This window comes from Bacillus sp. NMCC46 (genome assembly GCF_002998465.1).
GTDB lineage: Bacteria > Bacillota > Bacilli > Bacillales > Bacillaceae > Bacillus.
In genome coordinates this window covers 1-55,149 of sequence record NZ_PVQZ01000008.1, presented here as the reverse complement: position 1 = coordinate 55,149, position 55,149 = coordinate 1, and the positions used below count along the sequence as shown (strand labels likewise).

Sequence of the window (55,149 nt, the reverse complement as noted above, 5' to 3'; positions counted from 1 at the left end):
TTCGAGCATTCGTTTTTATGCATTTATCATTCTCGGTGTGCTTCTTTTATGGAAAGCTGTTTCAACCGTTTTAGCATGGAGGCGATTCACCTACCGGATGGAAGATGATGAATTTCGCGTGGAATCGGGCGTCATCACAAAAAAGAAAAAATATATTTCGTTAGAACGAATTCAAACCGTGAATACAAGTGAAGGTATCTTCCAGCGGATTTTCGGCTTGGTGCGGGTCCAAATCGAAACAGCAGGCGGAACGGACGGTCCGGAAGTGAGCCTGACGGCGATTACAAAAGCAGAAGCGGAACAATTAAAGCAATCGATTTTCAACCGGAAGAAAAGCTTGCAGCAAGAAGAGATGTTGGATGAAAATGGGGATGTTCCGCATGATCCTCTGACAGCGCAACAACCTGTAGAAGAAGAAATGAATGTTTCCTATCGGATGGGTGTACCAGAGCTGCTTTTGGCTGCGACCACTTCAAGCGGAATCGGAGTCATTATTTCCGGGTGTCTCGCCATTTACACACAAATAGATGAAATTCTTCCTTTGGACGGATTCTTCAAACGCTTCTCTTTTTTAAGTCATGCAAGTATTGAGATTTATGCGATTCTCATATTTATTGCCGTATTGATTGCGTGGATTCTTAGTGTGGGGGTTACAGCCCTTCAATATGCGAATTTTACCGCAAAACGAAAAGGGAAAGACATCATCATCACAAGAGGACTCATCGAGAGGCATCAAATGACCATTCCACTTGCGAGAATTCAAGCAGTGAAAATCAAAGAAAATATTCTCCGTGAGCCCTTTGGCTTTGCGACGGTGATGCTTGTGAGCGCAGGAGGTTCTATTACAGAAAAAGAAACCTCTTCCGTCTTATTTCCGCTGATTCGAAAGAAAAAAATCAGCGAACTGCTGTCTCAATTCACAGATCATTATCACTTGGCGCCAGAAGCTGAACTGAAAAAGGTGCCAAAGCGTTCACTCAAACGCTACCTGATCTCTTACGGCTTTGTGCCATTACTTGTCGGCGTGATCCTATCTGTACGTTTTCCACCATGGGGGTATTTGGCACTCATTCCGCTTCCTATTGCTTTGGTTTTTGGCTATTTAGCTTATAAACAATCAGGCTATACGATCAAAGATTCATTGATTCAACTGACATCAAGAGGCATTGGCAAAACCACTGGCATTGTCTTGAGAAAACGAATGCAAAACTATACGATGACGCAATCTTTCTTCCAAAAGAAAGGCCGATTGGCGAGTATTCACACTTTTGTGAAATCCTCTGCACTGCTTGATTCCTTTGGTGTGCATCACCTTGAGGAAGAAGATGCTGCACGTGTAATGGATTGGTATTCGTATGAAAAAAATAAATCTTCTTAAACAAAAAATGTCGATCAGCTTCCCGTTCATAGGAGTGATCGACATTTTTTATGAGGTTAGTAGCGTCTTTTTTTTGAATGGAAAAATAGCGTAAGAGGTGCTAGGAGCATGCCGCCGATCAATCCAAATAAGTGAGCCATAATATTGATGTTTGAGTTAACGAAAGTCATGATGACAGAGACTGCAAGAATCGTTATGATCACCTGAGAATTGCCGCGGTCCATCATGTGCGGTTTAAATAGAACAAGGTATAAATAAACGCCAAACAAACCGAAGATGGCACCAGAAGCGCCGACATGTACATACTCTAAAGGCTCTACCCAATAGGTTCCGAGATTGCCAACGAACCCTGCACCAAGATAGATGATCAGAAATCGAACCTTCCCAAGCAAATACTCAAGCGCTGGAGCGAATAAGAACAAGGACATAGAATTGAACAAAATATGGGTCAGACTTCCGTGAAGGAAAATAGGTGTGACGAGCCGCCACCATTCTCCGGCAGCTACCCCATAATTGAAACCGACGAGATGGTCGTGACCAAGCTGTATAAGAGGGATAGGAATCGCAAATATAAGCCACAGACCAATTTGCAAAGCAAGAATCGTTGTTACGATTGGATACGATCTAATAAATTGTTGAAAGCTCTCCGTTCGAATAAACATAACAAACCCCTTTTGACTAGATAATGGTAAGTTTATAGTAACACGTTTATGAAGAGAACATCCAAATTAGTACGAGTATCATAGGAGGTACCTCATGATCAAAGGAATAGGCATTGATATTGTAGAAATCAACCGGCTCGCGCGAGTGCTTAACAGACAGCCTCGTTTACCAGAACGAATTTTAACGTTAAGTGAACAAGACATCTTTAACGAACTCAGTGAAAAGAGGCAGCTAGAATTTTTGGCGGGACGGTTTGTAGCAAAGGAAGCTTTCGCTAAAGCTTACGGAACGGGAATCGGCCGGCATTTAAGCTTTCATGACTTGGAAATTCAGAAAGACGAACATGGAAAACCTTTCATCAAAAGCAAGAAAACGATGGGCGACCAGGTTCATGTGTCCATCACTCACACGAAAGAATATGCTGCTGCACAAGTTTTAATTGAAAGGTTGTCAAGCTAGTCTGCATATTGTTTGTCCCCCCTTCATATATTGGGTAGTGCGATAAGGAAGGGCGAGTTGCTAACAGGCTTTGATGGTTCGCGGTACGCAGTTAACTCTTGAGGCGTACTGTTAAAGTCAAACAAGCGGTTTCTTCCTTTTAACACAATTAACGAAGGGGTTGAAAAGGGTGAGAAAAAGCTTTGTTTTGCTTGTAACGGGAATCCTTTTTGTACTGATTCTCTCCGCATGCGGTCAAAAATCTCAGCAGGATATCGTTGGAGATTTAAACAAAAAGGCAGAGGAAATGACATCATACAAAGCCAAAGCAAAAATGACCATTGAGACAGGAAATGACCCGCAGGAGTATCGAGTAGAAATTTGGTACAAGAAGCCGGAACTTTACCGTGTCTATTTAGAAAATCCGAAAAAGGATCAGAGTCAAGTCATTTTAAGAAATGGCAATGGTGTGTTTGTGCTGACACCTTCATTGAACAAGAGCTTCCGTTTCCACAGTGATTGGCCAAATAATAGCAGTCAGGTCTACTTATTTGAGTCACTCGTGAAGGACATTAAAAATGACAGTGCAGCTCAGTTCAAAGCGAAAGAATCAAAGTATGTGTTCGAAACCAAAACCAATTATCAGCACAACCAAATGCTGCCTACCCAAGAGATTACCTTTCATAAAAAAACAATGGCGCCTGCCAGTGTGAAAGTATTGGATAGCGACAAAAAGCCAATGGTGAAAGTGGAATTCTCTCACTTTGAATTCAATAAATCCTTTGACAAAGATGCATTTGATGAGAAGAAAAACATGACACTCTCTCAAATGGATGTAGCCACAAGTGCAGACTCATCTGACAGCTTTGCGGTGAAAACGCCAGTTGATATGCCAGAGGGCGTGAAGAAGATGGAAGAGAAAGAAATGATGACAGATGCTGGGAAACGTTATGTGATGACGTATGGCGGTAAGAAATCCTTCACACTCATTCAGGAAAAAGCGAGAGTAGCTGAAGCATCTACGCCTGTGACGATGAACGGCGAGCCAGTCGACCTTGGCATGACAGTTGGGGTTCTCACAGACCAATCCCTTTCATGGACATCTGACGGAGTGGACTACTTGATTTCTTCAAGTGATCTATCGAAGGAAGAGCTCTTGATGGTTGCAAAGAGTGTAGAAGGCCAGTCAGCTAAATAAATATCTCAGGCGAGAGCCTTGGAAATGAAACATCAGCCCTATGCAAGGGCTGATTTTCTTTGATTTGTTTCACATTATTCTTGATTTTTAGTATCATAATAAAGGTATTGAATCATTCAATAGGGAAGTGTGACGGATGGACACAAATGCCTTTTATAGAGACACATGGGCAGAAATTAATTTAACAGCAATTAAGCATAATGTTTCACATATGAAAGATCATATTGGTCAAAGTGTTCAACTGATGGCTGTGGTGAAAGCCAATGCATATGGACATGGAGATATAGAAGTGGCAAGAGCTGCCCTCAAAGCAGGAGCAGACTTATTAGCCGTAGCCTTTTTAGATGAGGCCGTCTCTTTAAGAAATAAAGGCATCAAAGCACCGATTCTTGTACTCGGCGCCGTACCGCCGGAATATGTCAAAGCCGCCGTTCGATACAATGTCATCATGACCGCTTACTCCATCGATTGGCTGAGAGAAGTCACCACAATGGTGAAAGGACAGATGGGACAACCTATACGTTTTCATTTGAAAATAGACAGCGGAATGAACCGATTAGGTGTGAAAACGATAGAGCAAGTGAACGAAGTGAAAAAGCTTGTCAGTGAACACTCTTATTTACAGCTGGAAGGCGTATTTACTCACTTTGCGACAGCTGATGAAAAGGATGAGGCCTACTTTGATCGGCAGGTCGATACCTTTCAAACATTGCTCGAGCCGCTTCATACGGACAAGCTGCTCGTTCATTGCGCCAACAGTGCAGCAGGTCAAAGGTTTAAAGACGTTTTGTTTAATATGGTTCGCTTCGGCATCAGTATGTACGGGCTGTCACCGTCAGAAGAAATCAAGGATGAATTACCTTTCAAGCTGGAAGAAGCCATGTCTCTTTATACAAAGCTTGCCCATGTGAAGCGCATTCAAAAGGGTGAGAGTGTCAGCTACGGGGCGACGTATACAGCCAATCAAGATACGTGGATCGGTACGGTTCCAGTCGGCTATGCAGATGGGTGGATCAGGAAGCTGGCAGGAACGGAAGTGCTCGTTGGCGGAAAGCGCCGGAAGATCGCAGGAAGGGTTTGCATGGATCAATTCATGATTGAACTGAAAGACAATCTTCCAGTAGGGGAGCCGGTCGTTTTAATTGGTAAGCAAGGGGAAGACATGGTATCAGTCGATGAAATCGCAAAAAGGCTTGAAACCATTAACTATGAAGTCACTTGCTCGATTGGCCACCGCATCCCAAGAGTATATATGGAGGACGGCAAAAGAGTTCATGTACGGAATCCGCTGCTTCAAAGCGGGCCAAGCTTTTTATAAACAGTGTTCAAAAGAACGATGGTCAAACTGACTTCGTTCTTTTTTATTCGACAAAAGTAGGGTAAACATTCTCCCTTTTTTAGAGATTTTGGAAATACCGTATGATTTTCGGAAAAAAGCGTATAATGGGAAAGAGGAACTCCATTATCATCTTGATTTACGGGTGGCGAGCCGCTTCATGTTCTAATAAGAAATGATGAAAAAACAGCTTTGCTTGTGCATTGAATAATGGTATGATTAGTCTTGGAATGGATCGATACGGTATCCGTAAGTTTTGTGGAGGTGTATGTTTTTTGTCTGAATCCAGCGCAACAAACGAAATGAAGATTCGACTGCCGGAGACTTTAATGTCTGAGATCGAACGAGTAGCAGAGCAGGATAAGGTAACAAGAAATGAATTGATCTACCGAGCGACAAAAACGTATATTCGTGAACGTAATATTCGACAAAATCGTGAATCGATGAGACGCGGCTACATGGAGATGGCGAAAATTAATCTGAATATCTCTTCAGAGGCACAATACGCAGAGTTTGAGGCTGAGAATACAGTTGAGCGATTAGTCAGCGGGGGTTAAACATTTGATTGTTAAACGCGGTGATGTTTACTTTGCTGATTTATCTCCTGTTGTTGGCTCCGAGCAGGGCGGGGTTCGCCCGGTATTGGTGATTCAAAATGACATTGGAAATCGCTTCAGCCCGACTGCTATCGTTGCAGCCATAACAGCCCAAATACAAAAAGCGAAATTACCGACTCACGTCGAAATCAATGCAAAGCGCTACGGCTTTGAACGAGATTCTGTCATTCTTTTGGAACAGATTCGTACAATCGATAAACAAAGATTGACAGATAAAATCACACATCTTGATGATGAGATGATGGAGAAGGTTGATGAAGCCTTACAAGTTAGTTTGGCTCTTATTGATTTTTAATATGGTGATATTTGGTTGCTCTCCTGTGAGCAACTTTTTTTTGTGTTCATTTTTTATTAAGGCTATAATGGAGAGAGAATGAAAGTTATTGTTTTTTATGTATGTAGGGGGTAAATTATGTCGAATCATATCGTGTTAGCTTTTGCGAGAGCGCACCAAAAGGAATTAGAAAAAGAATGGACTGACATCTTCAAACGACTCGGAGAAGAAGAAACGGACATGATGCTAAACGATAAAATGTATGAAACGATTTGTTCCGAATATGTCCAGCTTATTCTGGCATCCCTTTCAGAGGCGAATGCTGAGGATTTTGAAGAAAAAGTGCAATCTTTTGCTTTAAAAATTGTACAAATGGGTATATCACTTAAGTTACTGGCAAAAGGGCTAACGGAAATCCGTTCACACTTATATCACAAAATGAACAGTGACAAAAATACTGAACAAGGAAGTAATGAGCTCATATGGGAAATTGATCGGTTCATCTCACCAGTTCATAACGAAATATTGAATCACTACTCCATCTCATGGGAGAAAACCGTCAACCTTCAAAAAATTGCGTTACAGGAACTTTCTGCTCCGCTGATTCCGGTGTTTGAGCACATCACTGTCATGCCTCTTGTCGGAACAATTGATACAGACCGTGCGAAGAAGATCATGGAGAATCTGTTAAATGGCGTTGTGAAGCATCGGTCACAGGTGGTCTTAATCGACATCACCGGTGTACCTGTCGTCGATACAATGGTGGCACACCATATCATTCAAGCGTCAGAGGCTGTGAGATTAGTAGGTGCAAAATGCTTGTTGGTCGGTATTCGCCCAGAAATCGCCCAAACCATCGTCACCCTTGGAATTGATTTATCTCAAGTTACAACAAAGAATACCCTTCAAAAAGGAATTCAAACTGCTTTAGAAATGACAAATCGAAAAATTGTTTCATTGGAGGGGAAACCCAGTGAGAAATCACCCGAAGATTCCAATCTTAAAATTATATAATTGTCTTCTAATTTCGATACAGTGGGAGCTTGATGACCAAACAGCCCTTCACTTTCAAGAAGACTTGCTGAATAAAATTCATGAAACAGGAGCGAACGGCGTTGTCATTGACCTAACATCTGTTGATATGATCGATTCATTTATCGCAAAAGTATTAGGCGATGTCATCACGATGTCAAAGCTCATGGGGGCAAAAGTTGTATTAACAGGAATACAGCCGGCAGTCGCTGTAACACTGATTGAACTTGGTATATCACTGGAAGAAATTCAGACAGCATTAGATCTTGAACAAGGGCTTGAGACATTGAAGCGGGAATTGGGGGAATAGATATGAAAGACCAATCCTGTGTGAAAATTTTGACGGAATGGGACATAGTTGCGGCAAGACAACTGGGGCGAAATGTTGCTAAAGAATTAGGATTTGGAACAGTTGACCAAGCAAGAATTACGACGGCCATTTCTGAACTAGCTCGAAACATCTATTTATACGCTGGTAAAGGTCAGATTTGTATAGAAGAAGTGATGGAGCGCGGAAAGCGTGGACTCAAAATCATTGCAGCCGATGAAGGGCCTGGCATCATGGATATACGTAAAGTGATGGAAGACGGTTTTTCTACATCAGGCGGACTCGGAGCAGGTCTTCCGGGAGTCAGAAGACTGATGGATGATTTTGAATTAGATTCTACACAAGAACAAGGAACGGAGATAAAAGCTGTTAAGTGGCTTCGCTAGGAGGGAAACCATGGATTTTAAGGAGGTAATGGAGCAGCGGTATCATCAGCTGCTCAGTCGTTATATCAGTGATTTAACTGAAACATCGCTTTATCAAGCTCAAAAATTTAGCCGAAAAACCATTGAGCATCAAATACCTCCTGAAGAAATAGTGAGTGTTCACCGAAAAGTGATTCAGGAGCTATACCCTGATTTGCCGGAAGATGTCTTTCATTCACTAGACTTCTTAATTGAAGTCATGATTGGGTACGGACTAGCTTACCAGGAACATTTAACACTTAGAGGCATCCAGCAAGAAATTAAATCAGAAATCGAAATTGCTGCTAATGTTCAGCAAACCCTTCTGGAAACGAAAATTCCAGAAGGAGACACATTTGATATCGGGGCTATTAGTGTGCCGGCAAAACAGATGAGTGGAGATTATTACCATTTTGTCACCGATCACGATACGATTAATATCGCGATCGCAGATGTGATTGGGAAAGGCATCCCGGCTGCGCTCTGTATGTCGATGATTAAGTATGCGATGGATTCCTTGCCGGAGTCAGGAAGCGGTCCCACAAAGGTGTTAAAAACCCTTAATCGTGTTGTCGAGCAAAACGTAGACCCGAGCATGTTTATTACCATGTTCTATGGCAGCTATAATAAAGCAACGCATGAATTTAAATATGCATCGGCTGGTCATGAGCCGGGCTTTTTCTATTGCAAAAAAGAGAATCAATTTTACGATTTAGACGCTAAGGGACTTGTCCTTGGGATCGCACCAGACTTTGACTATCGGCAGTATGAGAAGTATTTGGACGTCGGGGATATGGTCATCTTATTCTCAGATGGCGTGACAGAATCCAAGGCAGAGGACGGTTTTTTAGAGCGGGAGGATATCAAAACGCTTATAGCAGAGCACCTATCTTATTCCGCTCAGGAAATGGTCGATGCTATCTATGCCAGCTTACTGAAGCTGCAAGATTTTCAGCTTCATGATGACTTTACATTACTTGTTCTGAAAAGAAAGGTTTAGAAAGTAAATATGCGGGTATATAAAATTCTAGGAAACAAGAATTTCGAGGTGAATGCATAATGAATATGTCTATGAAAGAGCATCAAATAGATAATAAGACGAAAATTAGCGTCAGCGGAGAAATCGATGTATACTCCGCTCCTGAGCTAAGAGAAAAGCTTATGCCTAAAGCGGAGCAAGGGGATCATCTTGAAATCTGCTTGAAGGATGTTTCTTATATGGATAGTACGGGTTTAGGTGTATTTGTTGGGCTGTTTAAAGCGGCTCAAAAAGCAGGCGGAACATTAAAGCTTGAGAACTTGTCAGATCGGCTTGTAAGGTTGTTTGAAATTACTGGACTAAAGGACATCATTGACATTTCTGCAAAGACAGAGGGTGGGGTACAATGAACGAATCAGTAGATCTAATCGAAATGAAAATCCCAGCGAAACCAGAATACGTAGGCATCATTCGCCTGACTCTTTCAGGCGTAGCAAGCCGTATGGGCTATGTTTACGAAGAGATTGAAGACTTAAAAATTGCCGTCAGTGAGGCTTGTACAAATGCAGTTCAGCATGCCTACAAAGGTGAACATGGCGAAGATGGAGAGGTAGCTGTTCGCTTTCTTGTCTATGAGGATCGTCTAGAAATCATTGTCTCTGACAAAGGCGGTAGCTTTGACTTTAAGCAAAAGCAGGAAGGACTAGGGCCTTACACATCTGCTCATACGGTGGATCAATTGGCAGAAGGAGGTCTTGGTTTATATTTGATGCAAACATTGATGGATGAAGTCGAGGTGCAAGCAAACTCCGGAGTTACCGTTGCGATGACAAAGTTTTTAAACAGGGAGCGAGTTGACCATGACACAACCATCCAAAACTATGAAACTAACTAAAGATGAAGTAGATCGCCTCATCCAAAGCTATCAAACCAATCAAGACGAGCAGGCGCAGCTCACGCTTGTCGAATGTTATACAAATCTGGTCGATATGCTGGCGAAAAAATATTCCAAAGGGAAAAGTTTTCATGAGGATCTCAGACAAGTTGGAATGATTGGTTTACTCGGCGCTATTAAGCGATATGACCCGCTCGTCGGTAAATCATTTGAAGCCTTTGCCATTCCAACCATCATCGGGGAAATCAAACGCTTTTTACGTGATAAGACATGGAGTGTCCATGTACCAAGGCGGATCAAAGAGCTTGGACCAAGAATCAAGATGGCAGTTGATCATCTGACAACGGAGACGCAAAAGTCACCTAAAGTTCAAGAAATTGCAGAATACCTAGATGTGACAGAAGAAGAAGTACTTGAAACAATGGAGATGGGCAAAAGCTATCAAGCACTGTCTGTTGACCAAGGCGTAGAGGCTGATTCTGAAGGAAGTACAGTCACCATTTTAGACGTTGTCGGCTCACAAGAAGAGGGCTACGAACGTGTAAACCAAAAAATGATGCTTGAGAGTGTGCTCCATGTTCTGACAGATCGAGAAAAAGAGATTATCGATCTGACTTATTTACAAAATAAGAGTCAGAAAGAAACAGGCGATTTACTCGGGATATCCCAAATGCATGTATCGAGACTGCAACGGAAGGCAGTTAAAAAGCTACGAGATGCATTATCAGAAGATGCGTCTATGGAGCTAGGGTAATGAAGCAGATTGAACAGCATGAGCATGTGAATGCCATTATCTATCAATCGAATAAAGAAGGGAAATCTTGCTGCGGGGACAGTTTTTTTATTAAAGCAGATGATGAAGAACTAATTTGTGCTGTGGCAGACGGATTAGGCAGCGGTCAGTTCGCCAATGAATCATCTTCTTTAGTCAGCGAAATTGTCGAAGAATATGGACATGAGGATATGACGACCCTCATCGACAGATGCAATCAGGCTATGAAAAATAAACGCGGGGCCACAGTTGCGATCTTAAAGGTGAATTTTTCCCAGCAGCAATTTACCTATTGTTCGGTTGGTAATATTCGGTTTATCTTGAATGCCCCTTCTGGCGACTATATTTATCCACTTCCGACATCAGGATACTTATCAGGGAAACCTAGAAAATATAAAACTTACACCTATTCCTACGAAAAAGGATCGACATTCATTATGTATTCAGACGGACTGAATGTGCCAAACATGAGAATGTGTTTAAAGCATAGTCATTCAGTTGCAGACATTGCCAAACAGCTTGAAACATACACACAAGACAAGAAAGACGATCTCACCTATGTACTTGGTCAGCTCATGTAAAATAGCTGACCTTTTTTCTGTTTTGCCGGTTTTTTTGATACACTAAAAGAGAAGACACAGTGAGAGGATGCAAAGTATGAAGACATCTGACTTTTTATTGAAACAAATTGCAACAGAATTAAAGCTTTCAACAAAACAAATTGAAAGTGTCATCAAGCTCTTAGAGGATGGCAACACCGTCCCGTTTATTGCCCGTTACCGGAAAGAGCAGACAGGCTCACTGGATGAGGTGCAAATTCAAACCATTTCAGAGCGCTATACATATATCCAAAATGTCATGAACCGAAAAGAAGAAGTCATTCGCTTAATCGCTGAACAAGACAAACTGACGGATGAATTAAAACAAAAAATTGAACAAGCTCATAAACTGCAAGAGGTCGAAGATTTATACCGGCCATTCAAACAAAAACGTAAAACAAAGGCGAATGTAGCCAAAGCAAAAGGGCTCGAGCCGCTGGCGGAATATGTACTCGCGCTGCCAAGCGATGAGATCGAGAAGAAGGCTGCTTCTTTTATCAACGAAGAAAAGGAAGTAAGAAGTGTAGACGAGGCACTTGAAGGCGCGCAGCACATCATTGCTGAACAGCTGGCTGATGATCCTGATATGCGGAAATGGATTCGCAGTGAAACGTACCAAAAGGGCAGTCTGGTCACATCAGGAAAAGACATCGAGAGCGATGAGAAAAACGTCTATGAAATGTATTACGATTATCAAGAGCCCATCAAAAAGATAGTGCCCCACCGTGTACTAGCGGTCAATCGTGGAGAGAAAGAAGGCATCTTAAAGGCAGCCATCGAACCACCTGCTGAAAATATTCGTTTCTATCTCGACAAGCAAGTCATAAAAGGCAAGCAGACGACGGCGAGACCGTTTATTGAAGCGGCAATTGATGATGCCTATAAGCGCCTCATTCAGCCTTCAATCGAACGAGAAATACGCAAAGAGCTGACAGAAAAGGCAGAAGAGCAAGCGATTCATATTTTTGCTGAAAACTTAAGAAAACTGCTTCTTCAGCCGCCGATGAAAGGGAAGCGTGTACTAGGAGTCGACCCTGCATTTCGTACAGGCTGTAAGTTAGCCGTCGTGGATGATACGGGCAAAGTCCATCATATTGGCGTCATTTACCCGCACCCGCCTGTGCAGAAAAAAGCGGAAGCCAAACAAAAAGTGAAAGAGATCATTCAATCATCAAATATTGAAGTCATTGCGATTGGAAATGGAACAGCCTCAAGAGAGACCGAACAATTCATCGCAGACCTGATTCAAGAGCTGGATCAGCCGGTGTCCTATTTAATCGTGAATGAAGCAGGGGCAAGTGTATACTCTGCGTCTGCACTGGCGCGAGAAGAGTTTCCAGACCTGCAAGTCGAAGAACGAAGTGCCATATCAATTGCTAGAAGATTACAAGATCCTTTAGCAGAGCTTGTGAAAATTGATCCGAAGTCTGTCGGGGTGGGCCAATACCAGCATGACGTGAGCCAAAAGCAATTAAACAGCTCGTTAACCTTCGTGGTGGAGACTGTCGTCAACCAAGTCGGTGTGAACGTCAATACGGCCTCACAGGCGCTGCTGCAATATGTGTCAGGCCTTTCAAAAGCCGTCGCAGGAAATATCATCAAGCGCCGCGAAGAGATTGGGAGATTCACAAGCAGAAAAGAGCTCAAGGATATTCCAAGACTTGGTGCTAAGACTTATGAGCAGTGTATCGGCTTCCTGCGCATCGCAGACGGACAAGATCCACTTGATCGTACAGGCATTCACCCAGAGAGCTATAAAGAAACAAAACAATTCTTACGCATGATCAAGATGACGCCAGACGATCTTGGCACAGAGCAGTTAAAGGAGAAAATTGCAGAGGTCAAACTGGACGAAGCAGCAGAGCAGCTTGATGTTGGTATCATTACACTTCAGGATATCATCGATCAGCTGACAAGACCTGAGCGTGATCCGCGCGATGAAGTCCCAAAACCTCTTTTGAAAACAGATGTGTTGAAATTGGAGGACTTGAAGCAAGGAATGGAGCTGCAAGGAACGGTGCGAAACGTCGTAGACTTCGGCGCATTCGTTGATATTGGTGTAAAGCAGGACGGGCTTGTACATATTTCAAAGCTAAGCAACCGTTTTGTGAAGCATCCGCTTGACGTTGTATCAGTTGGTGACATTGTAACTGTATGGGTGGACTCCGTTGACCAGGCAAAAGGCCGCGTTGCCCTCTCCATGCTGAAACCAGAGTAAACAAAAAACGAGGCGCACCTTAGGATGGGGTGTGCCTTGATGTGACTGAATGTTTTTTTCTGTAGAAGTACCAGCATTGATTCAGCAATTTGATTTGGTAATGATTTTTTTCAAAAAATGCCTTCTGCATCTGATTTTTCAGCCAGTTGGGCATCGCCCATTCCTCCTTTGATCGAAACAGTGGGTGTACCTTCAATGTATGCAAAGGGGAAATTGTCCCGTTCGAGGTTTTTATAGAAAGGAACGATCTTGATTGAAGGAGAGAGAGTTACAGCAGTTAACAGAGCATATTTCTGAGCAGTTCTTTGGTAAGGCATTCCGCCATCAAGCTGTTTTTAATGACCGTCTCAAAACGACAGGCGGAAGATATTTGCTTGGTACACACAATATTGAGTTAAATCGCCGATATTTTGAGGAGCATGGAAGAGCTGAATTGATTGGGATCATCAAGCATGAACTGTGTCATTATCATCTGCACCTTGAGGGGAAGGGCTATCAGCATCGTGACCGGGATTTTAAAGAGTTATTAAAACAAGTAGGAGCCCCGCGTTTTTGTACACCGCTAAAGACCGTACAAAATAAACGGCGTGTACAGAAACGGCATGAATATGTCTGCACAGGATGCGGTCAGTATTTTATCAGGAAAAGACGATTTGATACCTCTCGTTATGTGTGCGGCGTCTGCAAAGGAAAATTAAAATGGCGGCGTACAATCGATTCAGAGTGAAAAGCATTCCTTTATGGGATGCTTTTTTTTTGTGGCCAATGGAACTGATCATCGTGATATGTAGGAGATGAAGTAGACATATTGAGACAAATAGAGACGCAAATCTCATTTTGTCTCTTTTTTGATCGGTGTGAATCGTTCAAAACCTAAGTTTTCAAGTGCCATGATGTTGGCACGTTTTTTGCTTGTATATAAGTGCAAGCAAAAAAAGATAGGAGGTTTTACCATATGGAAATGGCACTCACAAAAGAAAAAGCCGTTTGGATGTATCAAAAAATGCAGGAAATCCGCCAATTTGAAGATCAAGTACACACGCTTTTTACAAAAGGGATCTTGCCGGGCTTTGTCCATCTTTATGCTGGCGAAGAAGCTGTTGCTGTAGGAGTCTGTGCTCACCTGAATGAACAAGACAGTATTACAAGTACACACCGCGGCCACGGCCATTGTATCGCTAAGGGCTGTGATCTAAAAGGAATGATGGCAGAAATCTATGGAAAAGCCACAGGTCTTTGTAAAGGAAAAGGTGGATCCATGCACATTGCAGATTTTGATAAAGGAATGCTCGGTGCTAACGGAATTGTTGGAGGCGGCTTTCCACTTGCGTGCGGGGCAGCCCTCACGGCTAAATATAAAAAGACAAATAATGTAAGCGTTTGCTTTTTTGGGGATGGTGCAAACAATCAAGGGACTTTTCACGAAGGAATCAATCTCGCCGCCATCTGGAAACTGCCTGTCATTTTCATCGCAGAAAACAATGGTTACGGGGAAGCGACGCCATTTTCCTATGCTTCAAGCTGCAAATCGATCGTGGATCGAGCCGCCAGTTATGGCATTCCGGGTATTCAAGTAGATGGAAAAGATGTGACAGCCGTTTATCAAGCAGCAGAACAAGCGATAGAACGAGCAAAAAATGGAGAAGGTCCGACATTGATTGAATGCATGACATATCGGAATTATGGTCATTTTGAAGGAGACGCTCAGCGCTACAAAACAAATCAAGAAAAAACAGAACACCAAGAAGAGAAAGATGCCATCGCTCTTTTTAAAAATGAATTATTAAAGAAGCAGCTGCTGACGAATCAGGAGATATCAAGTATTGAAGCGGCTGTAGCAGAAGCGATAGATGAAGCCGTTAGATTCAGTGAAGAAAGTGAATATCCAGATCATACCGAATTACTGACCGATGTGTATGTTTCGTATCAATAAAGGGGAGAGGAAAATGACAAGAGAAATCAGCATGTCTAGTGCTTTGAATGAAGCGATTAAACTGGCAATGAGAAGAGACGAAGATGTCATTTTAATGGGGGAAGATGTTGCGGGAGGCGCTCATGTAGATCACTTACAGGATGATGAAGCATGGGGCGGAGTTCTTGGAGTAACCAAAGGAATCGTACAGGAGTTTGGACGTGAGCGTGTCCTAGACACACCGATTAGTGAAGCTGGCTATGTAGGCGCGGCCATGGCAGCTGCTTCAACAGGGCTAAGACCAATTGCGGAACTTATGTTTAATGATTTTATCGGTACTTGTCTGGACCAAGTGCTGAATCAAGGCGCAAAATTTCGTTACATGTTTGGCGGAAAAGCAGAGGTGCCGATCACGATTAGAACGACACATGGGGCGGGTTTTAGAGCAGCAGCCCAGCATTCGCAAAGTTTGTATGCGTTATTTACAAGCATTCCTGGATTGAAAGTAGTTGTGCCTTCTTCACCTTATGATGCCAAAGGGCTGCTGCTGGCAGCCATCGAGGATCAGGACCCTGTCATCTTTTTTGAAGACAAGACGCTTTACAATATCACAGGAGATGTGCCAGAGAGATATTACACATTGCCGCTTGGTAAAGCAGATGTGAAGAGAGAAGGCTCAGACGTGACCATCTTTGCAGTAGGCAAACAAGTGCATACAGCACTCGAAGCGGCAGAAGAGTTAGCTGCTCAAGGTATTGAAGCGGAAGTGATTGATCCAAGAAGCTTGTCGCCGCTCGATGAAGAGGCCATTCTGACTTCGGTAGAAAAAACAAATCGGCTTGTCATTGTGGATGAAGCAAATCCAAGGTGCGGAATTGCCGCAGATATCTCTTCTTTGATTGCAGATAAAGGATTCGATTTACTTGACGCTCCAATCAAAAAAGTGACGGCTCCTCATACACCAGTACCATTTTCACCACCTCTTGAAGATATATATCTGCCGACACCTGATAAGGTTGTGAACACCGTATTAGAGATGATTGGCAAGAGTCATGACAAGATCTTGAACTAAAGAAAGGAGAGAGGGAGATGGCTGTCGAAGTTGTGATGCCTAAATTGGGTATGTCGATGAAAGAAGGAACGGTATCTGTCTGGAATAAGGAGGTCGGTGAGACCGTAAATAAAGGGGAAAGCATTGCAAGCATCAACTCTGAAAAAATTGAAATGGAGATCGAATCACCTGCTGAAGGAACCATATTGGATATAAAAGTGTCTGAGGGAGAAGGTGTACCGCCTGGCACGGTCATTTGCTATATCGGTGAAGGAAATGAACAGGTGGAGGAAAAGAAAGAAAGAGACGTCCAGTCAAAACCAAAAAAAGAGAGAAAGAAAATCTCCCCTGTTGCTCGTAAAATTGCGAATAGCGCAAACCTAGACATTGATACGCTGGTGGGGACAGGACCGGGGGGAAGAATTACGAAAGCGGATGTGCTTCATGCGCTTCCTGAACGGGCAGAGAAAAAACAAAATGAGACAGAGCATCAACCTGTTAACACGATGCGGAAAACAATTGCCTCAAGAATGATGGAAAGCCTGCAAACAAGTGCACAATTAACCATTACGATGAAAGCGGACGTGACAAAACTTACAAACTTACAACAACAGCTGAATGAAACAGCCATAGCCCGTCACGATACAAAATTGACCATGACCGATTTTGTAGCCAAAGCAACGATCCTTTCATTACTCGAACACCCTGCGATGAACAGTCAATATCAAAATGAAAGAGTGGAAACTTTTGAGTATGTTCATCTTGGGATAGCTGCTGCTTTAGAAAACGGCTTAGCTGTGCCAGTTATTCGACATGCGGAGAGACTAGCGCTCATTGAGCTAGCGAAGACCATCAAATTGTATGGCAAAAAAGCACGTGAAGGCAAACTTCTTCACGATGAAATCGAAGGCTCTACCTTTACGATCACCAACCTAGGTGCATATGGTGTAGAGCATTTCACTCCGATTTTGAATCCGCCGGAAGCCGGTATCCTTGGCGTTGGAACAATGTATGAAACCCCTGTTTATCGAGAGGATGAATTGTGCAAAGGGACCATCCTGCCACTCAGTCTTACGTTTGATCACCGCGTGCTGGACGGAGCGCCGGCATCCGCATTTTTATCAACGGTCAAAGCATATTTAGAAGAACCAATATCCATTCTTTTATAGGAAGAAGGTGAACGTATCATGACACTGGTCATTATAGGAGGCGGACCAGCAGGTTATGTGGCGGCCATAACAGCCGCCCGTTTTGGCAGGAAGGTTGTGTTAATTGATCAAGGTCAGCTGGGGGGTACCTGCCTCAATGAAGGCTGTATTCCGACGAAAGCGCTTTTGCAAAGCGCCGATATGTATGAGCATGTGAAATCGGCTGTACATTTTGGAATTGAGCTTCCAGGACATGATCCTATCATCCAATGGGATGCCGTCCAAAAACGGAAACAGTCTGTCGTCAAACAGCTGACTGATGGTGTTCGCTACTTGATGAATAAAAACAAAGTCAGCGTGGTGAATGGGAAGGCATCATTTCTATCGGCACATGAGCTATTGATAGAAAGTGAAGGGAAGTCTGAAATCATTCAAGCAAAACAAATCATTATTGCATCAGGGGCAGCGCCTGCTGCTTTACCTTTTGCACCTTTTGATGGGGAATGGATCATTCACAGCAAGGATGCCATGTCACTTTCTTCGATACCAGATTCGCTTTGTATTATTGGGGGAGGGGTGATCGGCTGTGAGTTTGCAAGCATATTTAGCAGAATGGGGACAAAAGTTGTCATGGTTGAGCGGGCAGTGCACATTTTACCTGAAGAAGATTGTGATATAGCACAATGTCTTCACGAGCAACTCGAAGAAACGGGTGTAGACATTTTGACGTCCGCCGCAGTCAAACAGTTTGATTCTTCTTCAAGAAAAGTAGTGGTAGAGAAAAATCAAGGAGAGCAGTGTGAAATCCAGTCTGATCGTTGCTTAGTGGCAATTGGCAGAACTCCGCAGCTTGGAGAGTTGAATCTTGATCAGGTCGGCATTGAATTTGACAGAAACGGAATCTACGTCAATGAACATATGCAAACCAATCTCCCGCATATCTATGCGTGCGGTGATGTGACAGGTGGGGTCCAGCTTGCTCATACTGCTTTTCATGAAGGAACGGTTGCGGCATCCCATGCATCAGGTGAACATGTAAAAGTCAATGAACAAGTGATTCCAAGATGCATCTACACCTCTCCAGAAATCGCCAGTGTTGGTTTAAATGAAGAGAGTGCTAGAAAACAATATGAGGAGATTCGGATAGGGACATGTGCATTTTCTGCAAATGGAAAAGCATTAATCTTAAATCAACCAGCCGGTCAAGTAAAGGTCATTGTAGAACCGCAATACCAAGAAATTTTAGGTGTATCAATCATTGGACCGAATGCAACAGAACTGATTGGACAAGCGGCGGTGATGATGCATACAGAGCTGACCGCTGATACATTAGAGCAGTTTATTGCGGCACATCCGACACTTTCAGAGGCGATACACGAAGCCTTGCTGCAAACAATGGGACGAGCGGTGCACTGCTGAAAAAGACTCTATTTCTATCCGATTGACTTCTTGGGTTAGCCAATGTTAATTGAAAGCGCTTTTATAATTATCTATAATGAATAAAAAGCCCCCAGAGGAGAGGATGGAATGAATCCGACGCCTTGTTATTTAAATACGTGGAAACGTTTTGTTCGTGAAGGTTTGCTTGATAAGTCTCGTCTGAATAAGAGAGTGATGGAATCATGGCACAGGTGTAAACAGGCAAATGTTAATCCGTATTTAGATAAAGGACAGTCGTTGTTAGAAAAGGAATTATTCAGTGCCCAAAAAAAGAAATACTCATTATTCCTCAATACCGCTCTTCCTTACTTAAATAAAATCAGTCAGCAATTAAAAGAATCTGACATGCTGGCCTTACTTATCGATGCAGACGGTTATGTGCTAAGTCTGACAGGAAGCGAAAGAACGATGGTGGAAGCAAGAAAAATTAATTTTATGGAGGGGTCGCGCTGGACCGAAACAGATGTAGGGACGAACGCTATTGGAACGGCACTCGTCATCGGGGAAGCTGTGACGATCAACGGAACTGAGCATTTTTCTGTCGCCTCTCACCATTGGAGTTGTTCAGCCGCTCCTATTCGTGATGCAGACGGTACGATCATAGGGGTGATTGATATCTCCTGTATCGCGGATAACAAGCACCCTTTTATGCTTGGAATGGCTTCAACGGTTGCTTATGCCATAGAGAGAGAAATTCAAGTCCAGCAAAAAAGGAGAGAGATGGAGCTGATCACTCATTCTCTCCAGCAGGTGGAAGCAGACGCACCGTATGTGGTCTGTAATGAAAAAAAGCAAATTGTTTCTGCAAGCAGGTCGATTAGAGAACGATTTTCTGACTGGTACGGAATGGATGTCGAGCGGCTTAAGGGTCATCCATTTGTTATCCGGGGAACGCAGATCATTCAATCAGAGCTAGATGGAAAGATGCTGGGCATGTCCCTTTCCCTTGAAGAAGCAGCGAAAAGTAGCATCACCGTTTCCTTTGCTCAATTTCCCGGGGAATCTGGAACAAGTAAGGTGTTTCAACAGACGCTCAGTGAGATGAAGAGAGTGGCACAAACAGATGCCAATGTATATATTTGGGGCGAAACAGGTACAGGGAAGGAACTGGCCGCTAGAGCTATTCACTCAGCCAGTGAAAGGCATAAAGGACCGTTTATTGCTGTTAATTGCGGAGCCATTCCTGAAAGCCTGTTAGAAAGCGAATTATTCGGCTATGCTGAAGGGGCATTTACAGGAGCAAAACGTCACGGAGCTAAAGGGAAATTTGAACAAGCTCATAAAGGAACACTCTTTTTAGACGAAATTGGTGAAATCCCATATGCGATGCAAGTAGCACTTCTTCGGGTGATAGAAGAAAGGAAAGTCGTACCGCTCGGCGGGACATACGAAATCCCTTTGGATATTCGAATCATTACAGCGACACACCGTAATATGAACGAACTACTGAAGGAAGGAAAAATACGAGAAGACTTGTATTACCGTCTTCATGTCTATCCGATCAACATCCCGCCGCTTAGAGAAAGAAAAGAAGACATTCATGATTTATATCGTTATTACCAAAAGAAGCACCACTGGAATGCGGTATTTCCTGAATCATTTTTTCAGACATTGCAGGAATACCACTGGCCGGGAAACATACGAGAGCTTTTTAATCTGTTTGAACATCTAAGGGTCCTCTTTCCTAAAGGCGGATGGATTGGTGAATCGCAATATGCTTCAGTATTAGAGACGATTGATCAGAAAAAGCAGAAGCTGCATCCAGAAGAGTGTACCGAGATTCCAAAAGAACTCACGTTTAGGGAGCGCATTCAAAAGCAAACAGTGATAGAAGCACTGCATAATACGAAAGGTCATGTGTCAGAAGCAGCGAAGTTAGCAGGGGTGCCAAGAAGTACTTTTTATAAGTGGATGCGAAAGTTTAAGCTGTCTTAGTCTCCTGAGGAAGGCTGCATCAAGGCCCTTGGTCTACGTTAAGAGGTCGGGGGCTTTCTGCCAAGTTAAACAAATGGCATGGAAAAAGGCTTGACTGTTATATTAGTATATGTTAAATTATAAAAGCCGTCGCAAATGGGGCAGGAATGAAACGCTTAAAAATTCTTGACACATTTTTCTGGCATATATATAATGAAACATGTCTTATTATTCCGCAGTAGCTCAGTGGTAGAGCTATCGGCTGTTAACCGATCGGTCGTAGGTTCGAGTCCTACCTGCGGAGCCATAATGGAGAAGTACTCAAGTGGCTGAAGAGGCGCCCCTGCTAAGGGTGTAGGTCGCGTAAGCGGCGCGAGGGTTCAAATCCCTCCTTCTCCGCCATTATTGTATGGCCCGTTGGTCAAGCGGTTAAGACACCGCCCTTTCACGGCGGTAACACGGGTTCGAATCCCGTACGGGTCATGTTTTGTTTTTTGATTCGTTGGGCTATAGCCAAGCGGTAAGGCAACGGACTTTGACTCCGTCATGCGTTGGTTCGAATCCAGCTAGCCCAGCCATTTTTTATATATGTTTTTCTGCATAGCAGATGAGCCATTAGCTCAGTTGGTAGAGCATCTGACTTTTAATCAGAGGGTCGAAGGTTCGAGTCCTTCATGGCTCACCATTGTCACGCGGGTGTGGCGGAATTGGCAGACGCGCTAGACTTAGGATCTAGTGTCTTTATGACGTGGGGGTTCAAGTCCCTTCACCCGCATTGTTTTTTCAAACAGTGCAATTATGAATATAAGAGCACATCATACACGCGGTCGTGGCGGAATGGCAGACGCGCTAGGTTGAGGGCCTAGTGGGTGAATAACCCGTGGAGGTTCAAGTCCTCTCGGCCGCATCCCAATAATACCAAGGGTTTAACCACCTTTGGTATTATTTTTTTTGTGCGGAAAATACAGCTATGGGAGAAGACTTGCTTACCAAAACCATGCACCTTTTACAGCAGAAATATTGAATATTGCTAGTAAAGTAGTAACGGTTTTTTTTCATAATATCTTTTAGCATAATCAAACGCTATGTCATAGGATTTAGATCTAGTATATCCTACTGAAAGAGTTATAGTCTCTGATTAATTTGGAAACAAACTTATATGTACCTCCAATAGCTAGTCTTGGTACTGGTGAAAAGACGATCTATATTTTAGCGGCTAAAGTCCTGAATGCATCAGCAAATTGAGTTGATCTCAATCCATCTAAAGCCCCGCCTGATAACGCCGCAAATGGAGCAACGCCTTTTACAAGAAACTAGCGGCCATTTTATCCTAAAATGATGGCTTATTTTTTATCAAGTAAATTTATGATGCGTTTTCCTCGTCCACCTCCAGCTTCTAAGGAATGATGAGCTTTGGCAACATCAGATAAAAAATAAATGCTATCAATAACTGGTCTGACCTTGTTGGAATCTACATAAGATGCTAATTCTTTTAGAAGTTCATTTTTGGGATTTGCACTGAATGTGCGAACTCTACGAGAACCGAAAGTAGTTGAAGCTAATATATATATTAAGGACGAAAAACTAGGAAATCCAATAGTAACCATTCTACCGTTCTTTGCAAGCAGGCGCCTATAATGTTTAAGGTCAGTTCCCACTGTGTCCATGACTACATCAAACTTTTTAAGATCAGTAGGAGATGTTTTTTTATAATCAAATACTTCGTCTGCACCTAGCTCTTGAAGAAAAGTAAGATGTTTTTCGTTTGCAAGAGCAGTTACATGAGCACCTAACATTTTGCCAATTTGAATCGCAATGCTTCCGACTCCTCCACTTGCACCACGTACAAGTAACTTTTCGCCTTTTCTAAGGTTAGTTTTATATTTTAAAGCAATAATTGCAGTAGCACCTACGCCAGGCAATGCCGCAGCTTGTAAGAGATCAACCTTTGTAGGAATTTTAGATATTTTCTCAGGTGATATAGCTACATATTCAGCGGCACTACCAATTTGGCTCCTTAATTTCATAGGAAGAACTCCCCACACTCTATCACCTAATTGATAATTTTTTACGTTCGATCCTACCTCAACAACCTCACCAGAAAAGTCTGCCCCTGTTCCTTTAGGGAATTGATTACCCGTTAATAGTTTCATCTTGCCTGATCGAAAAAGCGTATCCATAGAGTTTACACTCGACCCATGTACACGAATGAGTACTTCTCCAGTTTCTATAACAGGTTTTGATATAGAATCTTCAAAAAGAACATTCGGTGATCCATATTTAGTATATTGTGCAGCACGCATCTTTTCATTTTTCATTTACTCACTCCATCTCCTAGAAAAAGTATGAACTTGAAGGGTTTTAAAATCAATTTAGCTCTCTAATACATGGGTGACATGGTTTACATATTTGATTATAATAAATGGAATTGATTTAACAAGTACTCAATATAAACTGACTAAGTAAGGAAAAACTGACTAAGGAGTGGATAAAATATGACTGAAAGTGAGCTGAATAAAGCGATAGCTCCAGCAAGTTATGCCTTAAATATATTAGCGGGAAAATGGAATTTAAAAATCTTAGCTGTACTATGTAGTTACAATGATATTCGATATAATGAGTTAAAGCGTAAAGTGTATGGAATTACAGGAACAATGCTCAATCAATCATTAAAGGATTTGATTGAAAACGGAATTGTTCAACGAGTTCAGTATAATGAAGTTCCATCAAGAGTAGAATATTCATTGACTGGGGCAGGACTAGAGCTGATCCCTATATTTGAACAACTTCTTTTATGGGGCGAAAACCAATTAGAAAAATCAAAATAAAATGAATATAAAAAGAAAACTAGATTATCCAAGGGTAACTTTTGCAGTGCTTGATATGGCTGGCCGCAACCTGCAAATTGAACAACCCGATGTATTTAACTCATTAGTCCATAACTGGTTAAACAGACTTGAGTCTGAAAATGTTAAGTAGTTTTTCTCTAAATGACTGTCCACTCATCTTAAGTAAGTGGACGTTTTTGTTTGAGAATAATATTTTTATATAATGCAGTCCAATCATCCCCATACCGTTTGAAAGGTTTTTTTGCTATCCATCGAAATGCTTCAACTATTAGTAAGATTTATATGTTTTCTACCGATTTGACCTATGTTAAAAAAGTCTAACTAAACAATCATAAGGCGGGTTGAGTAAATGCTTGGATTACCAAGAGGGGAGGTTTTTTAGTTCCTTGGTCTGTTGAATGGGTCAAAGAATTTGAAATGGAAAAGAAACGAATAGTAGAGGTTATCGGTCAGTACACAGTGAATGTCCACCATATTGGAAGTACAGCAGTAAAGGGTTTAAGTGCGAAGCCAATTATTGATATTGCAATTGAAATAGATGATTTTCTTGACGGAGAACAGTGCGTAACAGCTTTGGAAGGGCTAGGTTATTCATATAAAGGAACCAATGTTTTACCTGAAAGACACTATTTCAACAAAGGAGAACCACGTACACACCAAATCCATATGTATCAAACAGGCAATAGGTATTTACTCGAACAGTTAAATTTCAGGGATTATTTAAGAAGTAACGAACTAGTAAGAAGTGAGTACGAGCAGCTCAAACTGAACCTATCAATTTTAAATAAAAATGAAAAACACAAATATGCAGAGGGGAAAACTGACTTTGTTCAGTCGATTTTAGAGAGAATTTAGAAAAGATTCTCTCTTTTGGTGATCAAACTAACTGATTTTATGCACAAGTGGACTCGCTGCAAAGGGGAGTTTCTTCTTTTTAACCAAAATCAACATTATTCTTTAACATAGCTAAATTAACAAGGGTGAGGGATATGAAATTTGTTTATTCGTTTCATCATTAAACCCCCTGTCTTATTTGTGTCACTATATCACGTTTGGTGCTCTTTTAAATCCTAAATTGCAATTATTTCCGATTCATGTTACAATAAGAATAATTATTTTTGTTCGGCGTAAAGGATAGCATGAAGAAAGACTTTTCGTCTTGAGGATACTTTGGGCAAGGATAGTATAATACATTGTGTGGTAACGCACTAGGAGGCAACAAACATGGAACAAGGTACAGTAAAATGGTTTAACGCAGAAAAAGGTTTTGGATTTATCGAACGTGAAGAAGGCGACGATGTATTCGTACATTTCTCAGCTATCCAAGGTGACGGATTCAAATCTTTAGACGAAGGTCAAAAAGTAACATTTGACGTAGAGCAAGGTTCTCGTGGAGCTCAAGCTGCTAACGTTCAAAAAACTGCTTAATCTTCATTTTTAAAAACAGGTTCTCTGTAGAGAGCCTGTTTTTTTGTGTTTCCAATTATTTCTTCAATAAAAAACCCTACTCAGCGTACAAGTAGGGAGATGTTACAAGGTAATCGTAAAAAAATTCATGCTTCAAAGGTTTATCAACAGTATAGCATATTGGATTTACAATATGCGGAATTTGCCTAAATAAATTCTTTTTTCTTTCATAAGTTGAAGGGTGGATAGGTTCTTAGAGAACATGTATTCAAAAATGGTGAGGGATGCCCAAAAGAGCGGCAGAGTTCTTAACAGAAACTTTTTATTTGCTTTTCTGTAATCCCTTTGATGACTTCTAATTCACTTAGCAAAAATTCATGGGCATCATCTAGCATTTTCTTTTCACTTGCATTTAGTGCTTTCTCTTTCTTCATACGCATCAGGTCACGTACAACTTCAGCACCGTCTTGGATGCTACCCGTTTTTATTTTGTTTGTATTAATTGTATGCCGTTCTTTCCATGTCAGAATTTGATCTGATTTGCCATGCTGGAAAATGTGTATCACACTGTTTAATGCCAGTATATCTGTAACAGGTCTAATACGTGAACCCGACATTTTCCGTGTTGGAATCATCACTTTCATATGACTGATTGACATATTAATCACATAATACTGTTGTTTTTCATCAGAAAATTCTTTTTCTTCTATGGCTTCAATTATACCTGCTCCATGCATTGGATACACAATGTTATCACCAATTTGAAACATATCATCCACCTCCATATTAAGTACCTACTATAAGGGTACCACAAATCGATCCGAAATAATCAAATTTTTAATAATAACATGTTTATTTATTTTTTGTCAATAAATTTAGTTCTAAAAAAGAGAGATTATTTTGAAGGAATTTTGGGTGTGATTTTTTTTTTATTATCCATGATTTTTGAACATATCCTCTAGAATCCTCGCTATAAGAAAAACAGGATATCCACCATTAAAAAAGACCAGCCATTGAGCTAGTCTTTCAAAATAGAATCCGATCATAATGTCGAAATATCAATGACAAACCGATAACGCACATCACTTTTCAGCACACGTTCATACGCTTCATCAACTTGACTTGCGTTGATCACTTCAATTTGTGGTGCGATATTGTGAGCAGCTGCGAAATCGAGCATTTCTTGTGTTTCTTGTATGCCTCCAACGAGTGAACCGGCAATGCTGCGGCGGCCAGTAATCAATGAAAAGACGTGGAATTGATCTGGCTCAGGTGGTGCACCGACGTTCACCAAGGTTCCATCCACACGAAGTAGGGACAAATAGGCGTCTATATTGATATTGGCAGAAACTGTGTTGAGAATGAGGTCATACTGACCGGCTAGTGACTGAAAGGTATGAGGATCACTTGTAGCAAAATAATCTTTTGCACCAAATGACAGCGCCTCTTCTTTTTTATTCAAAGAGCGGCTCAATACCGTGACTTCAGCGCCAAGTGCACGTGCGAATTGAATGGCCACGTGACCGAGTCCGCCCATCCCGACGATGGCAACTTTTTTACCTGGCCCTGCTTTCCAGTGCTTTAACGGTGAATAAGTTGTGATTCCAGCGCAGAGAAGAGGACTTGCGGCATCAAGGGATAGTTGATCTGGAATGCTGACGACAAAGCGCTCTGTCACGACAATCTTCTGACTATAGCCGCCGTAAGTCGGTTCCCCGTCATAATCGAGGTTATTATAGGTTTGGACGACCCCTTTCGTGCAATATTGCTCGTCTCCATTTTGGCAATATTCACAGGTGCCGCAGGAATCAACAAAGCAGCCAACACCTACACGGTCTCCGATCTGAAATTTCGTCACATCATCACCAACAGCGGCAACGACTCCAGTGATCTCATGACCCGGAACCATTGGGAAAATACCGCCGCCCCATTCATCAAAGGCACTGTGGATATCTGAATGACAGATCCCGCTAAATTGAATATCGATTAAAATATCATGTGGACGAAGCGCTCTTCGTTCAATGGTTGTCCGTTCAAAGCTCGCTTTTGCATGTGAAACACTTAAAACGTTTGAATGGTGCGTCTGACACATTCTTGATCATCCTTTCAAAAGTAAGATTCTTTACTTCTATACTGTACGTCTTAAAGTGAACTCTAAGTCAATAGAGAACCCTCTTCAAGCTTTTCAACATCCTTAAATAAAGAATTGAGCCAAAAGCATCTTGCGTTCTCTATCAAATTGGAGATGATGAGAAGAAGGAATTTCATTTTTCATAAGGTGAGAGAAGAAGAGAAGGGTGAAAACAATGAAAATAGCACAAGCCGCCAAGCAGCTCGATTTATCTACTGCCACGCTCAGATACTACGAGAATATTGGTTTAATTCGACCGATCCGGCGTGATGAAAACGGTGTTCGTGATTATGCAGAAGAAGATATTCAGTGGATTGAATTTATCAAATGTATGAGAAATGCGGGTCTCTCAATTGATGCACTTAGAGAATATACGGCTTTATTTATCGAGGGCGAGGATCGTACCCTGTCCTCGCGGAAAAGTATTTTGGTCAATGAGAGAGAAAGACTTGTAGAAAAACAAAAGGAAATCGAAGAGACGATTAAGCGGTTAGATTACAAGATAGAAAGTTATGAAGATATTATCCACAGCTATGAACAAAAGCTGGTTCATCAACTAAAAACCAGCTCAATTTAAATGAAGAAAAACCTGTGACTTTTCACAGGTTTTGTGATGTGGTTATCTTTTTGTGTAACGCACCCAGTTATAATGTGCGTGGAGCGGTGTAACACCGTTATAGGAGCCGAGCCATTCATCGACACCTGCACCATTCCAGAGGTTCATCATAATCTTTCCTGGAGTTTGAGGGATTTGAGTAGTGGCAGTATGTTTTAATTGTCCATCTACATACCATTTAATCGAGTTAGGCTGCCAGTCAAATGCATACGTGTGATAAGAGTTTGCTGCATCAAAACCAAGGTTGACGATTTTTTCATGATTTCCTACACCATTGGTATAGTAGTTAAACTGAACCTTTGTCGTATCTTTTCCTAGAAATTCGATATCAATTTCATCCCAAGGCGTACCATCAGTCGGTCCCGTATAAGTAAAGAACGAAGACACGATCCCTACATTTTTGGCTGGTTTCATGCTGACTTCATAAAGCCCGTAGCCATATGTTTGAGTGGAGCGGTTTTCTCCGCAGTCAAACTTATTATAGGAGGGACTTGTGAGCGATAATCGCATTTCACCTAATGACGTCATGGAGACATTATTTGCACGCCACGTACAGTTAAACATGTTTCCATTCGAGTACCCATCGGCTTTTTGCCATAACCCCGTATTATAGTTGTTAAAAGGCTCGTAAAACGACCCGCCTGTTTGTGCCGAGGCACCCGCAGTAAATGTGGACAAACTCAAGACTAATCCAGTGACAAGCAGCATCAACATTCGTTTCACACGGTAAGACATATAGGCATTCCCCTCTCCTTTTTTGAAAGCGTTTTCTTAATTGATCATACATGATTCTCTCAAAATGGAAAATCGGTCTAATATATGATATTAAAGAGGATTTTTTGCTAGATTCTTCTCTTATTTCATAGGAAGTTACTAAAGAAAATGGTATAAACAGCAAAAGGTCATCAAAAACTCATTCGTTAAAATTGAGTTTTTGATCTTTTTCATGCCATTTAATAAAGAATGATTGACAAAGCGGACAGTTGTCCGTAAGATAATATCGGGACAATTGTCCTAATGAGAATCAAAAGAGATGAGATTTAACACATAGAGATAAGTGCAATATGGATGAAGGTAAAGAAGGTGAGGCATCATGGAAAAGGATATTGGAAAGGAAATTGAAGAGGTCGCTTTTTCTTTGTTTCAGGAATTTGGCGTGGAAAATGTCAGCATGCATAAAATTGCCAAAACAGCTGGTGTTGGGCAGGGCACTCTTTACCGCCGCTATGCCAATAAAAGTGATTTGTGCCTTTCTATCCTTGGAGAAAGATTTGAACAGCTGATCCCTGCTTTGCATCTTTACTTGAGCAAAATCAGTGACCAGCCGGTTCGTGAACGTTTGCGTTATGTGCTCGAAGAAATTCATCTCATCGTCGGTCATCATTTAGACTGGATTCGGATGCTTACAATCTCTGGGAATTTAGAACAGACAAGTAAAGTGTATGATTGTCATTACAGTCAATCGCTTAAACAAATCATTCGTGATTTGCTGGAGGAAGCAGAAGAAAAAGGGGAAGCGAACATACAGGATATTGAGCTGACGACATTATGTATGTCCTCTCCGATGACGCCTGAACTGATGTTTTATATTTGTGAATCTGGTTATTCAATCGAAAAAATCGCTCAATTCGCTGCAGAGAAACAGATTTTATCTGTTTTCAATAGACATTGAAGTGGCTCATTTCTGACCAGCCTGACTTCCTATGATTGATCTAAATTGAAAAAGAAAAGGAGCCAACCTACTATGAACAAACAGCAAGCAGCAGCTTCTCATATTCGAACGCTGCCCATTATTATCTCATTTATCACAGCTGGTTTTATTGGCCTGTTCAGTGAAACAGCACTAAATATGGCGCTGAGAAGCTTAACGTTAGACTTTGGTATTGAAGCAACGACAGCTCAGTGGCTGACAACAGGATATTTATTAACACTTGGTATTCTCGTACCAATTTCAGGACTCATTCTTCAATGGTTTACAACAAGACAGCTTTTCATTACGTCGCTCATCTTTTCGATCATTGGAACATTTATTGCGGCGGTTGCGCCAGTCTTTAGTATTTTAATGGTGGCACGTGTCGTACAGGCAGTCGGTACGGCATTGCTTCTTCCATTGATGTTCAATACGATTTTGGTGATCATCCCGCCTCATAAACGAGGCAGATCAATGGGGATTATAGGTCTTGTGATCATGTTTGCACCAGCTGTTGGTCCAACAGTCTCTGGTCTTATTTTGAAATCGCTGACTTGGCATTGGATTTTCTGGATTTCACTTCCGTTATTAATAGCTGCACTCGTCTTTGGTTTTATCTTTATGCAAAATATTACGGAGCCAACAAGACCAAAAATCGACATTTTATCGATTGTGCTTTCAACCATTGGTTTCGGAGGAATTGTGTATGGCTTTAGCAGTGCCGGTGAAGGCGGCGGCTGGAGCAGTATGCATGTGATCGTTGCAATTGTAGTAGGTGTCATTGGGATTCTTGTATTCTCTCTCAGACAGTTGAATATGAAGGAACCGATGTTGAACTTAAGCCCGTTTAAATATCCGATGTTTGTCATTGGGTTACTGCTGATCTTAGTGTGTATGATGGTGATGCTGTCTGCTATGATGATTTTGCCATTGTATCTGCAAACATCCTTGGCACTAACTACATTTACAGCAGGTTTAATGCTATTGCCTGGTGGAATTATCAACGGTCTGCTATCTCCAATCATGGGTGGGCTATTTGATAAGTTTGGGCCAAAATGGCTTGTGATTCCAGGGCTTGTCATTGTCGCAGCGACGATGTTTGGCTTCACGAATTTAAGTGTGAATACATCGATTGGATACATTGTGACCCTTCATATTACGTTAATGGTCGGAATCGCGATGATCATGATGCCTGCACAAACAAATGGATTAAATCAGCTGCCGCCAGAGCTATATCCGCATGGTACAGCGATTATGAATACATTGCAGCAGGTGTCAGGAGCTATTGGTACTGCGGTCGGTATTTCGATCCTTTCATCAGGGACCCGCAGCTTTATGGAAAATGTGGCTGATCCCGCAAATCCGATGAACCAGCTGCTCGCCTTTACAAATGGCGTCCAGCATGCATTTATCTTTGCTGTGATCATGACCGTCATTGGTTTGATCATCGCTTTCTTCATTAAACGAGTGAAAGTAGAACAGCAAGTTTCATAAAATAGATGAAAAGTACTGAGGACCTAGCGCCGCAGTGCTTTTTTATTTGCCCAATGCTTGTTTCAAAGAGAGCGAAAATGGGGAGATAGATAAAAAGTGAACCAATGAGAATGTGCTGCTGATTCAGTAGAAGGAAAAGAGGAAAAAGGAACGAATGAGTTAGAAGAAATGAATAAGATAGGAGACTGAGATCATGAACTTAGAAGAACAAATCAAAATCGCTGCGTCATTACGTCAACCAGCTGAAGGTTCATTACCGAGTCAATCGGAACTAAAACCAGTCCATCCTCCTGAAGTAAACAAAATGGAATATGACATTCCAACAAGTGCTGGCGAAACAAAGGTATGGGTATTTAAGCCGGTCAACACATCAAAGCAGCCGCTTCCTGTTTTTGTGAATTTACATGGCGGAGGATTTATCCTAGGCAGTGCTGAAATGGATAACCATTGGTGTCCGGTCATTGCAGACCGAGCGCAATGTATCGTCGTCAATGTGGAGTATCAGCTTGCTCCAGAGCACCCTTTCCCGGCCGCTCTTCATGAATGCTACGATGTGCTGAAGTGGCTGTATGAACACCCTGATGAGCTTCAAATAGATCCCAAAGCAATAGCCATTGGCGGACATAGCGCAGGAGGAAACTTGGCAACGGCTGCTTGTCTCTTAAATATTCAAAAAGGGCACCAACTTCCTATTGTCTATCAAGTGCTTGATTATCCGCCGCTTGATTTAGCCACTGATCCAGCACAAAAGCCAGCGTTTGAAGAAGCGATCCCAGTTGAAATGGCGAGACTCTTTAATGCCTTCTATCTGCAAGGCCAAGATCCGCACAATCCGCTCGTTTCTCCGATCTTTGCTGATCGTTCATCCTTGGCACAAATGCCACCAGCTCTCGTTATCACAGCTGAAAGAGATTCGCTAGCTCAAGAAGCCGAACAATATGCGGAGAAGTTAAAAGAAGCAGGGGTAGACGTCACGTACAGACAGTTTAAAGGAGTCCCTCACGCCTTCACGCATGCCGGAGATTTAGCAATAGCTGAAGAGGCTTGGCATCTGATGAGTGATCAATTGAAGAAGGCATTTGAATAAGAAAGGAACAGTGATGTTAAAGCACAGAGCCCAGCGGGACTGTGCTTTTATTGTTGCTTGAGAAAGAAGTGGGTTACAAAAGATCAGATATCTGCCTTCATTGTCGATATAATAGAAAGAATAGAAGACGACTTAAAAAAGGAGCGAATCTAATGGAAAAAGAGAAACTACAGGCATTTTGTCTTTCTTTAAAAGGAGTAACCCAGGATTATCAGCCAGAATGGCAGGCAGATCGTTATCATATTGGTGGAAAGATGTTTGCTATGATGGGCGGAGATGCGAATCGAAAACCTGTCATCACTTTAAAATGTGACCCTCAACGTGCTGAAGAACTAAGAGAGGCGCATGAGGGGATTATTCCGGGCTATTATATGAATAAGACTCATTGGAATTCGATTTACCTTGATGCGGACATTCCATCTTCATTTGTAGAGGAGTTAATCGAACATTCCTACCAATTGGTTTTTCACAAATTAACAAAAAAAACTCAACATGACATCCTCCAACATGATGAATGAAGTGAGACAAGTTAATAAACCCTGTGATTCTCTTCAAAATTGACTAGAGCGAAGTGCTGTCGTTATAATTTAACCAGTTAGAAGACGTTAATAGGGGGATATAATTGAGCTATACAGTCATTACAGGAGCAAGTTCAGGTATTGGGTATGAGGCGGCGCTAGCCTTTGCGGCACGAGGCAAAAACCTTATTTTAGCTGCACGACGGCTCGAGAAACTCCAAGAACTGAAGAAAGAGATTCTTGATCAATATCCCGAGATCAAAGTAAACATACAGTCTGTCGATTTAACCGACATGGAGCAAGTGTATTCATTTTATGAATCGTTGGCTGAATATGAGCTTGACACCTTCATTAATAATGCAGGGTTTGGCCATTTCGGTTCAATAGGAGAACAGGATGTAAGTAAAATTGGGGATATGCTTCATCTGAATATCGAAGCCTTAACGATTTTATCCACTTTATTTGTTCGTGATTATGAGCAAGTAGAAGGGGCTCAGCTGATCAACATTTCTTCAAGAGCGGGCTATACAGTCGTCGGCAATGCCGTCACCTATTCAGCCACGAAGTTTTACGTGAGTGCCTTTACAGAAGGACTGGCACTAGAGTTGAAAGAAAAGGGAGCTAAGTTACAGGCGAAAATATTAGCACCTTCTGCAACAGAATCAGAATTTGCAAAGCGTTCATTAGATGTAGATCAATTCGAATATGAAGGCAATATCAAGAAATATCATACATCAAAAGAAATGGCAGCTTGTCTGCTTGAGCTTTATGACCATGATAAAACAGTCGGTATTGTTGACGGCAAGACATTTGATTTTGAATTGAAAGATCCGATTTTTTCACATGCTAGTCCAAGTATGAAATAGAAATGACACATCACTGAGGGAAGATGTCCTTGGTGATTTTTTTATGGCATGATTGACTGTGTGGTAACCACATGGTTTAGAATGTGTACACAAGGAGGGAATCTAGTGACGTATGTAACAAGTGGAGAAGTATGTAAGCTATTAAACATCACAAAGTATACGCTCGTCATTATATAGAACAGGAACTCGTCCGCCCTGCGAAATCCGCTCAAACTCAAAATGGATAACAATTATTTGATGAAAAAAACACCTTCACATTAGGTGTTTTGTTCATATGTTCTTTGATAAAGCAAAGAATCAGAGACCCAGTAGATGAGACTGCTCATGATGACGATAGGCACAGATGCCGAGCTCCCAATACCATCAATGACAAAAAGCATGACAACCATTGCAATCAGTAAATAAGCAGCTAAATAAAGAGGATGGAAAGCCTTTGGCTGCAAAGAAAACAACAACTGCAAAGGAACCGCAAAAACGAAATAATAAACAAAAAAGATGGGAATGTAAAATACCAGGAACGCAGGCTCTCCCTGAATCGGTGGATAGAAGCATACGAACAGACTGAGTAAAATCGAACTAAGGAATAGTGTTATTAGGATTTTGTGAAATGATTGAAGCATTTGCAATACGTATACTTCTTTTTTGTAAAATTTACTATATTTTATCATAAATTGATGATCTAGTATTGTTTACTTTTATTGATTGAACAACCTCAATATCTCCTCTTTTAAAAGTAAAGTTAGGTATTTAGATGTAAATAAATGATTGTGATAACGACCATTTTTCCTTTATTTGGTTCTGTATCTTTCGCCTCATGCCGATGAATGAAGGAATGGTATAAAGTAAACCCTATAGAAAGAGATCTAGCTTTGAATCCATCACATTTAAGAAGAGAGATGATCGAATGAACGTAACAAAATGGTTAGGTGCTGTCCTTCTTTCTGCTTTATTACTGTCGACAGCAGCTTGTGCCAATACAAGTACCCAAGAGAAAAATCAAAGCGAAAAAGAAAGCGCAACTAATGAATCAAAGGACAAAACGACAGCCGTAGAAACAGGGAATAAGTCCTTATCTAATATTAAGGTATTAGCGACAGGCGGGACGATTGCTGGCAGTTCGGACAGTGATACAGATACGACAGGATATAAATCCGGTTCACTTGGCATCGATAAAGTCATTGCTTCAGTTCCTCAGCTAAAGGATATTGCAAACGTTACCGGTGAGCAGGTAGCGAATGTTGGCAGTGAAAATGTTGATAATGCCCTTCTTTTAAAATTAGCCAAACGAGTGAATCAACTCTTAAATGATGATCAGGTGGATGGCATAGTCATCACGCATGGAACAGACACACTTGAAGAAACAGCTTACTTTCTACATCTGGTTGTCAAAAGTGATAAGCCAGTTGTGGTCGTTGGCTCAATGAGACCAGCGTCTGCTATCAGTGCGGATGGTCCGCTGAACTTGTATCATGCTGTCAAAATTGCCTCTATAAAAGAAGCAAAAGGCAAAGGTGTCATGGTCACGTTAAATGACCGAATTGCCTCAGCTCGATTTATTACAAAGACAAACACGACCACAACCGATTCCTTCAAGTCACTTGAGCAAGGCTACATTGGAGAAATTGCTGGTGAAGTTGTTTCCTTCTATAACGAAACGACAAGAAAACATACAACTGATAGTGAATTTGATGTATCGAAAATAAAAGAATTGCCACAAGTCGATATTTTATATGGCTATCAAAATGATCAAAAATATGTGTATGATGCAGCTGTAAAAGCAGGAGCGAAAGGCATTGTCGTTGCCGCAGCAGGAAATGGAACGATGTCAACAGAAGCCATCAAAGGGGCAACAGATGCAGTGAAGAAAGATGTGGTCCTCGTGAGGTCAAGCCGTGCGGGAAATGGAATTGTGACCCACGAAAAAATGGATGATGAACATCACTTTGTGTCATCGGATTCATTAAATCCACAAAAAGCGCGCATTCTGCTTATGCTCGCTCTAACGAAGACAAAAGATCCAGATAAAGTACAGACATATTATGAAAAATATTAATGAAGAAAGGGACCCGAAGCTTCGGGTCTTTTTTTATGCATGTTCCTGATGATACTTTTCAGCACGTGTTTTTAAAGAGAGTAAAATATCTCGCCATATATCGTCTACATCTGTAAGAAAATGTCCCGCTTGATCTATATAATAGGTTTTGACGTTTGGAATACTAGGAGCCATTTTTTCTATTTCTACAAATGGAGCCATCGTATCCTCTTTTCCATGCCATACATCAACAGGGATTTGTATATCTTTCATATCGAATGCCCATGGCTGCGAGAGCAAATATGGTTCATGAATACATTCATCCACCGATTGACGAGTGGCTTCGTGTAAATGCGTCATCATCATCTCGAGCTGCTCATCGGTTTGAAGGAATTGACGGTCCCATGGATGTAAATGTTTGTTCCCATTTTTGGCCAGCTTCTTAAATTTCTCTGGTTTTTTCTCAATCATTTTTTTCTGGGAACGATAGCTTGCTTTCAATAGCCAAGGGAACTTCTTACTGAGGAAAAAAGCCAATTTGTTCTCTTTGAGCATACTCTTAGGCGGTTTTCCGTCCTGAAATGGCGTTGTACTTGAGATCAGAGCGGCTGAAAGGACTCGATTCGGCAATTGATAAGCACAGCCAGCAGCGAATGCGCCGCCTCCAGATACACCCATCACTGAAAAATGCTGAATGCCTAAATGATCTGCTACTTCCAGCACATCTTTTGCCCAGTCTAAAATCGTACGGTCAGGTTGAGGGGTAGATAAACCAAATCCAGGTCTGTCTAAACAGATGAGGCGAACACCGAGCTCTTTAGAGATTGGGTCATCATCTAAAAACATGACTCTTGATCCAGGTGTTCCGTGAAAAAAGAATACTGGAAACCCTTCAAGATCACCGTATTCACACAAACCAATATGACGTCCATCTTGTAAATGAATCCTACCCATATTTTCATCCCCTTAATAGTTTATCTAACTTAAATTTTGGAGAAAAACACCGGATTAAGGCGCTTCTTTCGCAATCTGATAGATTTTTTCGTATAGAGATAATAATGTTTTTAAATCTTCTTTTGGAAGCTTTGCATAGTATTTTTGAATAAGGTGCAATTGAATTTCTTCCGTATTCTTGTGATAGTCATGACCCTTTTGAGCAAAATCAACAATGATTTCTCTTCGGTTATGTGGATTAATTTCTCGTTTGACATAGCCAAGCTGCTCAAGCTTTGAGACAAGCTGGCTAGCGGCACTTGCCGAAATTGAAAAGTAATCAGCTAGTTCGTTGATTGTTCTCGTTTTTGTCCGTAATAATTCAAGTGTCAGCTCTTGTTTGGCTGATAAATCTGCATACTCATGTTTTAAAAATCGTTGATACTCTTCTACATAGATAGAGCCTAGTGCATTCGAGTATTCAATGATTTTTTTACCGTAATGAATGATTTCCTCATCCAATGACATCACCTCTATTCTATTATAGGCAATCCTTATTGTTAAGTGAAGTTAAATATTAAGAATTATTAAATGATGAGAGGGCATAAATGACCGTATTGTTTGTTTTCACATGATTCACTCCTTATGAATTCGATGACTTTTTCATTGTATTTTGAAAAAGATCCATTTATAATAAAAAAATAAACCAACTGGTCGGTTTTGATTTGTCCTTGCAAAGAAAAGCAAGGTAGAAGGGATTGTGAAAGATGACAAGTACACAAAGCGGGGCTGGAAAGAGCGAGAAGACGAAGCAAAAAATCGTCACCGCTTCTCGTGATTTATTTGCGAAAAAAGGATATTCAGAAACATCCGTGCGGGATATTCTAGAGGCTGCTGAGGTTAGTAAAGGCAATCTCTATCACCATTTTAAAGGAAAAGAGTTCTTGTTCCTTCATATCATGGAAGAGGATCACCGTTTGATGATGGAGACGTGGCATCAGGAGAAACAAACGATGCACCGGGCCATTGATAAGCTCGCCGGATTTGCAGAGCTGCTCAGTCAAATGGGGATTAACTACCCATTAATGAGAGCGAGTGAGGAATTCTGTGCAAGTGTCTTTACATCAGACGAGGTCATGGAACGGCTGAACAAGATTGATGCCGACTTTGATGATGTGATGAGAGACATCTTACTTGAAGGAAACGAAGATGGCAGCTGGTCAATTCAGCATGTGGAGTCAAAAGTGAAAATATTACTTTCCGTTTTTTACGGATTAGACGTGTTATATAAAAGTGACACCATCCAACAGAAGAAAGAGTTACAAAAAGAGGCGATCTCATTGTTTATTCACGGAATCAACCATCATGAGTAACAAGTGAGTCAGTAAAGGAGAAACAAACATCATGCAAAAACCGATTCGTGAGCAAAAAGCTGTACTCGTTATTTTATTAAGTAATATATTTATTGCGTTTTTAGGCATCGGTCTCATCATTCCTGTCATGCCGCTATTCATGAACGTGATGCATCTAACAGGAAGTACGATGGGATACCTTGTGGCGGCGTTTGCCGTGGCTCAGCTCATTGCTTCACCTATTGCAGGGAGATGGGTAGACCGCTACGGAAGAAAGATTATGATTGTGTCAGGGCTGTTTCTATTTGCGTTATCAGAACTCGTCTTCGGTCTTGGGACACACGTGTATGTGCTGTATTTTGCAAGGCTGCTAGGCGGCATTAGTGCGGCATTTATCATGCCGGCTGTCACTGCTTATGTCGCAGATATCACGACCGTTCAAGAAAGATCAAAGGCAATGGGCTATGTGTCAGCGGCCATTAGTACTGGTTTTATTATTGGCCCGGGCATTGGCGGATTTATCGCAGAATATGGCGTACGCCTGCCATTCTTCTTTGCAGCAGGGATTGCGTTTATTGCCGTCATTTCGTCTATGTTTATGCTGAAGGAGCCATTAACAAAAGAAGAGCGAGCGAAACAAATGGGTCAAGTGAAGGAATCTACTTTCTTTAAAGATTTGAAAAAATCGATTCATCCAAGCTATCTCATCGCCTTTATCATTGTGTTTGTCCTCGCTTTTGGACTATCTGCGTATGAAACAGTCTTTAGCTTGTTTACAAATCATAAGTTTGGATTTGGACCAAAAGATATTGCCGTCATCATTACCGTCAGCTCGATTGTGGCGGTCATCATCCAAGTACTTGTGTTTGGTAAACTGGTTAATGCCCTAGGGGAGAAAAGAGTCATTCAGCTATGCCTGATTGTCGGAGCGGTCCTTGCTTTCGTTTCGACAGTCGTTTCAGGCTTTTTGGTTGTACTGATTGTCACATGTGTCATTTTCCTTGCGTTTGATTTATTGCGACCAGCATTAACGACCTTCTTATCCAAAATCGCTGGAAACCAGCAAGGATTTGTCGCAGGGATGAACTCCACCTACACAAGCCTAGGTACGATTTTCGGCCCAGCACTTGGCGGCATTTTATTCGATCAAAATATACATTTCCCATTTCTATTCGCAGGTGTTGTCTTATTTCTTGGGTTAGGCTTAACCCTTATTTGGAAGGGGAAGGCAGAAGAGCCTGCGGCAGAATAACAGACAAGAGACCTTTATTGAGGTCTCTTTTTTTATGACTGTGGCTTCAGACGATTCAATGCTTCTGCCATTTTTTGATTTTGATGCTTTTTGTAAAACAGAAAGGCGATGATATGACCAGTCAGTGTCAGAAAGGCAATGCCGATGAAATAACATAATCAATTGCAGTAAAGCAGTCGAATATAACGCGGCCGCCCCTAATTGAAAGGCTGAATTGATGGCGGTGGAGATGAGAATGTTGACAGGTGCAGGGATGGTAAAGTAGTTCCACAGTAAAGGGTAAAAAGAGTCACTGCATGCGCACAGCTTTTTATTTATAATGGAAGGAAAGAACATGTTCGTGAAAGGAGGGAGCACTGTGCATCTCTTGGAGAAGCAAAGGTCACCATCGATGAAAGAAGGAATTCGCCAGATCGACCCGGCATATCCAGTGTTTGTAGATGCGGTCATGGATGGTTTCATACAAGGACATCTGTATGTAGATGATGCAGTGCACCCTCTTGTTTTTTTTCTTGAAGCTGCATGCGGCATTTATTATGTTGCAGGCAAGAGAGAAGCGGAGCTGTCACGCTGCTTGGCCTTCATTGTGGATGTTTACGAAAGACAGAGAAGACAAAACGGCCGGTTTACCGTATTTTCAGCGAATCAATCAACAGATGTGATGATGAAAAAATGTCTTGGTTCACATCTGAATGAGATGGAAAGACATGCGTACGTTTTTCCGCAGGCACTTTCTTATGTCGATGTGCCTCATCCGGGCTATAGAGTAGAGCGGACAAATGAACAGGTGATCAATGCAAGCAGGGCTTTTCCTCCTAGCTATTACGAAGCCTATTGGGGGAGAGCGGCGCGCTTTCTATCAAAAGGAATCGGAGTTGCCATCTTAGATGGAGAGAACGTGGTGAGTGAATGTGTCTCCATTTTTTCAAGTGAAGATCGTGTGGAGATAGATATTTGGACAGAAGAAGCCTGCCGGGGGAAAGGTTTGGCGCAGCTGGCAGGTCAGCATATGATCAGGAGCTGTCTTGAAAATAAGAGGACACCGCATTGGGATTGCGATGTCCATCACCTAGCTTCGATCAAACTGGCAGAGAAGCTAGGCTTTCAGCGGACAAAAACCTATCGAGTGTTTTATGGCTCATGATGAGAAGGTTTTGAGATACCAAGCATCCATCGCAGAATGCTCAGAGCCATCAATCGGTTCAGAGAGAAGAGAAAAGCCATATCGCTGATAAAGGCCGGTGGCTGCAGTTAATTCCTGGCGGGTTTCTAAATAACATGCTTCGTAGTATGTAGAGGCATATTGCAGCGCCGTATCCATCAGTTTTTTGCCCGCACCTTTTCCTTGTGCCTTTGGACTTAAATAAAGCTTTTGTAATTCACAGATGTCGTTTGTAAATGGAGCAATGCCTACGCCGCCTACAATGTCACCATTCTCTTCAGCAATCCAATAGGCTGCATGAGTCAATGATTGATAGTATTCGAAAAGCTGGTCAAGGTGGGGATCAGTGTAGGCAGTTCCTTCAATCGCCAAATTCGCCGATTCTAGTGACTGGCGGATAATCGCTGCGATATACGGATTGTCTTTTTGCTCAATGGGTCTAATGTTCATTGGAAGTACCTCCATTGTTATAAGATAAAAAAGAGAATGGGAGTTGAAACAACATGTTTTGGCTGCAAACCGCTATTTTTACAATCGTTGTATTGTGTCTCTCATGGTGGGCAGGGAAAAGACGCAGACACCGTCATGCGGGGCTAATCCTCCCTATATGCTTCATTCTATTTGGATTGGTTTTATTGATATCCAGTTTCTTCATTGGCAGATGGGAAGGCATGGCGCTTAGTATATCAAGCATCTCTATCGTTCTCTCTTCCATGATTGGTTTGATCATCGTCACAGCGATTCAATTTTTTAAAAAAGATGACCCTTCTTAAGCGGGGCATCTCCACTGTTCATCTGATTGTATTCTTCACGAAGGATGCCCATGATGATCACATCTGAGTAGGTTCCATTGAAATAGAGTGCTTGGCGTCTTTTCCCTTCATATTGAAATCCGGCTTTCTCATAGCTTCTGAAGGCTCTTGGATTATGGGAAAAGACTTCGAGCTCAAGACGATTGAGTTCTAATGTATCAAAGGCGAATGCTTGAACCATCCGGACAGCTTCTGTACCATAGCCCTTTTGGAAATGTTCTGGTCCATGAAGCGCAATGCGGAAGCTTGCCGTATGATTAATTGGATCAATGTCCACAATCGCCGCATCCCCAATCATTTCTTTCGTGTCTAGCAGACAAATGGCGAAATCTCGTCTGCTGTCATCTTGTAAAAATCGGGTATAGGCTGAACGAATCTCTTCTAGTGTGAACGTTTTGCGTGTGCCAGTCATATAAAGAGTTTCTGCATGCTGGCATCCTCTTTGAATACCAGGATAATCCTGCTCTTCAATCGGTCTCAAAAATAAGCGGGTCATGACGGATCACCCTCCTCTATATATCGAGAAATTTCAATTAAATTCAGATCAGGATCACGGATATAAACAGATTCAATCGGACCTAATGTACCTGTGCGCCTGACTGGCCCTTCTTCAATAGGAACCACTTGCTTGCGAAGGTGCAGCAGCAGACTATCCATATCTAAATCGGTGATAAAGCACAAATCACTAGAGCCAGGAAGTGGGTGAGCCGCTGCCCGTTCAAATTCATGACCAGCTTCATGAAGGTTGATCTTCTGTAAACCAAAACGAAGCGCTTTACGGCCTTCTCCAAAGGTTTCTTCCTTCATTCCTAATACGTTTGTATAAAAGCGAATGGTGTCCTCCATATGTTGTACAGTCAACACGATATGATCAAGTCGTCGTATCATCAGTCTCTCCTCCAAGTATGATCATTGATTGAACTGATTTTATTATATCATTACCTGAAGAGGATACCTTATTGAATCACGGTTTTGAAGACATGAAAATGGAAGATGGCAAACCCATGTATCCTTTGTCTTTCGTTTCTGATACAATGGGGATAGAATATATGTTCTTATTTAGGGTAAGGAGTGATGGGATTGAGTCAGAAAAGGAAGCTGCTTTTTTATGGGGCGATGAGTATCGATGGCTATTTAGCGAGAGAGGATCACCGGCTCGATTGGCTAATAGGAACAGAGGGCGAGGAAGAAACGAGCTATGATGACTTTTATGCGTCAGTTGATACGCTGATCATGGGGCGAAATACATATGAGCAGGTTCTTCAGCTGTCACCAGATGAGTTTCCTTACGAAGGAAAGACTTGTTATATCATGTCACGAACTTTACAAGACAGTCTGAAAGGAACTCATATCATTCGAGAAGATATCTTATCATTTGTGAAAAAATTAAAAGATGTACCAGGTCAGCATATCTGGATTGTCGGCGGCGGGGAACTGCTTCAGTCTTTCATAAAAGCAGGATTGGTTGATGAGCTTTACCTTCAAATCGCACCTGTCATGATTGGGAGAGGCATTCCTCTGTTTTCCCCAGCGGATATGGAATCCAGGTTTTCATTAAAAGAAGTACAACAATACAAGCAGATAGCTGAAATGCATTTTGTCTTAAAAGAAGAGGATCACTGACCTGAGGTGGTCTTTTTTTTATGAAACAAACTCGTTGACAATAAAATATCCTAGTGTTAGGATAAATTTATCCTAGTTTTAGGATTTATTGAAAAAAGGAGTAGTTGCCATGGTGCAGCATGAACATGAATTAGACTTAAGGCTATTCCGCGTGTGGATGAAAGCCTATCAAGCTCTTTTTACAAATATCCAAAAAGACATTGAACGGTATGATATCGGATTTGAGAACTTTCAGATCCTTGAATTGCTCTATAGTAAGGGGCCGCATCCTGTCCAAAAGATCAGCGACATCCTGTCAATCCCAAGTGGAAGCATGACATATGTCGTGAACAAACTAGAAAAACAAGAGCTGGTGAAAAGGCAATGTGCACCCTCTGATAAACGTGTATTTCATGTATTGCTGACGGAAAAAGGAAAGCAATTGTTTGATGACATTTTTCCTAAACACACAGATGTCATTTCGCTAAACCTATCCTTTATTGAAAAAGAAGAAAAAGAACAGCTCATTGAATTACTAAAAAAAGTCGGTTTAGGTGCAAAACAACTTCACGAAAAGGGGAAACAAGATGACACTCAGCTTTGATACATTGGTACGTGAAAGACGATCCGCATCAAATTTTTTGCCAAATATCTCGATTTCGAGAGAAGAGCTTAACAGCATATTTGAAGAAGTCAAAATGGCACCATCTGCTTTTAACTTACAGCACACACAATATGTCGTCGTCCAAACAGAAGGTCTCAAAGAACAAGTAAGAGAAGCTGCATTTGGACAATATAAAGTTCATTCCGCCTCAGCATCAATTATTGTACTTGGAGACCCAAATGCTTATCAGCAAGCGGGGAACATCTATGAAGGTCTGAAAATGCTTGGCATTTTAAACACGCAGCAATACGAAGAAATGGTCAGAGAGACGATGACCTTTTATGAACAGAGAGGAGCGGATTTTCAGAAAGAAGAGGCGATCCGCAATGCTTCATTATCTGCGATGCTGTTTATGCTCTCCGCCAAAAACAAGGGATGGGACACGTGCCCAATGATCGGTTTTGACCCTGATGTCATGAAAAAGGTGTTAAATATCGAGTCGGATTTGGTTCCTGTGTTAATGATCACACTCGGAAAAGAAAAAGTAGAGAGCAGACAAGCGAGAGGCTACAGAAAGCCAGTCTCTGAATTCGTAACATACTTATAAGATAGGGGGTTCCACTCATGGAACTAGGAATAAGTACATTTGTAGAAACAACACCTGATTTTCAAACAGGAAAAACAGTCAGTCACGCACAGCGTATTCGAGAAGTAGTCGAAGAAATTATTTTAGCAGATCAAGTCGGCCTTGATGTATTTGGAGTGGGTGAGCATCATCGACAAGATTTCGCTGCATCGAATCCAGCTGTCGTCTTAGCGGCTGCGGCAACACAAACAAAGAATATCCGCTTGACAAGTGCAGTGACAGTCCTTTCATCAGCAGATCCTGTTCGTGTCTTTCAGGATTTTGCAACATTAGATGGACTATCCAACGGGCGTGCAGAGATCATGGCAGGCCGTGGTTCATTTATTGAATCATTCCCGCTGTTTGGCTATGACTTAAATGATTATGAAGAATTATTTGAAGAAAAGCTTGATTTGCTGCTCAAATTACAGCAGTCCGAGCGTGTCACATGGAGCGGAAAGCATCGCCCATCTATTCAAGATGTTGGGGTATATCCAAGACCTGTTCAAGATCCGCTTCCAATTTGGATCGGCAGTGGGGGAAACCGTGAATCTGTTGTACGCGCTGGATTATTGGGGCTGCCGCTAGTACTTGCCATCATTGGCGGGAGTCCTAGACAGTTCGCACCGCTTGTACAGCTGTATAAGCAAGCGGCAGTGCACGCTGGACATGACCCAGAGAAATTAACCGTAGCGTCACATTCGCATGGATTTGTTGCGGAAGAAACAGATCTTGCAGCAGACCAATTCTTCCCTTCCACACAGCATGTGATGAACACGTTAGCAAGAGAGCGAGGCTGGGGTCCATATACTCGTTCTACATTTGATGCAGCGAGAACGTTAGAAGGCGCGCTGTATGTAGGAGATCCAGATGCAGTGGCAGAGAAAGTGATTCACCTTAGAAAAAATGTAGGAATCACGCGCTTTATGCTTCATGTACCGGTTGGTTCAATGCCGCATGATCAAGTATTAAAAGCCATTGAGTTATTTGGAAAAGAAGTCGCTCCTAAAGTAAGAGAAGAGGTTGCCAGCTGGGAAGCAGAGCAAGCATAACGAAAAAGGTCGATCAAGTGCATAGGCTTGATCGACCTTTCTTATGCTTAAGGATCAATGACACAAGGTTTCACTGTAGGGCATGAAGCAGCAGAAGCAAGTGGTGTGGTCGTCAAGGTGAAGAGGAAAACAAGTTGAAAACAGATGAGCCATTTTTTCATGAAATCACCTCCGTTCACAATTGTTTGACGGAATGAGATGAGGATAAAAGCACAGAAGTATAGAACACTCTCTATCCAACATAAGACAATCATATCATAATTTTCAAAAAAATGAAAAAATATCTTATAGAAGTACTAATATATGGTATGGTTAATATGTTCAACAAAAAAAGGGAGGGATTTTTTATGAAAAAGGTCATGTCTTCAGTTTTGGTTGGAGCAATTGTCTTAACAGGTGCCGGGGTCACAGCTGCTCCAGTGGAAGCAAAGGAGCAAACAAAAAGTGAAATAACCGTTCAGGCGAGTCGAACTGTCTCAGAAACAAGAACGTATACGACCTCGAACATCCCAGAAAGTATTGTCTATGCAAAGGATGGCTGGGTCGGTATTTTAAAACAAACCTCTATTGAAGAATTAGGATTAGGAAAATACAGAGTCACATTTACTGGAACGGTTGTACGTGATCCGGGATTTAATTAAATAAAACGCAAAGCTGACAGGTGGACAAGCCTGTCAGCTTTTTTCATGAGGATAATAAAGAATCATTTGCAGCCGGACCATTTGTTCTCCGGTTTGTTTATATGCATGCGAACGGTCCGCTTTAAAACGAATGGAGTCGCCGGCCTTTAAGCTGTATTGCTCATCACCAATGGATATATCAAGCGCTCCCTCAAAAACAGTGATCAATTCCTCTGTTCCGCCAATATGTTCATTCGCATGCAGCGACCCGCCAGGATCAATTTCTACTCGGTACACTTCAAATTTTCCCCGGTCATCAAAGGGAAAAGTCGTATACACACGATATCTCCCGTCATCTTCCGTTAAAATCTGTGCATCTTCCTTGCGTACCACCTTGATTTCAGGCTGTGGTGCGTAAATGAGCTCACTAAAAGACACCTTTAATCCGTTGGCGATTTTCCACAAAGTCGTGATGGTAGGGGTTGATTCTCCTCTTTCAATTTGTCCAATCATGGTTTTACTGACACCAGTTAATTCTGCCATCTTTTCTAGGCTTAATTTTTTTTGATCTCTAAGAAGCCTCACATTTTTAGAAATAATCGATTGTACATCTTCCATGAAAAAACTCCTTTCTCTATTTACTTTATAAAGACCAAACGTTACAATAAAACGTAACATACGCAATAAAGTAATTAAAGTCTTAATAACGCACGAGGGAGGCGGCAACTTGATTCTTTCTATGTTGATCTATGCTTTTGTGAGCAGCTTTACCCCGGGGCCAAACAACATCATGGCCATGGTCTTTACGAATAAGTATGGGGTCAAGCAAACATTTCGATTTTGTTTAGGTGTGGGTATCGGATTTCTCGTCATTTTGTGTTTGAGTTGCTTCTTTAATATCATTCTTTATCAAGTGATGCCGAAAATAGGCTGGGTCATGGCGTTCATCGGAGCCGCATACATGATTTATTTAGCTGTCAAAATCATGAAAAGTAAAGGCGGGGATGACGAAACCCTTGACCGCTACAATCATTTTGTTCCTGGTATGATGCTGCAATTTATCAACCCAAAAGCGATCTTGTATGGGTTGACCGTGATTTCAACCTTTGTTTTGCCATATGGACAATCTAATATGCATTATGTGATATGGACATTGATTCTCGCACTTATTGGCTTTCTCGGTACATTCAGCTGGAGCCTATTTGGCTCTTTATATAAGCGCTTTTTGACTGCTTACGAAAAACCGTTCCAGTTTGTCATGGGGCTGCTTCTGATATACAGTGCGATTTCAATGGTATGGGGCTATGTGATGTAAGTAGTCAGAAGCTTGGCCTCTGCCTGCCCATCACAACAGTATTGTAATAAAGTCCATCTGCCAGCCGTTTATCATTTTTTAATACCCCTTCAATCAGAAAGCCATGGCGCTCATATAACCGAATGGCTTTTTGGTTGGTTTCCAGCACGTGAAGTGACATCTTCTGGATGCCTTGCTGATCAGCCCAGTCAATAGAAGCGGCTAAAAGCTCTTTGCCAATGTGATAGCCCCAGGCATCCTTTTGTATGGCGATGCCAAATGTCACTTTGTGAGCAGAGCGCTTGAGTGAATGTCCCTCACATCTAGAGAAACCGACAATCTCTCCTTCAATATCAGCGACCAAAAATAAATGCCTGCTTTGTTTGGCATCCTCTTGAATCAAAACCTCAAAATCTTTTTCATGAAGAAAGGCTTCGCCTGGTTCACGGTCTAAATATTCTGTTTCACCATCAATTTTCAGTCTGAGAGCTGATAACTGCTTGGCATCGCCAATTGCAGCAGAACGAATACGATAGGTCAAGTCACGAACGGTGAATAAGTTTTCAGAGATGATCATTGAACAGAGCACCAACCTTTCTTTCCATTATGTCTATCATACCTGAAACGTGTACATAGCAGGTTAAAGCTTTTAAGCCTGTCTTATAGATAAGTATTTTTTAATCCAGCTGACCCTGGCTGGATCTTCATGATTTAGACTGAGAACTTAAATAAGCTTCTCTCACAACTGTTAAAAAGTGGTCAGCGACGGTTGATGTATCATCTTGTCTCCATGAAACATATAAATTTACTTTTGGTGTAGTTTCTTGGATTTTTCTATAAACAACCCCTGCGCGTTTTACGCTTTCTACTGAGGATGGAACCACAGAGATTCCCATTCCTGCAGCAACTAAATTAACAATCGTATGCATTTGAATAGCTTCCTGAACTACGTTTAAACTTATGCTATTTTCCCAAAAGTAGCTGATAATTAAATCATAAAATGCTGGACCTAGATGACGTGGAAACATGATAAATGGTTCATTGGCTAATAAATGAATTGGAACTTTGGGAAATGAAGCTAAAGGATGATTTTCTGGCAAAACCAAGCTTAATGATTCCTCACAACAAATTTCTGAGGTAAGTATCTTATTATTTTGGTTAGAACGAATAAATCCTATTTGAATTTCTTTCTTATATAGTGCTTTTAACTGCTGTTCTGTAGCCATTTCACATAAGACAAGATGGATGTTAGGGAAATTTTCTCGAAACGTTTTAATAATATCGATCACAATATCAGTAGAATCTACGAAACCGATCGTTAACTGACCGATCCTTCCGTCATCTGCAAGTTGTGTTGCTTTAATCGTTCTATCTACTTGAAGAAGCGTACGGCGGGCTTCTTCTAAAAATACTCTCCCAGAATCTGAAAGTTTAACCTGTCTTTTCGTTCTATGAAAAAGCGTAACACCTAACTCTTCTTCTAATTTACGAATTTCTTGACTTAATGGAGGCTGTGCCATTTTAAGACGTTCAGCTGCCCGGCTAAAATTTAGTTCTTCAGCAACCATGATAAAATAACGTATTTGTCTCAGATCCATTTTTTATGCCCCCCTATAAATTTCATACTTGCTTATTGGGTAAAATGATTCCGAAGGATTGTTATTAAACAGTTTTGCGCTTTTTTAATGGAAATATTTTTAATTATATAAAATATATATATATTTATCTGAATATATATATTATACATATTAACGTCCTCTTTTTATAATGAAAGTATTCTTTCAAAAGGAGGGCATTGTTATGGAATATAGTAAACTTGGATCTAGTGGATTAACAATTAGTAAACTTGCTTACGGAAACTGGATTAATCATGGTGGTAAGATAAATGAAGAAACTGCCCATGATTGTGTGAAAGCTGCTCTTGATGTTGGTATTACGACGTTTGATACTGCTGATGTTTATTCAGACACCAAGGCTGAAGAGATACTAGGCAGGTCTTTAAAAGGGATCCGGCGGGAGAGTATTGAACTTTGTACAAAAGTATGTCATCCAACTGGTACTGGGAAAAACGATAGAGGATTATCACGCAAGCATATTTTGGAAAACTGTCATGCCTCTTTGCGACGTTTACAAACGGATTATATTGATATTTACTATGCACACAGGTTTGACCCAACTACACCTCTGGAAGAAACGATGTTAGCTTTCGCAGATCTAGTAAGACAGGGTAAAGTGAACTATATTGGTGTAAGTGAGTGGACAGCAGAACAAATTACTCGAGGGGCAGCGCTTGCACGAGAGCTAAATGTCCCCCTTATCGCCAGCCAACCTCAATACTCCATGTTATGGAGAATAATTGAAAGTGATGTAATACCGACCTGCCAGCGTGAAGGACTTGGCCAGGTAGTATGGTCGCCTTTGGCCCAGGGGATCCTTACTGGAAAGTATCTCCCAGGAAAATCACTTCCGACTAATTCGCGTGCTAACTCATCTGCTGGAAAACCTTTTTTTAAAAACCTTGCTCAACGCTGGATGAATAATAACACCTTAGAGGCGATACAAAAGCTTAAGCCCGTCGCACAAGAGGTTGATCTTACTCTCGCTCAGCTTGCGATAGCATGGGTACTGCAAAACCAGAACGTTTCTGCAGCAATTATCGGTGCTTCTAGTCCAGAACAGGTGAGGGAGAATGCTTTAGCATCTGAGGTGAAAATTGAAACTGCGATGATGAATCAGATTGACGAAATTCTAGGTGATCTGGTTGAATACGATCAGAGTAAAACAGGTTAAAGCTTTTAAGTCTATCTTATAGATCATTATTTTTAATCCAGCCGACCTTGGCTGGATTTTCATGTTGCTGTAGTTTCTTGGATCGCACACTCAGATGTTTTGTATCTCTCAAAAAGGCTAAATGAATAGTATCAAACGTGGAGGTGGAACAAATGAGTGAAGAAAAAGGACATATGGATAAAGCGAAAGGAAAAACAAATCAAGTCAAAGGTCAAGTGAAAGAAAAGCTTGGCGAAGCAACAGATCATCAAAACCTGAAAGCAGAAGGGAAAAAGGATCAAGCCAAAGGAAAGCTTCAAGATAAAAAAGGGGATGTGAAGAATAAACTAAACGAGTAGCTTTCAGAAAGCTACATAAACCATTTAAGGCATGCCCTGATGATGAATTCCTGATAAGAAAAAAGCTTAACCACATGCGGTTAAGCTTTTTCTTTTAGAAAAACCATCTAGCAGTTCCCATCAGCATGACGCCTACAAGAACAGTAAGTGACAAGCTTTTTGTCCAAATAGCGATCAGTACGGTCGGAACTAAGACAGCAAGGTACATCCAGTGAATGGTGACGCCTGTTGTGGTATGAATGAACAGATGCTCTGCAATCAAAGCTGTAAAGATACAAATGGGAATAAACGATAACCACTTAAGCACCACTTCAGGCAGCTCGATACTTCGTACAAATAAAAAGGGAACGACCCTTGGAATGACGGTTACAATCATACAGCCGAGAATCAGCCATATCATAAAACTGCTGATCATTTATCTGTCACCACCCCAATGGTTGCGACAATCATGGTGGCTAACAGAACAGCCACGTGTGAGGGAACAAAATGAAGCAGAACAAACATTGCAACGACCATATACAAAACAAGTGACAGGCGATGGGTTAACTTACTTTTAGGCACAGTTTGCAAAGAAAGAACCAACAGCGCAGCAAACATAGCGGAAAGGGCAAAATCAAGACCAAGGGCTTCAGGATTTGAAATCCAGTGTCCAAAAATGCCGCCAAGTATACAGGCAGCAATCCAGCACAAATAAGCCGTTATGTTTAGCCCATGCATCCACCGATTATTCAGCTTTCCTTGCTGAGCTAATTTATTCATGGCTACGCCAAAGGATTCATCAGTCAGCAATAGACCGAATCCAATGTTTTGTTTCACAGAGTAGCGTGTAAAATGAGGAGCCAGCGTCAGGCTGAGCAATAAATGACGCAGATTCACAATAAATGTAGTGAGAATAATAGCGGAAAGGGGACTTCCAGTGACAAGCAGTGCACAGATAATAAACTGTGAAGCACCTGCATAAATAAAGATTGATAGAAGCGCAATGTCCCATAAGCTCAACTGTGCGCTAATTCCAACAATTCCGAAGGCAAACCCAATACTCATATAACCAAGCAGGGTTGGCACACAATCTTTTATTCCCTCGAGAAATGGTTCATGTTCCGTGCTGGGAATGTGTTTTCTAGCTTCAATATCCAACGACCTCTACTCCTTTTCTGCGTGACCACCTATAGTTTTACTTACTATATGAAAACGAATTCAGCATGTCAATAGCCGCTTATCTTCTATTATATGAAGAAAAAAGGTGACAAAAAAGGATTGAAGTCAACCAGAATTTGTTATAAAGTATCAGAAAATAAAAATAATTGGAGTGACGGCAATGCTATGGAAGCCTTTGTTTGAACATGATGTTCCAAATGCCCTCCGTCCATAACGGAGAGTGATCTCCGTTTGTGGATATGGTCATCAAAATATCCAGTAACGGAGGGAAAAAGATGAATGAAAAATATATAGGCGCCCTTTACCTAGCAATCGCTGCAAGTATTTGGGGCGGCATGTACGTTGTTGTCAAAGTAACAGTAGCGGTTGTTCCACCACTTGAGCTCGTTTGGATGAGATATGCTGTAGCAGGAGTCGTTTTGGTGTTCACCATTTGGCGCTTGGGCTATTCCTTTCGATTAGATAAAAAAGATATCCCGCTTATAGTGGTGATTGGGCTGATCGGAAATTTTCTTTCAATCGTGACCCAAGAAATCGGGACGATGTATACGTCTGCACAAATGGGGGCCGTTATCACATCTGCAACACCTGCGTTTATGGTGCTGTTTGCGTTCTTTCTATTAAAAGAAGCCATGACTGTTCGAAAGTGCGCATCCATCCTGCTTGCTACAGCAGGTGTATTGCTCATGATTGGACCAGTCGCAGTGCAAACAGATGAATTTGTTGGCGGTCTTTCATTGGTCATCGCTGCTTTAACATGGGCGCTTATGTCTGTTTTGCTAAAACGAGTTCCAGGAAAATACCCTCAGGTGGTGACAACCACATATGCGATCATCATTGCATTCATTGTTTTAACACCGCCAGTATTATTTCGTTTACCTCACCTAGATGTGGAGCAGATGGCAAGGCCAGAGATTTGGGGCGGTATTCTTTATCTAGGCATCATTTCAACAGCTTTAGCATTCTTTTTGTGGAATAGAGGGCTTCAATTGATGGATGCCTCAAGCGGAGGTCTATTCTTTTTCTTTCAACCGATCGTAGGTGCCATTCTTGGATGGCTGCTTTTGGGAGAAGATATGGGATTACGCTCATTCATTGGAATTCTATGTATATTTGCAGGTGTCTATACTGTGCTGCGTCAAAAGGAATAAGAGAAGATGTCCCTTGTAAAAGGGGCATCTTCTTTAAAATGGGTAGGCTTGAGAGATTGAGAGAGGATGGGGGAAACAGAATGATACAATTTCCGCATTTACAAAAAGGACAAACGATTGGTGTCACAGCACCTTCCTCAGGTGTACAGCCATCCTTGCATGACATGTTTCAGCTCTCATGCGAACGAATGAAAAAAAGAGGCTATGATGTCATATGTGGAGAGACGGTATGGCACCAGGAAAAGGCAAAATCAGCGCCTGCCATAGAACGAGCAAACGAGCTTCAGTATATGATGACGTGCAATGAGATTGACCACATCATCCCGCCATGGGGAGGACAGCTTTTGATGGAAGTGCTAGAGCACCTTGATTTCTCAACGATGCACAAAAAGTGGATTCTTGGTTACTCAGATACGAGTGCACTCTTGCTGGCATTTACATTAAAAACAGGCATTGCTACAGCACATGGCCCAAACTTAGTGGATTTACGAGGGGAAGAGTCTGATCAAACGACTGCTATGTGGGAAAAAGTGCTTTCCACAGAAGAGGAGATGGACATTACTCAGTTTTCTTCATATAAGTATCAAAAGGAATGGCAGCATGACACCCCGAGTCAACATGTCTTTCATTTAACAGAGCCTACAAGATGGCGCACGGTTCATCCGCAGGAGAAGGCGGTGAAGGGGAGACTGATGGGAGGCTGCATTGATATCATACGTCACTTAGCGGGGACACCTTTTGGAGACGTTAAAGCTTTTCAGGAAACATTCATAAAAGGTGAACCGATTCTCTGGTACTTCGAAAACTGCGCATTAAATGCTACCAGCATGAAGAGATCACTTGTTCAATTAAAACTAGCAGGGTGGTTTGACCACTGTTCAGGTATCATGTTTGGGCGAAGTGCAGTTGATGTGCCTGTAGAAGGGTATCAATATCGGGACGTATATGAAGAATTACAAAAGGAATTACAAATCCCCATTTTCTACGATATAGATTGTGGGCATGTCCCGCCACAAATGACGCTGATTAATGGCGCATATGCAGAAGTGCAGCTGCAACCTCAAGGCAAAGCGGTCCTAAAGCAAGCATTTTTATTATAAGAAAAGGAAAGGGGAGGAAAGGGGAACCCCTTTCCTTCATATAACATTACATCCCTTTTGTTTCCTCACCTGCTTTTGGAACTTCCCATGCGGACTCACGGAATACTTTTTCCCATTTCGATACGACAATACATGCAACGGCATGCCCTGGAACATTCACACCTGTTCGTGCCATATCCATAATTCGATCAACACCGGCTATAATGGCGACGCCTTCTGCTGGAAGACCTACTGCATGGGCGGTTGCTAAAAGAACGACGAGTGAACCGGATGGCACTGCTGCAATCCCTTTACTCGTTAACACAAGAACAAGCATCATCAAAAGCTGCTGTGACAGACTCATGTCGACACCAAACGCTTGTGCAAGAAACACACAGGATACCGATAAATATAAACTGGACCCATCACAATTGAGAGAAAGACCAGATGGAATGACAAAGGAGACGATTCTTTTTGGACACCCGTATTTTTCCATTCGTGACATAAGCTGAGGAAGGACAGTTTCTGTACTTGTAGTAGAGAAGGCAACTAAGAACAAATCCCAAATCATTTTTAAAACTTCGAAGTAGTTAAAACGGAAGATCAGTGCGACCAGAGGGAACAAAGCAAAGAGAATAATGAATAATCCTAAAAATACAGTCCCGACAAGCTTCATCATTGGGATTAATAAAACAATGCCATATTGGCCAACGGAAGCGGCCATTAATGCAAGAACTCCAATAGGTGCTGTCACCATGACCATCTGCGTTAGCTTAAACATAATTTGTGCCACTGATTCAAAGAAGGTGAGAACAGGAGCGGATGCTTTACCGATGCCGCTTGCGGCTACACCAAATAATATGGCGAAGAAAATGACAGCAAGTAAATCATTCTGAGCCATGACATCGACGATATTCGTTGGAATGATATCGAGTACCATTTGTTTAAAGTCAACGACTTTCTGCGTATAGCCATCTAATTCACCAATATCTTTCTTAGCTAATTTAGAGAAATCAAGGCCAACGCCAGGCTTTAGAACATTAGCCAGCAATAGACCAATTCCTAGAACGATGGTTGTGATGACCTCAAACCAAATGATCGTCTTTAATCCTAGGCTGCCCATTTTCTTCATACCGCCACTGCCAGCTGCACCAATAACAATGGTAGAGAAAACGATAGGAACAACGATCATTTTAATCAATCTGATGAATCCATCTCCAATTGGCCGCAGTGCCATCCCGAAGTCAGGAAAGAAATGGCCGATAAGAGCTCCTATCACCAAAGCGATCATGATTTGAAAAGCGACGAACTTTTTCATCATCTCCTACCTCCTTTAAATGCTTGGAAAATATTAAGAATTTTCCAATAAATAAAAATTCTATGTGACCATGTTTTGTCCTTCTTTGGATTTAGAAAGATTTTATTTAAGAATCATTAGAATTATGAAGAAAGAGAAGAAAATAGGGCTATTGCATCTCTATTTATCTAAGAAAAAACCACTTCTTAAAAAATATGAAACTTTTTTAGAAAAATGTATTGACCCATTTATGTGATCCATGGTATATTTTTATTCGTCGCTGATGACGTATTTGAAACAAAGACATTCAAACACATGCGACAAACAAATTTTAAAAAGATATTGACTTGATAAAAACGATATGTTAAGATAATTAAGTCGCCTGATTAAGCGCCCGTAGCTCAATTGGATAGAGCGTTTGACTACGGATCAAAAGGTTAGGGGTTCGACTCCTCTCGGGCGCGCCAATACAAATCACGCGGGTGTAGTTTAGTGGTAAAACCTCAGCCTTCCAAGCTGATGTCGTGAGTTCGATTCTCATCACCCGCTCCATTTTGAAACGTGATCTTTGAAAACTAAACAAGACAAAACGTACCTGTTAATTCGAGTTTTTATAAAAAATCCTATGATATATCATAGGTAGTCAGTCAAACACTGACGAGGCAGGAAATGATCACATGCTAAGTTCGCTACATCGTGTAGCAACGCATGTGTGATATGCATCCTGCATACCTCGGAGAGT

Annotated in this window: 62 protein-coding genes, 9 tRNA genes and 2 pseudogenes (1 of these 73 only partly in view); 55 read left to right on the top strand and 18 right to left on the bottom strand. The window is 41.6% G+C overall.

What is annotated here, in order from left to right:
* A protein-coding gene (locus tag C6Y01_RS17680; RefSeq protein WP_034663962.1) for a PH domain-containing protein crosses the window boundary here: on the top strand, positions 1–1,378 show its 3' portion. The gene continues 122 nt to the left of window position 1, outside the view; the window shows 1,378 of its 1,500 coding nt (coding positions 123–1,500); its start codon lies beyond the left edge, outside the window; it ends in the stop codon at positions 1,376–1,378.
* Between the two features lie 56 nt (positions 1,379–1,434).
* Here C6Y01_RS17680 and C6Y01_RS17675 read toward each other — a convergent pair whose 3' ends face one another.
* Positions 1,435–2,040: a rhomboid family intramembrane serine protease gene (locus tag C6Y01_RS17675; RefSeq protein ID WP_034663961.1), complete on the bottom strand. Its 606-nt coding sequence runs from the start codon at positions 2,038–2,040 to the stop codon at positions 1,435–1,437.
* A 94-nt stretch (positions 2,041–2,134) separates the two neighbouring features.
* On the opposite strand from C6Y01_RS17675, the gene acpS reads away from it, so the two are divergent.
* From acpS to C6Y01_RS17605, 14 genes are all read left to right on the top strand, one after another.
* On the top strand, positions 2,135–2,500 hold the full coding sequence (gene acpS, locus C6Y01_RS17670) for a holo-ACP synthase (RefSeq protein ID WP_034663960.1): 366 nt from the start codon (positions 2,135–2,137) through the stop codon (positions 2,498–2,500).
* A gap of 160 nt (positions 2,501–2,660) precedes the next feature.
* Positions 2,661–3,677, top strand: a complete 1,017-nt coding sequence (locus C6Y01_RS17665; RefSeq protein ID WP_095286222.1) for a LolA family protein — start codon at positions 2,661–2,663, stop codon at positions 3,675–3,677.
* A gap of 136 nt (positions 3,678–3,813) precedes the next feature.
* Positions 3,814–4,995 (top strand): alanine racemase, encoded by a 1,182-nt coding sequence (alr, locus tag C6Y01_RS17660; protein WP_106038585.1) that lies wholly within the window; start codon positions 3,814–3,816, stop codon positions 4,993–4,995.
* A 293-nt stretch (positions 4,996–5,288) separates the two neighbouring features.
* Positions 5,289–5,570 (top strand): hypothetical protein, encoded by a 282-nt coding sequence (locus C6Y01_RS17655; RefSeq protein WP_012008995.1) that lies wholly within the window; start codon positions 5,289–5,291, stop codon positions 5,568–5,570.
* Positions 5,571–5,574: 4 nt separating this feature from the next.
* Positions 5,575–5,925: a type II toxin-antitoxin system endoribonuclease NdoA gene (gene ndoA, locus C6Y01_RS17650; protein ID WP_003214169.1), complete on the top strand. Its 351-nt coding sequence runs from the start codon at positions 5,575–5,577 to the stop codon at positions 5,923–5,925.
* Positions 5,926–6,042: 117 nt separating this feature from the next.
* A complete protein-coding gene (locus tag C6Y01_RS17645) occupies positions 6,043–6,918 on the top strand; it encodes an RsbT co-antagonist protein RsbRA (RefSeq protein WP_045210228.1) in 876 nt (291 codons plus the stop codon).
* On the top strand, positions 6,878–7,246 hold the full coding sequence (gene rsbS / locus C6Y01_RS17640) for an RsbT antagonist protein RsbS (protein ID WP_003214235.1): 369 nt from the start codon (positions 6,878–6,880) through the stop codon (positions 7,244–7,246). The genes C6Y01_RS17645 and rsbS overlap by 41 nt, the downstream gene beginning before the upstream one ends.
* A 2-nt stretch (positions 7,247–7,248) precedes the next feature.
* A complete protein-coding gene (locus C6Y01_RS17635; RefSeq protein ID WP_034663954.1) occupies positions 7,249–7,650 on the top strand; it encodes an anti-sigma regulatory factor in 402 nt (133 codons plus the stop codon).
* Positions 7,651–7,660: 10 nt separating this feature from the next.
* The gene (locus C6Y01_RS17630; RefSeq protein ID WP_095286219.1) at positions 7,661–8,668 is read left to right on the top strand and encodes a PP2C family protein-serine/threonine phosphatase; all 1,008 of its coding nucleotides are present in this window, start codon (positions 7,661–7,663) and stop codon (positions 8,666–8,668) included.
* Positions 8,669–8,727: 59 nt separating this feature from the next.
* Positions 8,728–9,057, top strand: coding sequence for an anti-sigma factor antagonist (locus C6Y01_RS17625; RefSeq protein WP_034663950.1), 330 nt, complete (start codon positions 8,728–8,730; stop codon positions 9,055–9,057).
* Complete coding sequence (rsbW, locus tag C6Y01_RS17620; RefSeq protein ID WP_034663948.1) at positions 9,054–9,542, top strand: anti-sigma B factor RsbW; 489 nt, start codon at positions 9,054–9,056, stop codon at positions 9,540–9,542. Before C6Y01_RS17625 ends, rsbW begins: the two co-directional genes overlap by 4 nt.
* The gene (gene sigB / locus C6Y01_RS17615; protein ID WP_034663946.1) at positions 9,508–10,296 is read left to right on the top strand and encodes an RNA polymerase sigma factor SigB; all 789 of its coding nucleotides are present in this window, start codon (positions 9,508–9,510) and stop codon (positions 10,294–10,296) included. Before rsbW ends, sigB begins: the two co-directional genes overlap by 35 nt.
* Complete coding sequence (locus C6Y01_RS17610) at positions 10,296–10,895, top strand: PP2C family serine/threonine-protein phosphatase (RefSeq protein ID WP_034663944.1); 600 nt, start codon at positions 10,296–10,298, stop codon at positions 10,893–10,895. The genes sigB and C6Y01_RS17610 overlap by 1 nt, the downstream gene beginning before the upstream one ends.
* Positions 10,896–10,971: 76 nt before the next feature.
* Positions 10,972–13,131, top strand: coding sequence for a Tex family protein (locus C6Y01_RS17605; RefSeq protein WP_106038584.1), 2,160 nt, complete (start codon positions 10,972–10,974; stop codon positions 13,129–13,131).
* A 19-nt stretch (positions 13,132–13,150) separates the two neighbouring features.
* Here the strand turns inward: C6Y01_RS17605 and cmpA are convergent, their stop codons facing one another.
* Positions 13,151–13,285 (bottom strand): cortex morphogenetic protein CmpA, encoded by a 135-nt coding sequence (gene cmpA, locus C6Y01_RS17600; protein WP_095286213.1) that lies wholly within the window; start codon positions 13,283–13,285, stop codon positions 13,151–13,153.
* 99 nt (positions 13,286–13,384) lie between these two features.
* Here cmpA and C6Y01_RS17595 point away from each other — a divergent pair, with 99 nt between their 5' ends.
* The 13 genes from C6Y01_RS17595 (at position 13,385) to C6Y01_RS17535 (ending at position 21,503) form a co-directional block, all read left to right on the top strand.
* Positions 13,385–13,858 carry a SprT family protein gene (locus C6Y01_RS17595; protein ID WP_106038583.1) on the top strand — a complete coding sequence of 158 codons (474 nt, stop codon included), beginning with the start codon at positions 13,385–13,387 and terminating at the stop codon, positions 13,856–13,858.
* A gap of 228 nt (positions 13,859–14,086) precedes the next feature.
* Positions 14,087–15,064, top strand: a complete 978-nt coding sequence (locus tag C6Y01_RS17590) for a thiamine pyrophosphate-dependent dehydrogenase E1 component subunit alpha (protein ID WP_034663939.1) — start codon at positions 14,087–14,089, stop codon at positions 15,062–15,064.
* Positions 15,065–15,077: 13 nt separating this feature from the next.
* The gene (locus tag C6Y01_RS17585; RefSeq protein WP_060595599.1) at positions 15,078–16,115 is read left to right on the top strand and encodes an alpha-ketoacid dehydrogenase subunit beta; all 1,038 of its coding nucleotides are present in this window, start codon (positions 15,078–15,080) and stop codon (positions 16,113–16,115) included.
* A gap of 17 nt (positions 16,116–16,132) precedes the next feature.
* Positions 16,133–17,263, top strand: a complete 1,131-nt coding sequence (locus C6Y01_RS17580; protein ID WP_106038582.1) for a dihydrolipoamide acetyltransferase family protein — start codon at positions 16,133–16,135, stop codon at positions 17,261–17,263.
* 18 nt (positions 17,264–17,281) lie between these two features.
* Positions 17,282–18,661, top strand: coding sequence for a dihydrolipoyl dehydrogenase (gene lpdA / locus C6Y01_RS17575; RefSeq protein ID WP_095286209.1), 1,380 nt, complete (start codon positions 17,282–17,284; stop codon positions 18,659–18,661).
* A 108-nt stretch (positions 18,662–18,769) separates the two neighbouring features.
* Positions 18,770–20,617 (top strand): sigma-54-dependent Fis family transcriptional regulator, encoded by a 1,848-nt coding sequence (locus tag C6Y01_RS17570; protein ID WP_106038581.1) that lies wholly within the window; start codon positions 18,770–18,772, stop codon positions 20,615–20,617.
* Between the two features lie 211 nt (positions 20,618–20,828).
* Positions 20,829–20,903, top strand: a tRNA-Asn gene (locus C6Y01_RS17565).
* 4 nt (positions 20,904–20,907) lie between these two features.
* Positions 20,908–20,998: transfer RNA gene (locus C6Y01_RS17560), tRNA-Ser, on the top strand.
* Positions 20,999–21,007: 9 nt separating this feature from the next.
* A tRNA-Glu gene (locus C6Y01_RS17555) sits at positions 21,008–21,079 on the top strand.
* Between the two features lie 20 nt (positions 21,080–21,099).
* Positions 21,100–21,174 (top strand) — tRNA-Gln (locus C6Y01_RS17550).
* Between the two features lie 31 nt (positions 21,175–21,205).
* A tRNA-Lys gene (locus tag C6Y01_RS17545) sits at positions 21,206–21,281 on the top strand.
* Between the two features lie 7 nt (positions 21,282–21,288).
* Positions 21,289–21,371 (top strand) — tRNA-Leu (locus C6Y01_RS17540).
* Positions 21,372–21,419: 48 nt separating this feature from the next.
* A tRNA-Leu gene (locus C6Y01_RS17535) sits at positions 21,420–21,503 on the top strand.
* 436 nt (positions 21,504–21,939) lie between these two features.
* Here C6Y01_RS17535 and C6Y01_RS17530 read toward each other — a convergent pair.
* Positions 21,940–22,914, bottom strand: coding sequence for an NAD(P)-dependent alcohol dehydrogenase (locus tag C6Y01_RS17530; RefSeq protein WP_106038580.1), 975 nt, complete (start codon positions 22,912–22,914; stop codon positions 21,940–21,942).
* Between the two features lie 177 nt (positions 22,915–23,091).
* On the opposite strand from C6Y01_RS17530, the gene C6Y01_RS17525 reads away from it, so the two are divergent.
* The 4 genes and pseudogenes from C6Y01_RS17525 (at position 23,092) to C6Y01_RS17510 (ending at position 24,873) form a co-directional block, all read left to right on the top strand.
* A complete protein-coding gene (locus tag C6Y01_RS17525) occupies positions 23,092–23,424 on the top strand; it encodes a winged helix-turn-helix transcriptional regulator (RefSeq protein WP_106038579.1) in 333 nt (110 codons plus the stop codon).
* A 22-nt stretch (positions 23,425–23,446) separates the two neighbouring features.
* Positions 23,447–23,575 (top strand): annotated as a pseudogene (locus C6Y01_RS19210) (alpha/beta fold hydrolase); the annotation flags it as partial.
* Between the two features lie 219 nt (positions 23,576–23,794).
* Positions 23,795–24,300: pseudogene (locus C6Y01_RS17515) on the top strand (GrpB family protein).
* A 369-nt stretch (positions 24,301–24,669) separates the two neighbouring features.
* Positions 24,670–24,873 (top strand): cold-shock protein, encoded by a 204-nt coding sequence (locus C6Y01_RS17510; protein WP_003214229.1) that lies wholly within the window; start codon positions 24,670–24,672, stop codon positions 24,871–24,873.
* 287 nt (positions 24,874–25,160) lie between these two features.
* Here C6Y01_RS17510 and C6Y01_RS17505 read toward each other — a convergent pair whose 3' ends face one another.
* On the bottom strand, positions 25,161–25,622 hold the full coding sequence (locus C6Y01_RS17505) for a CarD family transcriptional regulator (RefSeq protein WP_095286254.1): 462 nt from the start codon (positions 25,620–25,622) through the stop codon (positions 25,161–25,163).
* Positions 25,623–25,894: 272 nt separating this feature from the next.
* The gene (locus tag C6Y01_RS17500; protein WP_034666054.1) at positions 25,895–26,944 is read right to left on the bottom strand and encodes an NAD(P)-dependent alcohol dehydrogenase; all 1,050 of its coding nucleotides are present in this window, start codon (positions 26,942–26,944) and stop codon (positions 25,895–25,897) included.
* A gap of 214 nt (positions 26,945–27,158) precedes the next feature.
* Between C6Y01_RS17500 and C6Y01_RS17495 the strand changes: the two genes are divergently transcribed.
* Entirely contained in the window at positions 27,159–27,560 is a 402-nt protein-coding gene (locus tag C6Y01_RS17495; RefSeq protein WP_060595605.1) for a MerR family transcriptional regulator, read from the top strand.
* 42 nt (positions 27,561–27,602) lie between these two features.
* Here C6Y01_RS17495 and bglS read toward each other — a convergent pair whose 3' ends face one another.
* Positions 27,603–28,334, bottom strand: a complete 732-nt coding sequence (bglS, locus tag C6Y01_RS17490) for a beta-glucanase (protein WP_066031276.1) — start codon at positions 28,332–28,334, stop codon at positions 27,603–27,605.
* Between the two features lie 358 nt (positions 28,335–28,692).
* On the opposite strand from bglS, the gene C6Y01_RS17485 reads away from it, so the two are divergent.
* From C6Y01_RS17485 to C6Y01_RS17465, 5 genes are all read left to right on the top strand, one after another.
* Positions 28,693–29,271 (top strand): TetR/AcrR family transcriptional regulator, encoded by a 579-nt coding sequence (locus C6Y01_RS17485; RefSeq protein ID WP_034666049.1) that lies wholly within the window; start codon positions 28,693–28,695, stop codon positions 29,269–29,271.
* A 72-nt stretch (positions 29,272–29,343) separates the two neighbouring features.
* Entirely contained in the window at positions 29,344–30,783 is a 1,440-nt protein-coding gene (locus tag C6Y01_RS17480) for a DHA2 family efflux MFS transporter permease subunit (RefSeq protein WP_034666046.1), read from the top strand.
* Between the two features lie 193 nt (positions 30,784–30,976).
* Positions 30,977–31,870, top strand: a complete 894-nt coding sequence (locus C6Y01_RS17475; protein ID WP_106038578.1) for an alpha/beta hydrolase — start codon at positions 30,977–30,979, stop codon at positions 31,868–31,870.
* A gap of 152 nt (positions 31,871–32,022) precedes the next feature.
* Entirely contained in the window at positions 32,023–32,388 is a 366-nt protein-coding gene (locus C6Y01_RS17470) for an MmcQ/YjbR family DNA-binding protein (protein ID WP_106038577.1), read from the top strand.
* Between the two features lie 104 nt (positions 32,389–32,492).
* Positions 32,493–33,254, top strand: coding sequence for an SDR family NAD(P)-dependent oxidoreductase (locus C6Y01_RS17465; RefSeq protein WP_106038576.1), 762 nt, complete (start codon positions 32,493–32,495; stop codon positions 33,252–33,254).
* A 257-nt stretch (positions 33,255–33,511) separates the two neighbouring features.
* Here the strand turns inward: C6Y01_RS17465 and C6Y01_RS19455 are convergent, their stop codons facing one another.
* On the bottom strand, positions 33,512–33,697 hold the full coding sequence (locus C6Y01_RS19455) for a hypothetical protein (RefSeq protein ID WP_392387687.1): 186 nt from the start codon (positions 33,695–33,697) through the stop codon (positions 33,512–33,514).
* Positions 33,698–34,158: 461 nt separating this feature from the next.
* On the opposite strand from C6Y01_RS19455, the gene C6Y01_RS17455 reads away from it, so the two are divergent.
* A complete protein-coding gene (locus tag C6Y01_RS17455; RefSeq protein ID WP_034666034.1) occupies positions 34,159–35,307 on the top strand; it encodes a type II asparaginase in 1,149 nt (382 codons plus the stop codon).
* A gap of 33 nt (positions 35,308–35,340) precedes the next feature.
* Here C6Y01_RS17455 and C6Y01_RS17450 read toward each other — a convergent pair whose 3' ends face one another.
* Positions 35,341–36,240 (bottom strand): alpha/beta fold hydrolase, encoded by a 900-nt coding sequence (locus C6Y01_RS17450; RefSeq protein WP_106038574.1) that lies wholly within the window; start codon positions 36,238–36,240, stop codon positions 35,341–35,343.
* A gap of 54 nt (positions 36,241–36,294) precedes the next feature.
* On the bottom strand, positions 36,295–36,747 hold the full coding sequence (locus tag C6Y01_RS17445; protein ID WP_034666030.1) for a MarR family winged helix-turn-helix transcriptional regulator: 453 nt from the start codon (positions 36,745–36,747) through the stop codon (positions 36,295–36,297).
* Positions 36,748–36,986: 239 nt separating this feature from the next.
* Here C6Y01_RS17445 and C6Y01_RS17440 point away from each other — a divergent pair, with 239 nt between their 5' ends.
* The 3 genes from C6Y01_RS17440 to C6Y01_RS17425 all read left to right on the top strand — a co-directional run bounded on the left by C6Y01_RS17440 (position 36,987) and on the right by C6Y01_RS17425 (position 39,967).
* Positions 36,987–37,592 (top strand): TetR/AcrR family transcriptional regulator, encoded by a 606-nt coding sequence (locus tag C6Y01_RS17440; RefSeq protein WP_034666026.1) that lies wholly within the window; start codon positions 36,987–36,989, stop codon positions 37,590–37,592.
* Positions 37,593–37,623: 31 nt separating this feature from the next.
* Positions 37,624–38,823 (top strand): MFS transporter, encoded by a 1,200-nt coding sequence (locus C6Y01_RS17435; RefSeq protein WP_060595617.1) that lies wholly within the window; start codon positions 37,624–37,626, stop codon positions 38,821–38,823.
* A gap of 358 nt (positions 38,824–39,181) precedes the next feature.
* The gene (locus tag C6Y01_RS17425) at positions 39,182–39,967 is read left to right on the top strand and encodes a GNAT family N-acetyltransferase (RefSeq protein WP_106038573.1); all 786 of its coding nucleotides are present in this window, start codon (positions 39,182–39,184) and stop codon (positions 39,965–39,967) included.
* Here the strand turns inward: C6Y01_RS17425 and C6Y01_RS17420 are convergent.
* Complete coding sequence (locus C6Y01_RS17420; RefSeq protein ID WP_034666017.1) at positions 39,962–40,435, bottom strand: GNAT family N-acetyltransferase; 474 nt, start codon at positions 40,433–40,435, stop codon at positions 39,962–39,964. The genes C6Y01_RS17425 and C6Y01_RS17420 overlap by 6 nt on opposite strands.
* A 53-nt stretch (positions 40,436–40,488) precedes the next feature.
* Here C6Y01_RS17420 and C6Y01_RS17415 point away from each other — a divergent pair, with 53 nt between their 5' ends.
* Positions 40,489–40,758 carry a YesK-like family protein gene (locus tag C6Y01_RS17415; RefSeq protein WP_106038572.1) on the top strand — a complete coding sequence of 90 codons (270 nt, stop codon included), beginning with the start codon at positions 40,489–40,491 and terminating at the stop codon, positions 40,756–40,758.
* Here C6Y01_RS17415 and C6Y01_RS17410 read toward each other — a convergent pair.
* Together C6Y01_RS17410 and C6Y01_RS17405 are read right to left on the bottom strand one after the other, a co-directional pair.
* Positions 40,736–41,293 carry a GNAT family N-acetyltransferase gene (locus C6Y01_RS17410; protein WP_106038571.1) on the bottom strand — a complete coding sequence of 186 codons (558 nt, stop codon included), beginning with the start codon at positions 41,291–41,293 and terminating at the stop codon, positions 40,736–40,738. The genes C6Y01_RS17415 and C6Y01_RS17410 overlap by 23 nt on opposite strands.
* The gene (locus C6Y01_RS17405; RefSeq protein WP_034666005.1) at positions 41,290–41,685 is read right to left on the bottom strand and encodes a VOC family protein; all 396 of its coding nucleotides are present in this window, start codon (positions 41,683–41,685) and stop codon (positions 41,290–41,292) included. Before C6Y01_RS17405 ends, C6Y01_RS17410 begins: the two co-directional genes overlap by 4 nt.
* A 192-nt stretch (positions 41,686–41,877) precedes the next feature.
* Between C6Y01_RS17405 and C6Y01_RS17400 the strand changes: the two genes are divergently transcribed.
* The 5 genes from C6Y01_RS17400 (at position 41,878) to C6Y01_RS17380 (ending at position 45,321) form a co-directional block, all read left to right on the top strand.
* A complete protein-coding gene (locus C6Y01_RS17400; RefSeq protein ID WP_052004395.1) occupies positions 41,878–42,420 on the top strand; it encodes a dihydrofolate reductase family protein in 543 nt (180 codons plus the stop codon).
* 109 nt (positions 42,421–42,529) lie between these two features.
* Entirely contained in the window at positions 42,530–43,003 is a 474-nt protein-coding gene (locus C6Y01_RS17395) for a MarR family winged helix-turn-helix transcriptional regulator (RefSeq protein WP_106038570.1), read from the top strand.
* Complete coding sequence (locus C6Y01_RS17390) at positions 42,987–43,610, top strand: nitroreductase family protein (RefSeq protein ID WP_106038569.1); 624 nt, start codon at positions 42,987–42,989, stop codon at positions 43,608–43,610. The genes C6Y01_RS17395 and C6Y01_RS17390 overlap by 17 nt, the downstream gene beginning before the upstream one ends.
* A 17-nt stretch (positions 43,611–43,627) precedes the next feature.
* The gene (locus C6Y01_RS17385; protein ID WP_106038568.1) at positions 43,628–44,680 is read left to right on the top strand and encodes an LLM class flavin-dependent oxidoreductase; all 1,053 of its coding nucleotides are present in this window, start codon (positions 43,628–43,630) and stop codon (positions 44,678–44,680) included.
* A 347-nt stretch (positions 44,681–45,027) separates the two neighbouring features.
* Positions 45,028–45,321 carry a hypothetical protein gene (locus C6Y01_RS17380; RefSeq protein ID WP_034665989.1) on the top strand — a complete coding sequence of 98 codons (294 nt, stop codon included), beginning with the start codon at positions 45,028–45,030 and terminating at the stop codon, positions 45,319–45,321.
* A 33-nt stretch (positions 45,322–45,354) separates the two neighbouring features.
* Here C6Y01_RS17380 and C6Y01_RS17375 read toward each other — a convergent pair whose 3' ends face one another.
* Complete coding sequence (locus C6Y01_RS17375) at positions 45,355–45,918, bottom strand: helix-turn-helix domain-containing protein (protein WP_034665985.1); 564 nt, start codon at positions 45,916–45,918, stop codon at positions 45,355–45,357.
* Positions 45,919–46,027: 109 nt separating this feature from the next.
* Between C6Y01_RS17375 and C6Y01_RS17370 the strand changes: the two genes are divergently transcribed.
* Positions 46,028–46,615 (top strand): LysE family transporter, encoded by a 588-nt coding sequence (locus C6Y01_RS17370; protein WP_095286277.1) that lies wholly within the window; start codon positions 46,028–46,030, stop codon positions 46,613–46,615.
* A gap of 4 nt (positions 46,616–46,619) precedes the next feature.
* On the opposite strand, the gene C6Y01_RS17365 is transcribed toward C6Y01_RS17370, so the two are convergent.
* Together C6Y01_RS17365 and C6Y01_RS17360 are read right to left on the bottom strand one after the other, a co-directional pair.
* Positions 46,620–47,171 carry a GNAT family N-acetyltransferase gene (locus tag C6Y01_RS17365; RefSeq protein ID WP_034665977.1) on the bottom strand — a complete coding sequence of 184 codons (552 nt, stop codon included), beginning with the start codon at positions 47,169–47,171 and terminating at the stop codon, positions 46,620–46,622.
* A gap of 127 nt (positions 47,172–47,298) precedes the next feature.
* On the bottom strand, positions 47,299–48,192 hold the full coding sequence (locus C6Y01_RS17360) for a LysR substrate-binding domain-containing protein (RefSeq protein ID WP_034665973.1): 894 nt from the start codon (positions 48,190–48,192) through the stop codon (positions 47,299–47,301).
* 202 nt (positions 48,193–48,394) lie between these two features.
* Here C6Y01_RS17360 and C6Y01_RS17355 point away from each other — a divergent pair, with 202 nt between their 5' ends.
* Both C6Y01_RS17355 and C6Y01_RS17350 read left to right on the top strand, forming a co-directional pair.
* A complete protein-coding gene (locus tag C6Y01_RS17355; RefSeq protein ID WP_034665969.1) occupies positions 48,395–49,384 on the top strand; it encodes an aldo/keto reductase family protein in 990 nt (329 codons plus the stop codon).
* 152 nt (positions 49,385–49,536) lie between these two features.
* Entirely contained in the window at positions 49,537–49,722 is a 186-nt protein-coding gene (locus C6Y01_RS17350; protein ID WP_034665964.1) for a CsbD family protein, read from the top strand.
* 94 nt (positions 49,723–49,816) lie between these two features.
* On the opposite strand, the gene C6Y01_RS17345 is transcribed toward C6Y01_RS17350, so the two are convergent.
* Together C6Y01_RS17345 and C6Y01_RS17340 are read right to left on the bottom strand one after the other, a co-directional pair.
* Positions 49,817–50,137 carry an AzlD domain-containing protein gene (locus C6Y01_RS17345; RefSeq protein ID WP_034665961.1) on the bottom strand — a complete coding sequence of 107 codons (321 nt, stop codon included), beginning with the start codon at positions 50,135–50,137 and terminating at the stop codon, positions 49,817–49,819.
* The gene (locus C6Y01_RS17340) at positions 50,134–50,859 is read right to left on the bottom strand and encodes an AzlC family ABC transporter permease (protein ID WP_095286282.1); all 726 of its coding nucleotides are present in this window, start codon (positions 50,857–50,859) and stop codon (positions 50,134–50,136) included. The genes C6Y01_RS17345 and C6Y01_RS17340 overlap by 4 nt, the downstream gene beginning before the upstream one ends.
* A 296-nt stretch (positions 50,860–51,155) precedes the next feature.
* On the opposite strand from C6Y01_RS17340, the gene C6Y01_RS17335 reads away from it, so the two are divergent.
* Complete coding sequence (locus tag C6Y01_RS17335) at positions 51,156–52,031, top strand: DMT family transporter (protein ID WP_095286283.1); 876 nt, start codon at positions 51,156–51,158, stop codon at positions 52,029–52,031.
* Between the two features lie 80 nt (positions 52,032–52,111).
* A complete protein-coding gene (locus tag C6Y01_RS17330; RefSeq protein ID WP_034665949.1) occupies positions 52,112–53,131 on the top strand; it encodes a S66 family peptidase in 1,020 nt (339 codons plus the stop codon).
* 46 nt (positions 53,132–53,177) lie between these two features.
* Here the strand turns inward: C6Y01_RS17330 and gltP are convergent, their stop codons facing one another.
* Positions 53,178–54,428 carry a glutamate-aspartate/proton symporter GltP gene (gltP, locus tag C6Y01_RS17325; protein WP_034666069.1) on the bottom strand — a complete coding sequence of 417 codons (1,251 nt, stop codon included), beginning with the start codon at positions 54,426–54,428 and terminating at the stop codon, positions 53,178–53,180.
* 369 nt (positions 54,429–54,797) lie between these two features.
* Between gltP and C6Y01_RS17320 the strand changes: the two genes are divergently transcribed.
* Both C6Y01_RS17320 and C6Y01_RS17315 read left to right on the top strand, forming a co-directional pair.
* Positions 54,798–54,874 (top strand) — tRNA-Arg (locus tag C6Y01_RS17320).
* An 11-nt stretch (positions 54,875–54,885) separates the two neighbouring features.
* A tRNA-Gly gene (locus tag C6Y01_RS17315) sits at positions 54,886–54,959 on the top strand.
* Positions 54,960–55,149: the final 190 nt, after the last annotated feature.

What these genes read in the sequence shown, in the direction of transcription:
- C6Y01_RS17675 (WP_034663961.1), bottom strand. Translation starts at nt 2,040, where the DNA reads ATGTTTATTCGAACGGAGAGCTTTCAACAATTTATTAGATCGTATCCA.
- acpS (WP_034663960.1), top strand. Translation starts at nt 2,135, where the DNA reads ATGATCAAAGGAATAGGCATTGATATTGTAGAAATCAACCGGCTCGCG.
- alr (WP_106038585.1), top strand. Translation starts at nt 3,814, where the DNA reads ATGGACACAAATGCCTTTTATAGAGACACATGGGCAGAAATTAATTTA.
- C6Y01_RS17645 (WP_045210228.1), top strand. Translation starts at nt 6,043, where the DNA reads ATGTCGAATCATATCGTGTTAGCTTTTGCGAGAGCGCACCAAAAGGAA.
- C6Y01_RS17635 (WP_034663954.1), top strand. Translation starts at nt 7,249, where the DNA reads ATGAAAGACCAATCCTGTGTGAAAATTTTGACGGAATGGGACATAGTT.
- C6Y01_RS17630 (WP_095286219.1), top strand. Translation starts at nt 7,661, where the DNA reads ATGGATTTTAAGGAGGTAATGGAGCAGCGGTATCATCAGCTGCTCAGT.
- C6Y01_RS17625 (WP_034663950.1), top strand. Translation starts at nt 8,728, where the DNA reads ATGAATATGTCTATGAAAGAGCATCAAATAGATAATAAGACGAAAATT.
- rsbW (WP_034663948.1), top strand. Translation starts at nt 9,054, where the DNA reads ATGAACGAATCAGTAGATCTAATCGAAATGAAAATCCCAGCGAAACCA.
- sigB (WP_034663946.1), top strand. Translation starts at nt 9,508, where the DNA reads ATGACACAACCATCCAAAACTATGAAACTAACTAAAGATGAAGTAGAT.
- C6Y01_RS17610 (WP_034663944.1), top strand. Translation starts at nt 10,296, where the DNA reads ATGAAGCAGATTGAACAGCATGAGCATGTGAATGCCATTATCTATCAA.
- C6Y01_RS17605 (WP_106038584.1), top strand. Translation starts at nt 10,972, where the DNA reads ATGAAGACATCTGACTTTTTATTGAAACAAATTGCAACAGAATTAAAG.
- cmpA (WP_095286213.1), bottom strand. Translation starts at nt 13,285, where the DNA reads ATGCCCAACTGGCTGAAAAATCAGATGCAGAAGGCATTTTTTGAAAAA.
- C6Y01_RS17590 (WP_034663939.1), top strand. Translation starts at nt 14,087, where the DNA reads ATGGAAATGGCACTCACAAAAGAAAAAGCCGTTTGGATGTATCAAAAA.
- C6Y01_RS17585 (WP_060595599.1), top strand. Translation starts at nt 15,078, where the DNA reads ATGACAAGAGAAATCAGCATGTCTAGTGCTTTGAATGAAGCGATTAAA.
- C6Y01_RS17580 (WP_106038582.1), top strand. Translation starts at nt 16,133, where the DNA reads ATGGCTGTCGAAGTTGTGATGCCTAAATTGGGTATGTCGATGAAAGAA.
- lpdA (WP_095286209.1), top strand. Translation starts at nt 17,282, where the DNA reads ATGACACTGGTCATTATAGGAGGCGGACCAGCAGGTTATGTGGCGGCC.
- C6Y01_RS17570 (WP_106038581.1), top strand. Translation starts at nt 18,770, where the DNA reads ATGAATCCGACGCCTTGTTATTTAAATACGTGGAAACGTTTTGTTCGT.
- C6Y01_RS17530 (WP_106038580.1), bottom strand. Translation starts at nt 22,914, where the DNA reads ATGAAAAATGAAAAGATGCGTGCTGCACAATATACTAAATATGGATCA.
- C6Y01_RS17525 (WP_106038579.1), top strand. Translation starts at nt 23,092, where the DNA reads ATGACTGAAAGTGAGCTGAATAAAGCGATAGCTCCAGCAAGTTATGCC.
- C6Y01_RS17510 (WP_003214229.1), top strand. Translation starts at nt 24,670, where the DNA reads ATGGAACAAGGTACAGTAAAATGGTTTAACGCAGAAAAAGGTTTTGGA.
- C6Y01_RS17505 (WP_095286254.1), bottom strand. Translation starts at nt 25,622, where the DNA reads ATGTTTCAAATTGGTGATAACATTGTGTATCCAATGCATGGAGCAGGT.
- C6Y01_RS17500 (WP_034666054.1), bottom strand. Translation starts at nt 26,944, where the DNA reads ATGTGTCAGACGCACCATTCAAACGTTTTAAGTGTTTCACATGCAAAA.
- C6Y01_RS17495 (WP_060595605.1), top strand. Translation starts at nt 27,159, where the DNA reads ATGAAAATAGCACAAGCCGCCAAGCAGCTCGATTTATCTACTGCCACG.
- bglS (WP_066031276.1), bottom strand. Translation starts at nt 28,334, where the DNA reads ATGTCTTACCGTGTGAAACGAATGTTGATGCTGCTTGTCACTGGATTA.
- C6Y01_RS17485 (WP_034666049.1), top strand. Translation starts at nt 28,693, where the DNA reads ATGGAAAAGGATATTGGAAAGGAAATTGAAGAGGTCGCTTTTTCTTTG.
- C6Y01_RS17480 (WP_034666046.1), top strand. Translation starts at nt 29,344, where the DNA reads ATGAACAAACAGCAAGCAGCAGCTTCTCATATTCGAACGCTGCCCATT.
- C6Y01_RS17475 (WP_106038578.1), top strand. Translation starts at nt 30,977, where the DNA reads ATGAACTTAGAAGAACAAATCAAAATCGCTGCGTCATTACGTCAACCA.
- C6Y01_RS17470 (WP_106038577.1), top strand. Translation starts at nt 32,023, where the DNA reads ATGGAAAAAGAGAAACTACAGGCATTTTGTCTTTCTTTAAAAGGAGTA.
- C6Y01_RS17455 (WP_034666034.1), top strand. Translation starts at nt 34,159, where the DNA reads ATGAACGTAACAAAATGGTTAGGTGCTGTCCTTCTTTCTGCTTTATTA.
- C6Y01_RS17450 (WP_106038574.1), bottom strand. Translation starts at nt 36,240, where the DNA reads ATGGGTAGGATTCATTTACAAGATGGACGTCATATTGGTTTGTGTGAA.
- C6Y01_RS17445 (WP_034666030.1), bottom strand. Translation starts at nt 36,747, where the DNA reads ATGTCATTGGATGAGGAAATCATTCATTACGGTAAAAAAATCATTGAA.
- C6Y01_RS17440 (WP_034666026.1), top strand. Translation starts at nt 36,987, where the DNA reads ATGACAAGTACACAAAGCGGGGCTGGAAAGAGCGAGAAGACGAAGCAA.
- C6Y01_RS17435 (WP_060595617.1), top strand. Translation starts at nt 37,624, where the DNA reads ATGCAAAAACCGATTCGTGAGCAAAAAGCTGTACTCGTTATTTTATTA.
- C6Y01_RS17420 (WP_034666017.1), bottom strand. Translation starts at nt 40,435, where the DNA reads ATGAACATTAGACCCATTGAGCAAAAAGACAATCCGTATATCGCAGCG.
- C6Y01_RS17415 (WP_106038572.1), top strand. Translation starts at nt 40,489, where the DNA reads ATGTTTTGGCTGCAAACCGCTATTTTTACAATCGTTGTATTGTGTCTC.
- C6Y01_RS17410 (WP_106038571.1), bottom strand. Translation starts at nt 41,293, where the DNA reads ATGACCCGCTTATTTTTGAGACCGATTGAAGAGCAGGATTATCCTGGT.
- C6Y01_RS17405 (WP_034666005.1), bottom strand. Translation starts at nt 41,685, where the DNA reads ATGATACGACGACTTGATCATATCGTGTTGACTGTACAACATATGGAG.
- C6Y01_RS17395 (WP_106038570.1), top strand. Translation starts at nt 42,530, where the DNA reads ATGGTGCAGCATGAACATGAATTAGACTTAAGGCTATTCCGCGTGTGG.
- C6Y01_RS17390 (WP_106038569.1), top strand. Translation starts at nt 42,987, where the DNA reads ATGACACTCAGCTTTGATACATTGGTACGTGAAAGACGATCCGCATCA.
- C6Y01_RS17385 (WP_106038568.1), top strand. Translation starts at nt 43,628, where the DNA reads ATGGAACTAGGAATAAGTACATTTGTAGAAACAACACCTGATTTTCAA.
- C6Y01_RS17380 (WP_034665989.1), top strand. Translation starts at nt 45,028, where the DNA reads ATGAAAAAGGTCATGTCTTCAGTTTTGGTTGGAGCAATTGTCTTAACA.
- C6Y01_RS17375 (WP_034665985.1), bottom strand. Translation starts at nt 45,918, where the DNA reads ATGGAAGATGTACAATCGATTATTTCTAAAAATGTGAGGCTTCTTAGA.
- C6Y01_RS17365 (WP_034665977.1), bottom strand. Translation starts at nt 47,171, where the DNA reads ATGATCATCTCTGAAAACTTATTCACCGTTCGTGACTTGACCTATCGT.
- C6Y01_RS17360 (WP_034665973.1), bottom strand. Translation starts at nt 48,192, where the DNA reads ATGGATCTGAGACAAATACGTTATTTTATCATGGTTGCTGAAGAACTA.
- C6Y01_RS17355 (WP_034665969.1), top strand. Translation starts at nt 48,395, where the DNA reads ATGGAATATAGTAAACTTGGATCTAGTGGATTAACAATTAGTAAACTT.
- C6Y01_RS17350 (WP_034665964.1), top strand. Translation starts at nt 49,537, where the DNA reads ATGAGTGAAGAAAAAGGACATATGGATAAAGCGAAAGGAAAAACAAAT.
- C6Y01_RS17345 (WP_034665961.1), bottom strand. Translation starts at nt 50,137, where the DNA reads ATGATCAGCAGTTTTATGATATGGCTGATTCTCGGCTGTATGATTGTA.
- C6Y01_RS17335 (WP_095286283.1), top strand. Translation starts at nt 51,156, where the DNA reads ATGAATGAAAAATATATAGGCGCCCTTTACCTAGCAATCGCTGCAAGT.
- C6Y01_RS17330 (WP_034665949.1), top strand. Translation starts at nt 52,112, where the DNA reads ATGATACAATTTCCGCATTTACAAAAAGGACAAACGATTGGTGTCACA.
- gltP (WP_034666069.1), bottom strand. Translation starts at nt 54,428, where the DNA reads ATGAAAAAGTTCGTCGCTTTTCAAATCATGATCGCTTTGGTGATAGGA.